We start from the raw sequence: 57,217 nt of genomic DNA on the forward strand, positions 1-57,217 counted from the left end.
GGGGCGCGGGGGGGGGGCCCATGGCGAATGGGCCCGGCCCGGCGACCGCGATCCTCTAGATCGGGTGAATGGCCATCATCTCTTTCGTACGACGACGAAGTCGGCGAGCGCCACCAGTTGGGCTCGGACTTCTGCGGGCATGTCAACTCGGTCGAGGGCTTCGATCGCGGTCGCGTGCTGGCGGCGGGCCTCCTGGGAGGTCCACTCCCGGCCGCCCGCCTCTTCGATCAACGCCGCGCGGCTGGCGAATTCTTCCTCGTCGAAGTCGGCGAGCTGGGCGTCGCTGAGCTTGGCGTCGGCCGCGAGGATCCCGGCGAGCCGCTCGGAGGCCTCCCCGCCTGCGGCGAGGGCCGCGACCACCGGCAGCGACTTCTTGCGCTGGCGCAGGTCGCTCCAGGTCTGCTTGCCGGTGGCCTCCGGGTCGCCCCAGATGCCGAGCAGGTCGTCCACCGCCTGGAAGGCGAGGCCGAGGTGGTAGCCGTAGGCCTCCAGGATGTCGGCCGTGCGGTCGTCGGCGCCGCCGAGGACCGCGCCGATGGAGACGGCGCAGGCGAGCAGGGCACCGGTCTTGTTGCCCTCCATCTCCAGGCACTCCTCGACGGTGACCCGCTCGCGGTGCTCGTAGGAGATGTCCTGGGCCTGGCCGTCGATCAGCTTGCGGGTGGCCGTGGTCAGCCGCCGGGTGGCGCGGCCGGCCTCGACGGTGCCGAGCTCCAGGAGGATCTCGTTGGCGAGCGCGAAGAGGGCGTCGCCGACGAGGATGGCCTGCTCGGGCCCGTACACCTTCCACACGGTGTCGCGGTGGCGGCGCTGCTCGTCGCCGTCCATCAGGTCGTCGTGCAGGAGCGAGAAGTTGTGCACGAGCTCGACGGCCACGGCGCCGGGGATGCCCACCTCGGGGGCGCGGCCGGCGGCCTCGGCCGAGAGCAGGGCGAGCGCGGGCCGGACGGCCTTGCCGCTGTCGCCGTGCGCCGGCCGGCCCTCGGCGTCGATCCAGCCGAAGTGGTAGGCGGCGACGGTGTCCATGGGCGGCGCGAGCCGTTCCACGGCAGCACGCAGCACCGGCGTGGCAAGCGTCCGTCCCCGCTCCAGCATGGCGTTGACGCCCGCGGTGTCGACAGCTGGGATCGCCGAAGTCACGGTCTCTCCTCTGGTGGTCGTGCTCGTGCGCGGCCCGGTCCGGGCACGCGACGCTTCATGGCTCGCCTCGGTCATACCGCCTCCCGCAGGGGGCTCACGTGCGGTCGGCCGAGCTCGGAGAGTGCCGCACCGGCGGCGTGGACACCGCTGCGCACCGCGCCCTCCATGGTCGCGGGCCAGCCGGTGGCGGTCCACGCGCCGGCCAGGTACAGGCCGGGCGTGTTCGTGCGGGCGGCCGGCCGGAGCCGGCCTACGCCCGGGGTGGGGGCGAACGTCGCTGTCCGCTCCCGGGTCACGAAGAAGTCCCGTACGCCGGCGCCGCGCGCGGCGGGCAGCAGCCGTTCCAGCTCGGGAAGATAGCGGGCGCGCAGCTCGGCGACGGGCCGCTCGATGTCGTCCTGCGCGGCCGACTGGGAGACGGCGAGGTACTGCCCGCCCTCTCCCCTGGCGGCGAGCCCGGAGGACTCCGTGCGGTCGAAGACCCACTGCACGGGCGAGCCCAGCGCGGCGAAGAACGGCTGCCGCAGGACCTTGCGGTCGTAGACGACGTGCAGGTTGAGGATCGGGGCGGTGCCGATCTCCAGCAGCCGGCCCGGCTCGTCGAGGGCGCCGTCGGGCAGCAGGGCGTGGGTCTCGCGCTGCGGCACGGCGAGCACGACCGTCTCGGCCGTGAGCCGCTCGGCGGTGCCGGGGCCGGTCTCGGCGCCGACCTGCCAGGTGCCGTCCGCGGCGCGGGCGATGCCGGTGGCGCGGGTGCGCAGCAGGGTGCGGACGCCGGCGGCCTCCAGGGCGGCGCGGGCGCGGGTGTCGTGCAGCTCGCCGAGGGGGACGTGGGCCCAGCCGATGTCGGCGGCGCCGGGGTCGGTGAGCAGCGCGGTCTTGAAGACCATGGTGGCGAGGCCGAGCGAGGACTCGCCTGCGGTGGCGTTGAGGGTGGCCACGCCGATCAGGTCCCACAGGGCCTCGACGGTGCGGTCGGACTGGCCCTTGCGGCGCAGCCAGCCTCCGAAGTCCGTGCCGTCGAGCGCGGGGTCCTGCGGGTCGAGGCCGCGCAGGGCCAGGGCGGCCCGGCCGACCGCGGCGCGCTCGGCGAGCGAGAGGTGCGGGTACGTGGCGAGGCTCTTGGCCAGGTGCAGCGGGACGGGGAGGGCGGTGCGGCGCAGCCGGCCCAGGCGGGGCTTGCCGGAGGGGTGGCCGACGTCGAGGACGGGCACGTCGAGGCGGTCCTGCAGAGGGGCCAGGTGCAGGGCGTCGATCCGGTCGAGGAAGGAGCTGTAGGCGGTGCAGCAGCGCAGGTAGACGTGCTGGCCGTTGTCGATGGTGAGGTCGCCGCGGCGGAAGGAGAAGGCGAGGCCGCCGAGCCGGGGCCGGCCCTCCAGGAGGGTGACGCGCACGCCGGCGTCGGCGAGCTCCAGCGCGGCCGTGATGCCCGCGAGGCCGCCGCCGACGACCACCGCGCGGGCGGGCGCGGCGCCGTCCCCGTCCGCGGGGCCGTGGCCGGGCCCGGTTGTCGTCGTGGCTGTCATGTGCCCACCCCTTCGGCTGCTGTCAGGGACGTGTCCGCAGGGCGGAGGGTTGCGCGCCGGTCGGCGGCCCGGAACGGGGAGATCAAGCGCGCCCCCCGGCGGTCCGCCGGTGGACGCTGCGGGCGTCGAGGCCGGACAGGCCGCGCACGGCGACGTAGACCTTCTCCCGGCCGGGCAGCGAGACCCGGCCGCGCAGGACCGCCTCGGGCTCCTCGGCGATCCGGTCGAGCAGCCTGCGGTAGATGCCGGCCATGGCGGCGACGCAGGCGCCGCTGCGGCGGTCGAGCATGGGCAGCAGCCGGGTGCCCTCGGCGAACAGGGCGCGGGCGCGCCGGACCTCGAAGTGGACGAGGCCGGTGAAGTCGGCGCCGGCCGGGGGCCGGGCGGAGTGGAAGCCCTCGGCGCAGCCGAACTTCGCGAGGTCGTCGGAGGGCAGGTAGGTGCGGCCGTTGGCGGCGTCCTCGCGGACGTCGCGCAGGATGTTGGTGAGCTGCAGCGCCAGGCCGAGGGTATCGGCGTACTCCGCGGCGCGCGCGGCGTCCCGCGCGCCGGGCACGGTGCCGAACACGCCGAGGGAGAGGCGGCCGATGGCGCCCGCGACGCAGCGGCAGTACACCGCGAGGTCGTCCCAGGTCTCGTACGACTGGCCGCGCACGTCCATCTGAACGCCGTCGATCAGTTCGTCCAGCCCGCCGAGCGGGATGGGGAAGCGGCGCGCGGCATGGCTGAGCGCGACGGCCACCGGGTCGGTGTCGTCCTCGGCGATGCGGCCCTCGCGGATGCGGGAGAGCAGCTCGCGCGTCTCCTCCAGGCGGCGGTGCTTGGCGTCGGCGTCCAGCGGGCCGTCGCCGATGTCGTCGACGCGGCGCGAGAAGGCGTAGAGCGCCGACATGGCGCGCCGCTTGGCGGTCGGCAGGAGCCTGATGCCGTAGCTGAAGTTTCCGGCCTGCTGGCCGGTGACCGCCTCGCAGTAGCTGTACGCGGCGAGCACCGGTGCGGACGCGTCCGGGGATCCGTTCACGGTCCTGCTCACCCCTCTCTTCGCAGTGTCGCTCCCACCTCGCGCAGCAGGCTGAGCTTGGTGGGCTTGGGCGGTCCGGGCAGTACGTCGTGTCCTGCGGCGGCGACCGCGCGGAGCGCGGCCCTCCCCCCGCCCACGAACCCCGCGAGCAACAGCTTCAACCTGCCGTGGACGCTACCCACCAGGGGGGTGCCTTCATTCAGCAGTTCCCCGGCGCGTTCCCCTTCGTACGCGACCAGGGCACGCAACGACGCGCCGCTGGTCGGGCGCGCGAGGTCGGCCTCGGTGACGCGGAAGCGCTCCATGTCCTCGGCCGGGAGGTAGACGCGGTCGCGGCCGAGGTCCTCGGCGACGTCCTGCAGGTGTTCCACGATCTGCAGCCCGGTGCAGACCGCGTCCGAGCGGCGGATCCGCTCGGGGCTGGCGGTGCCGGTGATGCCCAGGACGAGGCGGCCGACGGGGTTCGCGGACAGCTCGCAGTAGGCGAGCAGATCGTCGTACGTACTGTAGCGGCGGACCCGCTGGTCCTGGCGGTTGGCCTCGATGAGCCCCAGGAAGGGCTCCGGGGTCAGCCCGCAGCGGCGGACGGTGGGCCGCAGGCGGCGCAGCAGCGGGTGGCGCGGGCCGGTGCCCGGGCCGTTGAAGACGCGGTGGAGGTCGGCCTCGAAGGCGTCCAGCATCGTGAGACGGTCGTCACTCTGCGCCGGGTCGAGCCCCAGCAGCTCGGCGTCCCGCCCGCCGGGGGCCAGGTCGCCGTCGCCGATGTCGTCGACGAGGCGGGCGTATCCGTAGACGGCCATCAGGTCGTCCCGCCAGGCGCGCGGCACGAAGAAGGGTGCCACGGGGAAGTTCTCGTGCGCGGCCTTGTCGAGCACGGCGCGCTCGTGCGCGTCCGTCCCCGCCGTCACAGCGGGCTGCCCGGACCGGGGACGGCGTGCACGCCTCGGATCTGGAGAGGCCTCACAGCCAATACAGCCATTGCCGTCACATCTCCCGTTCTACACTGCCGACCCAGAACATCCTATTTCGGACACGCCGCAGGGGTGGACACCCCCTTCGGCGCCCCCTGCTCCCCCTTCGGCACCTGCCGCCCCACCGCATCCGGCCCCGTCCCCGGAGTCGCGGATACACCGGTATCGCACGCTTCGCCGTAATTCGGCACGGTACAGCGTACGCCGCACACCTGTCCGATGCGCGACCGGGTAGGTGCTTGATCCATACAATGCCACGCGGGCGGCGAATCAACCCTGCCAATAAGCCAGTTGATCGTTACGGAACGGTCAAGGCCCCCGCCGGAGCGCACCGGCAGGGGCCCGTGGACGACCGGTCCGCACCGGCCCGCGCGGCGCTAGCGGGCCGTCTCCTTCTCGTACGCCCGGACCACTTCCTCGGTCGGGCCGTCCATGAGCAGCTGGCCGTGCTCCAGCCACAGCACCCGGTCGCAGGTGTCCCGGATCGACCTGTTGTTGTGGCTGACGAGGAAGACCGTGCCCGCCTGCTTGCGCAGCTCGCGGATGCGGGCCTCGGAGCGCTTCTGGAACGAGCGGTCACCGGTGGCCAGCGCCTCGTCGATCATCAGCACGTCGTGGTCCTTGGCCGCGGCGATGGAGAACCGCAGCCGGGCCGCCATGCCCGACGAGTAGGTCCGCATGGGCAGCGTAATGAAGTCGCCCTTCTCGTTGATCCCGGAGAAGTCGACGATGCCCTGGTAGCGCTCGCGGATCTGCTCGCGCGACATCCCCATGGCCAGACCGCCGAGCATCACGTTCTTCTCGCCCGTGAGGTCGTTCATCATGGCCGCGTTCACGCCCAGCAGCGAGGGCTGGCCGTCGGTGTAGACCTTGCCGCGCTCGGTGGGCAGCAGCCCGGCGATCGCCTTCAGCAGGGTGGACTTGCCGGATCCGTTCGAGCCGATCAGGCCGATCGCCTCGCCGCGGTAGGCGGTGAAGCTCACGCCCTTGACGGCGTGCACCTCGCGGACGCCCGCGCTCGGCTGGCGCCGCACGAGCCGGTTGAGCGCGGCGGTCGCGCTGCCGCGGCCGGTGTTGCCGCCGTAGACGCGGTAGACGATGTGGACGTCCTCCGCGATCACGGTGGGCACGCGGGCGGCGTCCGCCGCGGGGGTCGGGTTCTGCTCAGCCACGGCCGTACTGCTCCTCAGCCTTCCAGAAGTACACGAAACCGCCGACGCCGATCAGCAGCGCCCAGCCGACGGCCAGCGCCCACACGTGCGGCGGCAGGTCGATGTGCTTGTGCGCGGCGTGGCCGCTGATCAGGGAGGAACGCATCAGGTTGATGAAGACGGCCGCCGGGTTCGCGCTCAGCACGTCGATGAGCCACTTCGGAGCGTGCTGCTTCTCCAGCGCCTCGACCAGGTTGTACATCACACCGGACGCGTACATCCAGGTGCGCAGGACGAACGGCAGCAGCTGGGCCAGGTCGGGCGTCTTGCTGCCCGCACGGGCCAGGATCATCGCCAGGCCGGTGTTGAAGAGGAACTGCAGCGCCAGCGTCGGGACGATCAGCAGCCAGGACAGCTGCGGGGTGTGCCCGAACCCGAGCAGGAAGAGGAAGAGCACCAGCATCGAGAACAGCAGCTGCTGGAGCTGCTGGAGCGCAAAGGAGATGGGCAGCGCCGCGCGGGGGAAGTGCAGCGCCCGCACCAGCCCCAGATTGCCGGCGATCGACCGGACGCCCGACATGGCCGAGCTCTGGGTGAAGGTGAAGACGAAGATGCCCGTCACCAGGAACGGGATGTACGTCGCGATGCCCATGCCCTTGCTCTGACCCATCAGCACGCCGAAGATCAGGAAGTACACCGTGGCGTTCAGCAGCGGCGTCGCCACCTGCCACACCTGGCCCAGCTTCGCCTGGCTGTACTGAGCGGTCAGCTTGGCGCGGGAGAAGGCGATGATGAAATGCCGCCGCGCCCACAGCTGCCGGGCGTACTCCGGCAGGCTCGGGCGGGCCCCGCTCACCGCGAGGCCGTACTTCCTTGCCAGCTCGGCGGCGGGCAGGCCGTCATCGGGTGATGGCGGGGCACTCATGGCGACCGCACTGCCGTGCGTTGTCTCGCTCACAGTTGACACTTTCGTCCTCAAGGTGCGCTGCCGGGGGCTCGCCCCGGCCCGCGCCCGGTGCTCATAGACAAGAGCTTGTCAGATCACGGGAGGCCGACCCAGCCGGGTCAGGCGCCACACGGTACGCCACTTCATGGGGCGCCGTGGACCACAGGGCGTCGTCCAGCCCTCCCTGAAGCCCCCGAACCACGCCCGCAGCGCGGGCAGGGAGGGCCGCCGGGCCAGGGTGAGCAGCAGCCACACCCCGAGGTAGACCGGGACCAGGGGGGCCGGCAGGTTGCGCCGGGCGAGCCAGACCCGGTTGCGGGCGACCATCCGGTGGTAGACCGCGTGCCGGCTCGGGGCCGTCGTCGGGTGGTGCAGCACCATGTCCGCGCGGTAGTCGATCATCCAGCCCGCGTCGAGGGCCCGCCAGGCGAGGTCGGTCTCCTCGTGCGCGTAGAAGAACTCGTCCGGCAGCAGGCCGGCCTCGGCGAAGACCCGGGTGCGGACCGCGTTGGCACCGCCCAGGAAGGTGGTGACCCGCGAGGAGCGCATCGGGTCGGAGGCGCGCAGCCGCGGCACGTGGCGGCGCTGGGTGACGCCCGTGTCGGGGTCGGCGATCCGGAAGCTGATGATGCCGAGCTTCGGGTCGGCGGCGAACGCCTGCCGGCACAGTTCGGCGGTGTCCTGGCCGGGCAGCAGGCCGTCGTCGTCCAGGAACAGCAGGATGTCGGCCTCGCGCCCGGCGGGCCCGAACGCCTCGATGCCCACGTTGCGCCCGGCCGGGATGCCGACGTTCTCCGACAGCTCGACGGTGCGCACGGTCAGGCCGGGCACGGCGATCGGCGGCAGCGGGGAGCCGTTGCCGACGACGACGACCTCGATCGGGTCGCCGTCCTGCTTGGCGACCGACTCCAGCAGCGCGCGCAGCTCCGCGGGGCGGTTGCCCATGGTGAGGACAACCGCGCCGACCTTGACGCCAGGAGCGGAGGGAGCGTTCATCGGAGCCTGCTCGACGCGAGGATGGACACGAGGTGCAGCACAGTCTGCAGCACCGCGACGGCGGCGAGCAGGACCACCGCGACACGCGTGAACAGCAGGTCGCCGTGGACGAAGTCCGCGATGCCGGCCACCAGGATCACCAGCGACGCCTCGACGCCGCCGACCAGCCGGTGGAACTTCAGTGCGGCCGCGGCCCTGCGGGCCAGGGCCATGCCCGAGGAGCGCGGCGTGGCCGCGGAGTCCTCGGCGGCCGCCATGCCGCTGCGGGCACGGGCGACGTCGACCAGGTCGGTCTCCGCCTTGATCAGGATCGCACCGAGCGCGGCCAGTGTGCCCAGGAAGGCCCACTGCCACTGCGTGGAGGCGCCGTCCTTGTGGAGGACGTCCGCCGCGCGGATGCCGAAGCCGACCAGCAGGGCGGCCTCCGAGAGGTAGTGGCCCACCCGGTCCAGGTAGACGCCGGTCGTGGAGGTGACCTTGCGCCAGCGCGCGAGCTCGCCGTCCACGCAGTCCAGCAGCAGGTACAGCTGGATGAGCAGCGCACCCAGGATCGCGCCGGTGAGGCCCGGGATCACCAGGGCCGCGCCCGCGGCGATGCCGGCGAGGATCATCAGGCCGGTGTACTGGTTGGGCGTGAGCCGGGTGTTCAGCAGGACCCGCGTGCAGCGCAGGGAGATCTCGCGCATGTACAGGCGCCCGGCCCAGTGCTCGCCGCTGCGCCGGTCCTTGAGCCCGCCGGGGTGGACGACCGGGCGGAGTTCAGCTAGTGACGGTTTTGGCATAGTCGGCGTAAGCGTCCCTGATCTGGTCGGTGGAGAGCGCGAGGTGCTCCAGGATCGTGTAGCGGCCGGGGCGGGTCTGCGGCGCGTACTCCACGGCCGCGACGAACTCCTCGGCGCTGAAGCCGATCTCCTGCGGCAGCACGGGCAGGCCGTGGCGGCGCAGCACCTCGATCATCAGCGCGGACTCCTCGCGAGCACCGCGCAGGTACATCGCGAAGGCCGCGCCGAGGCCGCACTGCTCGCCGTGGCTCGCCGCGCGCTTGGGGTAGAGCAGGTCGAAGGCGTGGTTGATCTCGTGGCAGGCGCCGGAGGCGGGGCGGCTGTCGCCGGCCACCGACATGGCGATGCCGGTGAGGACCAGGCCCTCGGCCAGCACCTGCAGGAAACCGTCGTCGCCGACGCCGCCGGGGTGGCGCAGCACGGCCTCGCCGGCCTGCCGGGCCATGGCGGCGGCCAGGCCGTCGATGTCCTCACCGCGCTCGCGGGCGGCGAGCTCCCAGTCCGCCACGGCGGAGATGTTGGAGATCGCGTCGCCGATGCCGGAGCGCACGAAGCGGACCGGGGCCTCACGGATCACGTCGAGGTCGATGACCACGGCGATGGGGTTGGGCACGCCGTACGAGCCGCGGCCCGCGTCGTTGTCGAGGGTCGCGACCGGCGAGCAGAGCCCGTCGTGCGAGAGGTTCGTGGCCACGGCGACCAGCGGCAGGCCGATGCGCGCGGCGGCGTACTTCGCACAGTCGATGATCTTGCCGCCGCCGAGGCCGACCACGGCGTCGTAGTGGCCGGACTTCATCGCGTCGGCCAGCTTGATGGCGTCGTCGAGCGTGCCGCCGCCCACCTCGTACCACGAGGCGCCGGGCAGCGCCGGGGCGAGCCGCTCGCGCAGCACCGCCCCGGAGCCGCCGCTGATGGCGACGGCCAGCTTGCCGGAGCTGGAGATCCGCTGATCGGCGAGGACGCTCGCCAGATCGTTGAGGGCTCCGGCCCGGATGTCGACGACGACCGGCGAGGGGATGAGCCTCGTCAGTACTGGCACGCGATCCCCCGGCCCTTGGCGAGGTCGTCGTGGTTGTCGATCTCGACCCACTGGACATCGCCGATGGGGGCCACGTCGATCTTGAAGCCGCGGTTGACGAGCTCCTGGTAGCCGTCCTCGTAGTAGAGGTCGGGGTCGCGCTCGAAGGTGACCTTGAGGGCATCGGCCAGATCGGCGGCGGCCTCGCCCTCGATCAGGGTGACGCCGATGTACTCACCGGTGGCCTCGGCCGGGTCCATCAGCTTGGTGATCTTCTGGACGCCCTTGTCGGGGTCCACGACGACCTTCATCTCCTCGTCGGCGAGCTGCTTCACCGTGTCGAGGGCGAGGATGATCTTCTGGCCGTTGCCGCGGGCGGCGAGCAGGGTCTTCTCGACGGAGACCGGGTGCACCGTGTCGCCGTTGGCGAGGATCACGCCGTCCTTGAGGGCGTCCCGGCCGCACCACAGGGAGTAGGCGTTGTTCCACTCCTCGGCCTTGTCGTTGTCGATCAGGGTGAGGCTCAGGCCGTACTTGGCCTCCAGGGCCTCCTTGCGGGCGTACACGGCCTCCTTGCGGTAGCCCACGATGATCGCGACCTCGGTCAGACCGATCTCGGCGAAGTTGGCCAGGGTGAGGTCGAGGATGGTGGTCTCACCGTCCACGGGCACCAGGGCCTTGGGCAGAGTGTCGGTGTAGGGACGCAGACGCCGTCCGGCGCCGGCGGCCAGCACGAGGCCGATCATGCGGGTTCTCCTGTTTCGTCGTGTACTGCGGGTGCCCCGGAGGACACCCAGAAGCGGATGCTCTCGCTGAGCACCACGAGGGCGATGGCGGCCGCGAGGACCGTCAGCGCGATGGTGAAACCTCGGCCGTGCCACAGGGCGGCCGCGATGGTGACCGCCAGGACGCGACCCTCGTGTCCGCCGATCGCCCGCACCAGCCGGTGCGGGGGCGCGCCGGTGCCACCGCGGATGCGGTACACCGTGTCGTAGTGATGGTAGGCGACCGCGGCCACCAGGCCGAAAGCCGCCGGGAGGGCCCCCGGGGCGCCGGACTGGGCGGCCAGGCCCAGGATCATGCCGTACTCCGCGCCCCGGAAGACCGGCGGGACCAGCCAGTCGAGGGGGCCCTTGAGGGGCTGGGCGACGGCGACGCCGGCGAAGACCGCGTAGACCACGGCCTGCAGGACGGCACGCCAGGTGCCGCCGCTGCCGGTGAGCAGCGGGCCGATGAGCAGGCAGGCGGCGGCGAGCAGGGCCCAGAAGGGGGCGCTGTAGGCCCGGCCGGGCACCGTGCGGCCGAGGCTGCCTGCCGCGGCCTCGGCGACCGGGCCGGAGTCGGCGAGGTCGGCCAGGGCCTGCGCGGCGCGGTCGGTCCGCTTCGCCTTGCGGGTCAGGGAGCGCAGGACGCGGCCCGCGGTGGTGTAGCAGGCGGCGAAGGCGCAGCCGATCAGCAGCACGTAGAAGACGGTGCGGGGCGTGGTGAGCGCGGTGAGGACCGCGATCAGCGCCCAGCGCTCGCCGATGGGCAGCACGATCATGCGGCGGACCCAGACGGTCCAGCCGACGCTGTCGAGGCGGCCGGAGAGCGCGGCCGTCGGGCTCGTGTTGGCCGTGGCGTCGTGGTTCGCCTCGTTGAAGGAGAAGTCGACGACGTGCCGGCAGGTCATGAGGACCATCGCGCCGAGCGCGAGCGCCCATACGTCGTCGTGGCCGCCGCCGCGGGAGGCGCCGAGGGCCAGGCCCGCGTAGAAGGCGTACTCCTTGGCGCGGTCGAAGGTCGCGTCGAGCCAGGCGCCGAGCGTGGAGTACTGCAGCGAGTAGCGGGCGAGCTGGCCGTCGGTGCAGTCGAGGACGAAGGAGAACAGCAGCAGCGCGCCGGCGGCGACGAAGCCGCCCCGGGTGCCGGTCGCCGCGCAGCCGGCCGCGATCAGGGCGGTCAGCAGGGACGCGGTGGTGACCTGGTTGGGGGTGAGGCCGCGGCGGGCGCACCAGCGGGCGAGGTAGCGCGAGTACGGGCTGATGCAGAAGGTGGTGAAGAACCCGTCGCGGGACTTCACGGCACTGCGCAGCCGTACCGCCTCGTCGTCGACGGCCTCGGTCTCGGCGAGCGCCTTGGCGCGGAGCTCGCCGCCGTCCGGCACGGCCGCGACGAGGACGCCGAGGTCGGGCCGGTGCACGGTGACGCCGTCGGCCTCCAGGTGGGCGGCGAGGAGACCGGGCAGACCGGCCTCGCCCGGGCCCCACTCGGCGGGGACGGCTCCGGCTCGCGCTTCGGGCCCGGAACCCGGGCCGGCGGCCGTCACCGCGCTCAGCGCGCGCGTCAGGGAGGCGCGCGCGTCCGGCTGGACGGTGAGCGCGCCCTCGGTGGCGCCGGCCGGGAAGCGGGGGTCGGTCAGGGCGAGGCGCAGGGCGTGCACGTGGCCCACGAAGCGGTGGTCCACCACAGCGACCCGTTCCGTGGCCGGGACGGCGGCCAGCGCCCCGGCGACGTCCGCCGCCACGCGGACGTCGAAGCCGAGGGACCGCAGGTCCTCCTCCAGGGAGGAGCCGGCGGGCGGCGGACCGGTGAGGATGGCGGTCGACAGACGAACTCACTCCTTGCGGCGGGCATGGCCGCTCCGGGGCCGCGGGACGCGGCGGGCGGCGTTCGCGCCGGAAACCCCCGGCGGGGGTCGGCACGTCGGCAGAGGCTATCGGATCACCGGAAGACGCCGTTCACCGCCGGTATGCCTCCGGCACGCCCGCCATGGAGAGGACGCCCGGGCGAAGCGTCCGGTTCCAGGCCGGGGCGGTCCGGCACCGCCGGACCGCGCCATCGTGGTGGGCCCGCCGGGGGGGGGGGGCGACACGGCCCCCCCCCCCGCGGCGGCCCCGCCCCGCCCCCGCGGCCCGCGCCCCCCCCCCCCGCCCCCCCCCCCCCCCCCCCCCCCCCCCCCCCCCACGACCGCGGCGAGAGTCCGGCGGAATGCCCGATCACCAGAATCGAACACAGATCGTGACCCGCCGTCCAGGCGCTATCGTGCCGGTCATGACATGGCTGATCACAGGCGGTGCCGGGTACATCGGAGCGCACGTCGCCCGGGCGATGACGCAGGCCGGCGAGCGGGTCGCCGTGCTGGACGACCTGTCCACGGGCGTGGCCGCGCGGCTGCCCGCGGGCTGCGTGCTGGTGCGGGGCTCGGTGCTGGACCGCGAGCTGCTGAAGCGCACGTTCGCGGAGCTGGACGTGACGGGCATCGTGCACCTGGCGGCGAAGAAGCAGGTCGGGGAGTCGGTGGAGAAGCCGCTCCTCTACTACCGGGAGAACCTGCACGGGCTGACCGTCCTGCTGGAGGCGGCGGTCGCCGCGGGCGTCCGCAGCTTCGTGTACTCCTCCTCCGCCGCCGTCTACGGCATGCCGGATGTGGACCTCGTCACGGAGGACACGCCGTGCGCGCCCATGAACCCGTACGGCGAGACGAAGCTGGCCGGCGAGTGGCTGGTGCGGGCCACCGGGAAGGCGCACGGCCTGTCGACGGCCTGCCTGCGCTACTTCAACGTGGCGGGCGCGGCGGTGCCGGAGCTCGCGGACACCGGGATCTTCAACATCATCCCGATGATGTTCGACCGGCTCACCCGGGGCGAGGCGCCGCGGATCTTCGGCGACGACTACGCCACCCCGGACGGCACCTGCATCCGTGACTACATCCACATCGAGGACCTGGCGACCGCGCACCTCGCGGCGGCCCGCCGGCTGGCCGAGCGCACGGAGCCGGGCGACCTCACGCTCAACGTGGGCACGGGCCGGGGCGTCTCGGTGCGGGAGATGGCCGACCTGATCGCCTCGGTGACCGGCCGCACCGAGCCCGCGCCGCTCGTCGAGCCGCGCCGTCCGGGTGATCCGGCGCGTGTCGTGGCCTCGAACGAGCTGATCGCGAAGGAGCTCGGCTGGAGCCCCGCGCACGACGTGCGCAGCATGGTCGCGTCCGCGTGGGAGGGCTGGTGCCTGCACCACCCGGAGGCCCGGGAGGGCGCTCCGCGGGGCTGACGACCCCGCACTCAGGGTGATCGCCGCAGGTCGGCGAGATGCGCGTCTTCGCAGGTCAGAGCACATGACAACGGTGTTCAGTGCCGCGTTGCCCGATACCCCCCACCCGTAGTTCACTGGGTCCCGGCCGGCAGCCGCCGGCCGGACGGGCACCCGTTTTCGCGAGGGCGGCATCTCATGGGCGCAGGGCACGATCACGGTCACTCTCACGGGGGACCCCCGCCGGGCACGAGCGGCACGGCCGCGGCGGCCTACAAGGGCCGGCTGAGGATCGCACTGGGCATCACGCTCACGGTGCTCGTGGCGGAGGTCGTGGGCAGCGCGCTGACCGGTTCGCTGGCCCTGCTCGCGGACGCCGGGCACATGGCGACGGACGCCGTCGGGGTGGGCATGGCGCTGGTCGCGATCCACTTCGCGAACCGCCCGACGAGCGGCCGGCGCACCTACGGGTACGCCCGGGCGGAGATCCTCGCGGCGCTGCTGAACTGCCTGCTGCTGCTCGGCGTGGGCGGGTTCATCCTCTACGAGGCGGTGGGGCGCCTGGTGAACCCGACCGACGTGCCGGGCGGCATGACGGTGGTCTTCGGCCTGGTGGGCGTCGTCGCCAACCTGATCTCCCTGGCGCTGCTGATGCGCGGCCAGAAGGAGAGCCTCAACGTGCGCGGGGCGTTCCTGGAGGTCCTCTCGGACGCGCTGGGCTCGTTCGCGGTGGTCGTCTCCGCGGTGGTGATCATGCTGACGGGGTGGACGCAGGCCGACCCGGTCGCCTCGCTCCTGATCGGCCTGATGATCGTGCCGCGCACGCTGAAGCTGCTGCGGGAGGCGCTGGACGTCCTGCTGGAGGCCGCGCCGAAGGACGTCGACATGGACGAGATCCGGTCGCACATCATGGCGCTGCCGGGCGTGCAGGACCTGCACGACCTCCATGTGTGGACGATCACATCCGGAATGCCGGTGCTCTCCGCCCACGTGGTGGTCGACCACCTGGCGCTGGATTCGTCCGGCCACGAGAAAATCCTCCACGACCTGCAGGGCTGCCTCGGGGAGCACTTCGACGTGGAGCACTGCACCTTCCAGCTGGAGCCCGGCGGCCATGCGGAGCACGAGGCGAAGCTCTGTCATTGACGCCCCGGCCCGGTACGGCAGACTTGAGGGCCGAAGACCGACAACGAGGATGGTCAATGCCGATCACACCAGCCAATGGCCTCTCCGCCGACACCGCAGCGGTTCCCGCTCCGGAGGACTCAGCCGAACCGATCATGCTGGAGCTGGTCGACGAGGACGGCAGAACCATCGGCACGGCGGAGAAGCTCTCCGCCCACATCGCCCCCGGCAAGCTGCACCGGGCGTTCTCGGTCTTCCTCTTCGACGACGCGGGCCGGCTGCTGCTGCAGCGGCGGGCGCTGGAGAAGTACCACTCCCCCGGCGTGTGGTCGAACACGTGCTGCGGCCACCCGTATCCGGGCGAGCCCCCGTTCGTGGCGGCGGCGCGCCGCACGGGCGAGGAGCTGGGGCTCGCGCCCGCGCTGATGCGCGAGGCCGGCACCGTGCGCTACAACCACCCCGACCCGGACTCGGGCCTGGTGGAGCAGGAGTACAACCACCTCTTCGTGGGGATCGTGCGGGCCGAGCCGCGCCCGGCACCGGAGGAGATCGCGGAGACCGCGTTCGTGACCCCGGCCGAGCTGGAGGAGCTGCGGGCGCGCTACCCGTTCTCGGCGTGGTTCATGACGGTGCTGGACGCGGCGCGGCCCGCGGTGCGCGAGGTCACCGGGGACGCGGCGGGCTGGTAGGCCCCCCGGCGGGCGCGGGGAGGGGCAGGGCGGCCCAGACCTCACCGGGGACGCGGCGGGCTGGTAGGCCCCCCGGCGGGCGCGGGGAGGGGCAGGGCGGCCCAGACCACCTTGCCGCCGCTCGCGGTGTGCTCGACGTCGCACATGCCGCCCGCCTCGGCGGAGATGGCCTGGACGAGCAGCAGCCCGCGGCCGCCGATGCGCTCGTCGTCAGCCTCCAGCGGCTTGGGCCGGTACGGGTGGTCGTCCTCGACGGCCACCCGCACCCAGTGGCGGCCGATGGAGACCTCCACGGCGACCTCGGGCGAGAGCAGGGCCGCGTGCTGGACGGCGTTGGTGACCAGCTCCGAGACGATCAGCAGGAGCCCCTGCAGCAGGTCGTCGCAGAGCGGCACGCGCTGGTGCCGGAGGAGGTCGCGGACGGCGTGCCTCGCCCGCGGGACGGAGGAGTGCAGCGCGGGAGCGGTGAAGCGCCAGGCGCCGTCGAACTCGACCGGGCTCCGGGGTGGGGCCTGCCCGCGGTCGGGCGGGACGCTCCCGAGGATTTCCATGTCCGATACCAACCCCTCACCATGGTCGATCGCACCCATGAGTGTTGGGAACTTGAGGGTCCTACCGGCGGGCTGACCACAAATCACCGTCTATCGACGGAGTTTGACCGGGTGCGTATGCCAGGGTCACTCACGCGACTGATCCTGGTCACCCTGTTCCGCGTTCCCTGAGCAACCCGGAGTTAGGTATTCCGAGGGAGGGCCCGGATAGCATCCGGCGCATGGAGCCCGCACTTCACCTGGACGTCGCCGGTGGCACCGCCACGGTCCGCATCGCCAACCCCGCCAAGCGCAACGCCATGACCACGGACATGTGGCGGGCCCTCCCCGGGCTGCTGGAGCGGTGCGCCGCCGACCCGGCCGTCCGGGTGCTGGTGCTCACCGGCGAGGGCGGCACCTTCTGCGCGGGTGCCGACATCTCCTCGCTGACCGAGGGCGCCGACCGCTCGCGGGACCTCGCGATCGCGGCCGAGGAGGCACTCGCCGCCTTCCCCAAGCCCACGCTCGCCGCCGTGCGCGGCTTCTGCGTGGGCGGCGGCTGCCAGCTCGCCGCCGCGTGCGACCTGCGGTTCGCGTCCGACGACGCCTCCTTCGGGGTGACCCCCGCGAAGCTCGGCATCGTCTACGGGGCCTCCTCCACCCGCCGGCTGGTGGAGCTGACCGGCCCGGCCACGGCCAAGTACCTGCTCTTCTCCGGCGAACTGATCGACGCCGCGCGGGCGCTGCGGACCGGCCTCGTGGACGAGGTGTGGCCGCAGGAGGCGCTGGACCGGCGGGTCGCCGAGTTCGCCGCGGTGCTGGCCTCCCGGTCGCAGCTGACGCAGGCCTCGGCGAAGGAGTTCGCCGCGGGGCCCGCCGACCCGGGCCGGATCGCGCACTGGGCGGAACAGGAGCGCGCCGGGGGCGACACCGCGGAGGGCGTCGCCGCGTTTCTGGAGCGGCGGCAGCCGCGGTTCGGTTGGACGGTGGGCGAGGAGACCTTCGTCCAGCGGTCCGCGGACGGGCGGCCGGACCCCCGTACCGGCCTTCCCGTCCTGTAGCCCGTCAGCGGCCCGGGGCCCGCACCAGCTTCGTGAGGTCCGCGTTCCGCCACTCCGCCACGAGGTCGGCCGGGGCCTTGTCCGGGGAGCCCGCGTCGTAGGGCGGCTGCGGGTCGTATTCGATGAGCAGCTGGACGGACTGGGCGGCGCGGTCGCCCGCGATCCGGCCCGCGAGCGTCAGTGCCATGTCGATGCCGGAGGAGACGCCGGCGGCCGTGACGTACTTGCCGTCGAAGACGACGCGCTCCCCCGTGGGCTCGGCGCCGTGGGCGGCGAGCTGTTCCAGGAACAGCCAGTGCGACGTGGCGCGACGGCCCGTCAGAAGCCCGGCCGCGGCCAGGAGCAGGGAGCCGGTGCACACCGACGTCGTCCAGGTGGTGGTGCGGTCGACGTGCTGCAGCCACTCGGCGACGGCCCCCGGGCCCGGTTGGCCGCTCGGGTCGGCCCCGCCGGGCACGACGACGATGTCCGGGCTCGTGACCTCGGCGAGGGAGGCCTCGGCGACCAGGGAGAGGCTGCCCCTCTCGTTGGGGACGGGCCCCGGGCGCTCGGCGACGAGCACCGTCTCGGCGCCGGGCAGGGCGCCCAGGGTGTCGAACGGGCCGACGGCGTCGAGGGCGGTGAAGCCGGGGTAGAGCAGGACGGCGATCTGCACGGTGGTCCTCGTTTCGTTCGGTGGCGGCCGCGGCCGGTCAGGCCGCGGTCAGCGGGCGGAAGCGGCGCCGGTACTCGGCGGGCGGGGTGCCCAGGGCGCGGACGAAGGCGCGGCGCATGGCCTCGGGCGTGCCGTAGCCGCAGGCGCGCGAGACCTCCTCGACGCCGTCGCCGGTGTCCTCCAGCTGCCGGCGCGCGGCCTCCAGGCGGACCCGGTCGACGTAGCGGCCCGGTGTCATGCCGGTCTCGCTGTGGAAGGCGCGGGCGAAGTGCCGCGGGGAGAGGTCCGCGCGGGCGGCGAGCGCCTCGACGGACAGGTCGGCCGCGGGGTTCTCGACGATCCAGTGCTGGACGTCGCGCAGCCGTGGACGGCTCGCGGTCTGGGCCGCGAGCGGGGCGCTGAACTGGGTCTGGTTTCCGGGGCGGCGCAGGAAGACCACGAGGTTGCGGGCGACGGCGAGCGCCGGTTCGCGGCCCAGGTCGTCCTCGACGAGGGCGAGGGCGAGGTCGATGCCGGCGGTGACGCCGGCCGAGGTGACGACGTTCCCGTCGCGTACGTAGATGGGGTCGGGCTCCACGCGGACGGAGGGGAAGCGCGCGGCGAGGGCGGCGCAGAACGCCCAGTGGGTCGTCGCGCGGCGGCCCTCCAGCAGGCCGGCGGCGGCGAGCAGGAAGGAGCCCGTGCACACCGACACCACGCGCTCCGCGCGCGGCGCGTGCTCGCGCAGCCAGGCGATGAGGCGGAGGTCGGGGGTGCGCGTGCCCTCGCCGCCGGGCACGAGGAGGGTGTGCGCGGCGGGGGCGTCGTGCAGCGCGGAGTCGGGCGTGACGCGCAGGCCGCTGCTGGTGCGCACGGGGCCGCCGTCGAGGGTGGCGGTGTGCACGCGGTACGTGCCGGGGTCGCCGGTCCACTGCCCCGCTCCCACGAACACTTCGGCGGGGCCCGTGAAGTCGAGGCTCTGGACCTCGTCGAACAGGACGATCAGCACGGTGCGGCGCTGCGTGCGGCGGTGCGTCATGCTCACCATGCTGATCGTCCGGTCATGTGTCCGCAATGACGAACACCCCACCTTTCCTGCCATCGCAGCGGGGCGCGGGGCACCGCCCTTCCCGGCGTACCGACCAGTCGGTAGCGTGCACCGCATGACTTCTCTCAACGGGGCCCTGCCGGAGCGCGCCGCCCGCCGCTGTCAGCAGCCCCTCAACACCCTGCACGCCACTGTGTACTTCTCGCCCGAGATCGTGCGGGAGATGGGCGCCCTGGGGCTCGAGGACTTCTCCTCGGTCAACATCGCCGGGCGGACGGCCGCGTTCGGGCGCGTCGGCGCCGGCCCGGTCACGGCCGCCTTCTACAACTACAAGCACGAGCGGATCGCCCGTCACCTCCCGGGCGTCTGGGACGTCGCCGCCCCGCAGGACGTCCTCGCCGCGCGGCTGCGCGCGGCCGACGGCACGCTGCGCCGCCTGCTCGGCGAGGACGCGGTCGCCTCCCCGGAGATGGCCGAGGCGGCGGAGCTCGCCCTGCGCGCCACCGAGGGCTGCTGCCGCGGCGGCCGCCCCCTGTACTCCGCCCACGCCGACCTGCCCGTGCCCGAGGCCCCCCACCTCGCGCTCTGGCACGCCGCCACGCTGCTGCGCGAGCACCGCGGCGACGGTCACGTCATGGCGCTCGTACGGGCGGGCCTCGACCCGGTCGAGGCGCTCCTCAGCCACAGCGCCACCGGCGGCGGCATGAGCGACAAGTGGCTCGTCCGGACGCGCGGCTGGGCCGTGGAGGAGCTGAATGCCGGCCGGGAGCGGCTGCGGGCGCGCGGACTGCTGGACGGGGCCGGCGAGCTGACGGCGGCGGGCGCCGCGCTGCGCGACGAGCTGGAGGACGAGACGGACCGCCTCGACGCCGCGCCGTACGAACACCTGGGCGCGGCGGGCGTGGCGCGCCTCACCGAGCTGGGCAAGGGCTTCGCCGCGGCCGCGGTGGCGGCGGGCGCGTTCCCGGCCGACCTCCTCGGCAACGGCTGAGGCGGCACCGGCGCCGAAACACGGGGCGCCGCGCGGCTCGCGCGCGGCGCTGTCGGCGGCACCTGCCACAATGCAGTCCGCAGCCCGAAGAGAAAGCGGAGCGTGATCGTGACGGCAATTGGTGCGTCGCCCGGGGCGTCGATCGAAGGCAGGATCGCCGAGGAGCTCGGCGTGCGGGAGCGGCAGGTGAAGGCCGCGGTCGACTTGCTCGACGGCGGTTCGACCGTGCCGTTCATCGCCCGCTACCGCAAGGAGGCCACCGAGATGCTCGACGATGCGCAGCTGCGCACCGTCGAGGAGCGGCTGAGGTACCTGCGCGAGCTGGAGGAGCGCCGCACGGCGGTCCTGGAGTCCGTGCGCTCCCAGGGCAAGCTGGACGAGGCGCTGGAGGCGCGCATCCACGCGGCCGACTCCAAGGCCCGGCTGGAGGACATCTACCTGCCCTTCAAGCCCAAGCGGCGCACGAAGGCGCAGATCGCGCGGGAGGCCGGCCTGGAGCCGCTGGCGGAGGGGCTGCTCGCCGACCCGGGCACCGAGCCGCTCGCCGCAGCCGCCGCCTTCGCCGACGCGGACAAGGGCGTCGCGGACGCCGCCGCGGCGCTGGAGGGCGCGCGGGCCATCCTCACCGAGCGCTTCGGCGAGGACGCCGACCTGATCGGCGAGCTGCGCGAGCGCATGTGGACGCGCGGGCGCGTCGCCGCGAAGGTCCGCGAGGGCAAGGAGGAGGAGGGCGCGAAGTTCGCCGACTACTTCGACTTCGCCGAGCCCTTCACCGAGCTGCCCTCGCACCGGGTGCTCGCCATGCTGCGCGGCGAGAAGGAAGAGGTCCTCGACCTCACCCTGGAGCCCGAGCCGGCGGACGAGGCGCCCGCGGGGCCCTCCTCGTACGAGCAGATGATCGCCCAGCGCTTCGGCATCGCCGACCGGGGCCGGCCGGCGGACAAGTGGCTGGGCGACACGGTGCGCTGGGCCTGGCGCACGCGCGTCCTCGTCCACCTCGGCATCGACCTGCGGCTGCGGCTGCGCCAGGCCGCCGAGGACGAGGCGGTCCGCGTCTTCGCGGCGAACCTGCGCGACCTGCTGCTCGCCGCGCCGGCCGGCACCCGCGCCACGATGGGCCTCGACCCCGGCTTCCGCACGGGCGTGAAGGTCGCCGTCGTGGACGCGACGGGCAAGGTCGCCGCCACCGAGACGATCTACCCGCACGTCCCGCAGAACAAGTGGGACGCCTCGCTCGCGACGCTGGCCCGGCTCGCCCGGGAGCACGGCGTCGAGCTCGTCGCCATCGGCAACGGCACGGCCTCCCGCGAGACGGACCGGCTGGCGGCCGACCTGATCTCCCGTCACCCGGAGCTGAAGCTCACCAAGGTGATGGTCTCCGAGGCCGGCGCCTCGGTCTACTCCGCCTCCGCGTTCGCCTCCCAGGAGCTGCCCGGGCTGGACGTCTCGCTGCGCGGCGCGGTCTCGATCGCCCGCCGTCTGCAGGACCCGCTCGCCGAGCTCGTCAAGATCGACCCCAAGTCGATCGGCGTCGGCCAGTACCAGCACGACCTGTCCGAGGTGAAGCTGTCCCGCTCGCTCGACGCCGTCGTGGAGGACTGCGTCAACGGCGTCGGCGTCGACGTCAACACCGCGTCCGCGCCGCTGCTCGCGCGCGTCTCCGGCATCAGCTCCGGCCTCGCCGAGAACATCGTCGCCCACCGCGACGCCAACGGCCCCTTCCGCTCCCGCCGGGCGCTGAAGGACGTGGCCCGGCTCGGCCCCAAGGCGTACGAGCAGTGCGCGGGCTTCCTGCGCATCCGCGGCGGGGACGACCCGCTGGACGCCTCCAGCGTCCACCCCGAGGCCTACCCCGTGGTGCGGAAGATGGTGAAGAGCACCGGCGGCGAGGTCGCCTCCCTCATCGGCAACACGTCCGTGCTGCGCTCCCTGCGGCCCGGCGACTTCGTCGACACGACCTTCGGTCTGCCGACCGTCACCGACATCCTGCGCGAGCTGGAGAAGCCCGGCCGCGACCCGCGACCCGCGTTCAAGACGGCGAGCTTCAAGGAAGGCGTCGAGAAGATCGGCGACCTGCGGGCGGGGATGATCCTGGAGGGCGTCGTCACCAACGTGGCCGCGTTCGGGGCGTTCGTGGACGTCGGCGTCCACCAGGACGGGCTCGTGCACGTGTCGGCCATGTCCCGGACGTTCGTGAAGGACCCGCGGGACGTCGTCAAGCCGGGTGACATCGTGCGGGTCAAGGTCATGGACGTCGACATCCCGCGCAAGCGGATCTCGCTGACGCTGCGGCTCGACGACGACGCGGCGTCGTCGTCCGGCGGGGGCGGGGGGCGCCAGCGCCCCGAGCGGGGTGCCGATCGGGGTGCCGAGCGCGGCTCGGGCCGCCGGGGCGGTGGCGCGCCGCAGCAGCGGCGCGGCGGCTCGCGCGATGCGGCTCCGCCGGTCAACGACGCGATGGCGGAGGCGCTGCGCCGCGCGGGGCTCCGCTAGCGCGGAGGGAAACGACGTACGTACGGGGCCCGGCGGCCCCCATTCCGCCGGGCCCTCGACATCGTGGTGACTCGCCGTTGCGGCGGGCGTTCTTTCGCTTGCGGCGCCGGTTCGCTGCGCCGTTGCAGCGGGGAACCTTCCTCCGCCGCAACGGCGATAAGCCACCACGTGGCAGCCCGGCGGTGCCGGACCGGGCCGCACCCGACGACGATCGAGCCTCGGGCGTCACCACTCGCGCCGGACCCTCGCCGTCGTGGCACATCACCGTCGCGGCGGGCACTTTTCGCGGGGCCACGGCGGTGACACTCCACCCGCCGGTCGTGGCAAGCCCCCTTTCTTCCGCCGCAACGGCGAGAACCGTCACGTGGCAGACCGGCGGTACCGGGCCGCGGCCCGACCGTGACCGCCGGGCCCCCGCCGTCGTGGCACTTCGCCGTCGGGCAGATCTGTTCCGTCGTGACGGCGCGCAGCCGCAACGTGGTTGGCCGGCGGTGCCCAGCCGGGCCGCAGGGACGTCAGTCCGCCCCCTCTCCGGAGGAGAACCGCGGGACCGGGGCCCCGTACAGCCACGCGGCCAGCAAGGGACGCAGCGGACGGTCCGCCACCCCCTCCGCGTGGGACACGAAGCGTTCCGTGTCCGCCGTCGAACCCCGGTGCGCCGCGTGCCACGTCCGCAGGGTGCGGAAGAAGCGGTCGTCGCCGACAGCGAGCCGCAGGGCGTGGAGGGTGCACGCGCCGCGTACGTAGACCCGGTCGTCGAAGAGCTGCCGCGGGCCGGGGTCGGCGATGCACAGGTCCTGCCCGCGGCAGGCGAGGTCGTGCCGGGCCGCCCGGGCGAGCGTGTCCGCGTCGTCCTCGCCGAGGTGTTCGGACCACAGCCACTCCGCGTACGTGGCGAAGCCCTCGTTGAGCCAGATGTGCCGCCAGTCGGCGATGCCGGCGCTGTTGCCGAACCACTGGTGGGCGAGTTCGTGGGCGACGAGGGTCTCGGAGCCGCGCCGGCCGTCGACGTGGTTGCGGCCGAAGACGGACAGGGTCTGGTTCTCGACGGGCGCCGCGAGGTCCGCGTCGACGACGACGGCGCCGTAGGTCTCGAACGGGTAGGGGCCGAACCAGCCGCTGAAGGCGCGCAGCATCCGCGGCTGCCGGGCCAGGTCGTGGCGGGCCTGTTCGGCGAGGTCGGTGGGGTAGGCGTTGCGGAAGGTGCCGCGGGTGTCGTGGGTGAAGCGGCCGGTGCAGACGGCCGCGAGGTAGGAGGCCATGGGCCCGGGGTGGTGGTAGGTCCAGGCGGTGGAGTCCTCGGTCTCCCGGCGTTCCTGGAGGGTGCCGTTGGCCAGGACGTGGTGGCCGCGGGGCACGGTGACGCTGAAGGTGTAGGCGGCCTTGTCGTCGGGGCGGTCGTTGCAGGGGAACCACGACGGGGCGCCGACCGGCTGGGAGGCGACGAGGGTGCCGCCGTGGGCGTCCCCCGTGCGGTCCCAGCCGATGGGCCCGAACGGCGTGCGGACGGGCCCGGGCCTGCCGCCGTAGTGGACGTCGGCGACGAAGGCACGGCCGGCGGCGAGGGGCCGCGGGGCGGCGAGCACCGCCTTGCCGCCGTGCTGGTGCACGGTGACGGGCTGTCCGTCCAGGTAGGCGGCGCGCACCTTCAGCCGGGCGAGGTCGAGGGCGATGCGGCCGGTGCGTTCGTTGGCGACGGCCCGGATGCGGGCGTGGCCGTCGAGCCGGGCCCGGCGGGGGTCGTAGCCGAGCGTCAGGTCGTAGGAGAGGGTGCGGGGGCCGTCGGAGCCGTTGCGGGGGACGTAGCGCGGGCCGCCGCCCTGCGGGGCGGCGGTGTCGGCGGCGGCCGCGGTCAGCGGGAGGGCCGCCGCGGCCGTGAACAGGCCGCGGCGGCTGCAGCGGAGACGCTCCCACAGGCTCATGCCGTGCTCCCGGGCGGGACGACGGCGGATCCCGTGCCGGCTCCGGCTGCGCACAGGGCGGCCGCGGCGGGGCGCGCGGTGCTTCCCCGGTGCCGTCCGGCGCTGTCCCCGCCCCCCGGGAGGGGCGCCGCGCCCGCGATCGGGTTGCCGGCCCAGCGGGTGCCGGCCGGGACGGTCTCGCCGCGCATGACGAGGGAGGCCGGGGCGAGGGAGACGCCCGCGCCGACGGTGCTGCCGGGCAGGACGATGCCGTGCGGGCCGAGGGACGCGCCGGCGTCGAGGCGGACGGCGTCCATGCGCATGATCCGGTCGTGGAAGAGGTGGGTCTGCAGGACGCAGCCGCGGCCCACGGTGACGCCGTCGCCCAGGGAGACGAGGTCGGTCTCGGGCAGCCAGTGCGTGTCGCACCAGACGCCGCGGCCGATGCGTGCCCCGAGGCTGCGCAGCCACCAGTTGAGGACGGGCGTGCCGGTGAACGGGCCGGCCAGCCACGGCACGGCGAGGGTCTCGACGAAGGTGTCGTAGAGCTCGTTGCGCCAGACGAACGAGGACCACAGGGGTTGCTCGCCGGCGGTGAAGCGGCCCACGAGGAGCCACTTGGCCGCGGTGGTGGTCAGTCCGGCGACGAGGCCGGCGGCCAGCAGCAGCGGGGCGCCCACCGCGGCGGCGAGGAGCAGGCCGCCGGTGTCGAGGGCGTCCTGCTCGGCGAGGAAGACGAGTTCCGCGAGGGCGAAGCCGGCCATCAGCGGGAGGACGCGGCACAGTTCGACGGCGGCGCGGGCGGCCACCAGGCGGCGCGGCGGCTCGAAGGTGCGGTGCGCGTCGGCGGCGGCCGCCTTGCGCGGCAGGGGCATGGCGGGGCGGCCGAGCCAGGAGCTGCCGGGTTCGCTGTGCTCGGGGGCGTCGGAGAGGACGCCGATCAGGGCGTGGTCGGGCACGCGGCGGCCGGGGCCGACGATGCCGGAGTTGCCGACGAAGGCGCGCCGGCCGATGTGCGCGGTGCCCAGGCGGAGCCGCCCGCCGCGCAGTTCGTACGGGGCGACGAGCGTGTCGTCGGCGAGGAAGGCCCCGTCGTCGACGGTGAGGAGGGAGGGCAGGGGGAGGACGGTCGAGATCTCGGCGCGCCGGCCGACGCGGGCTCCCAGGAGGCGCAGCCACACGGGCGTGGCGAGGCTCGCGTAGAGCGGGAAGAGGCTCGTCCGGGCGCCGTCCAGGAGCCGGGTGACGAGCCAGGCGCGCCAGGCGACGGCGCCCCATGCGGGGTGGTCGCCGGGCCGGAGGCCGCGGCCGAGCAGCCGGACCGCGCCGGCGACGAGGAGGGCCCAGGACAGGCTGCCGGCGACGGTGAGCACCGGGACGGCGGCGAGCAGGGTCAGGGACACGGACAGCAGGGTGGTGCAGTCCTTGACGAGGTAGTAGGTGCCGACGAGCGCGGGCAGGGCGGCGAGGAACGGCAGGAGGGGCAGGGCGGCCAGCGTGAGGGCGTAGGCGGCCTTCGCCCGGAGGGAGGGGAGCGCGGGGGGCCCGGCCGGTACGGGTTCGGCCCGGCCGGCGCTGCGGGCCGGCGAGCCCTCCCACCGCTCCCCCGCCGCGGCGTGGCCGTCCAGGCAGGCTCCGGGCGCGAGTTCGGCGCCCGGGTGGAGGGTCGCTCCGGGCATCATCGTGCTGCGGTGGCCGGCGCGGGCTCCGGCGCCGAGGGTGACGCGGCCGATGTGCAGGTCGTCGCCGTCGAGCCACCAGCCGGCGATGTCGGCCTCGGGCTCCACGGAGCAGCCGTCGGCGAGGGTGGCGAGGCCGGTCACGGGCGGCATCGCGTGCAGGGCCACGCCGCGGCCGGTGGCGCAGCCGAGGGCCCGCGCGTACCGGGCGGCCCACGGGGTGCCCAGGAGCGCCGGGACCCCGAAGGAGGCGACGGTGCGTTCGGCGGTCCAGAGCCGGAGGTGGACGCGGCTGCCGCGCCGGTACGTGCCGGGCGCGATGCCGCGGGTCAGCAGGCGGGCGGCCGTGGCGCCGACGGCGAGCCGGGCGGGGGCGCTGAGCAGGACGAGCCAGCCGGCCAGGACCAGCCACCAGGAGGTGTGCGGGGCCCATTGCCGGGGTGCCAGCAGGCCGAGGATGTCGTCGGCGGCGGCGAGGGCGACGAGCCCGCGCAGCCCGGCGACGCCGAACAGGGCGGTCTGCACGAGGATCTGGGCCGCGCCGGCGCGTCTGCGCACGGGTCGGACGGTGCGCGCGGCGGCGCCCTCCGGCGGGGCGGAGGTGGCGAGGGAGTCGAGGTGGGCGGCCATGTCGCGCAGGACCGGGTGCCGGTAGAGGCCGGCCACGGAGACCCCGGGGTGGTGCTCGCGCAGGGCGGAGGCCATGCGGGCGGCGGTGAGGCTGGTGCCGCCGAGGGCGGTGAAGTCGGAGCCGGCGGCGGGCCGGGTGCCGAGGTGGAGCTCCCACAGGCCGGCCAGGCGGGCGGCCGTGCCGTGGAGTTCGCCGTCGTCTCCGGCGGGCTCCGGCGGCGGCCAGGGCAGGGCGTCGCGGTCGACCTTGCCGGAGGTGCGGGTGGGCAGGTCGCCGAGTTCGGTGAGGACGGGCACGAGCGCGGCGGGGAGGCGCTCGGCCAGCAGCGCCCTGGCCTCCTCGCGCCGGTAGGAGGCGTCCGGCACGACGTAGCCGACGAGGACGTGCCCGCCGGCGGGCGTGCTGCGCACGGCCGCGGCGGCCCCGCGGACGCCCGGCAGGGCGCCGAGCGCGGCGTCGATCTCGCCGAGTTCGACGCGCCGCCCGCCGAGCTTGATCTGGTCGTCGGCGCGGCCCGCGAAGACCAGGCCCTCGAGGTCGGCCCGGACGAGGTCGCCGGTGCGGTAGGCGCGGGGGTCGCCGAGGGCGGGCGAGGGGCGGAAGCGGTCGGCGTCCTTGGCGGGGTCGAGGTAGCGGGCGTTCCCGGCGCCGGCGACGACGAGTTCGCCCTCGGCGCCGTACGGCACGGCTTCCCCGGCCTCGTCGACGACGGCCAGCCGCCAGCCGGCGAGGGGCAGCCCGATGCGTACGGGTTCGCCGGGCAGCAGGCGCGCGGCGCAGGCGACGACGGTGGTCTCGGTGGGGCCGTAGGTGTTCCACATCTCGCGGCCGGGCACGGCGAAGCGGGAGACGAGCGCCGCGGGGCAGGCCTCGCCGCCGACGATCAGCAGGCGCACCTGGTCGAGGGTCTCCGGGGGCCAGAGCGCGGCCAGGGTGGGCACGGTCGAGACGACGGTGATGCCGCGCTCGGCGAGCCAGGGCCCGAGTTCGTGGCCGGCGCGGACGAGGGAGCGGGGGGCGGGGACGAGGCAGGCGCCGTGCCGCCAGGCCAGCCACATCTCCTCGCAGGAGGCGTCGAAGGCCACGGACAGGCCGGCCAGCACCCGGTCGCCGGGGCCGAGGGGCGCGTCCTGGAGGAACAGCCCGGCCTCGGCGTCCACGAAGGCGGCGGCGCTGCGGTGGGTGACGGCGACGCCCTTGGGGGCGCCGGTGGAGCCGGAGGTGAAGATGATCCAGGCGTCGTCGCCGGGGCGGACGGGGCGGGGGCCCGCCGCGGCCTGCCGGGGCCGCGTGCCCGTGGGCGTGAGGCGGCCGCCGGCGCCGAGGACGGCGGTGACGCCGGCCTCGCCGAAGACGGTGGCGGCGCGCTCGTCGGGGTCGTCGGCGTCGACGGGCACGTAGGCGGCGCCGCAGCGCAGGACCGCGAGGATCGAGAGGTAGAGGTCGGCGGTGCCGGAGGGGACGCGGACGCCCACGCGGTCGCCGGGGCCGATGCCGGCGCGGTGCAGGAACGCGGCGCGGCGGGCGACCTCGTCGCACAGGGCCCGGTAGGTGAGGACCTCCCCGGCGGCGTCGAGGGCGGGGGCGCCGGGGTGGCGCGCCGCGGTGGCGTCGAGGATGTCGAGCAGGGTGCGCGGCGGGGCCGGCGGGGTGCCGTCGTAGAGCGCCCGGGGTCTGTGGGGGGTGCCGGGTACGGAGACGGTGGGGTGGGACATCGGGGCGGCCTCACTTGATGCCGTGGTGCGGTGGTGGTGCGGGCGTCCGTCGGACGTCCGCACCCACAGACGGCGGGTCGTGTGAAACCGGTTCGTATCCCGGGGCCAACATTCCGTAAATCGAACAGAGTCCGTACAGCCTCGAGAAACCGTGATGTCCCGTGCGCCGCAGGGCTTTTACGGGCGGCAGGTCAGCAGGGACGGCCGTGCGTCTTGGGGAAGGTTTGGCCTATACCTGGGGTTGTTTTCGGACACTCGCGGGCAGCGGTGTCAGAGCTCCGTAAGCCGTCCCTGTGAAACCTCTATGCGACGGGTGGTGTGGACCGCGTCCAGCATCCGGCGGTCGTGCGTGACCAGGAGCAGCGTGCCGTTGTACGAGGCGAGGGCGGACTCCAGCTGCTCGATGGCCGGCAGGTCCAGGTGGTTCGTGGGCTCGTCCAGGACCAGGAGGTTCACTCCGCGGGCCTGGAGCAGGGCCAGTGCCGAGCGCGTCCGCTCCCCCGGCGAGAGGGTGGCGGCCGGGCGCAGCACGTGGTCGGCCTTCAGGCCGAACTTCGCCAGCAGCGTGCGCACGTCGGCGGGCGCGAGCTCGGGGACGGCCGCGCCGAAGGCCTCCAGGAGGGTCTCCGTGCCGAAGAAGAGGGCGCGCGCCTGGTCGACCTCGCCGACGACGACGCCCGGGCCGAGCGTGGCGCTCCCGGCGTCCAGCGGCAGCCGGCCCAGGAGCGCGGCGAGGAGCGTGGACTTGCCGGAGCCGTTGGCGCCGGTGACGGCGATCCGGTCGGCCCAGTCGACCTGGAGGTCGGCGGGGCCGAAGGCGAAGGAGCCCCGGCGCACCTCGGCGCCGCGCAGGGTGGCCACGACCGCGCCGGAGCGCGGGGCCGCGGCGATCTCCATGCGCAGCTCCCACTCCTTGCGGGGCTCCTCGACGACGTCCAGCCGCTCGATGAGCCGCTCGGTCTGCCGGGCCTTGGCGGCCTGCTTCTCGGTGGCCTCGCTGCGGAACTTGCGGCCGATCTTGTCGTTGTCGGTGGCCTTGCGGCGGGCGTTCTTGACGCCCTTCTCCATCCAGTTGCGCTGGGTGCGGGCGCGCGCCTCCAGGCCGGCTCGGGTGTCGGCGTACTCCTCGTAGGCCTCGCGGGCGTGCCGGCGGACGGTCTCGCGCTCCTCCAGATAGGCGGCGTAGCCACCGCCGTAGAGCCGGATCTCCTGCTGGGCGAGGTCGAGCTCCAGGACCTTCGTCACGGTGCGGGTGAGGAACTCGCGGTCGTGGCTGACGACGACGGTGCCGGCGCGGAGCCCGGTGACGAAGGACTCCAGGCGGGCCAGCCCGTCGAGGTCGAGGTCGTTGGTGGGCTCGTCCAGGAGGAAGACGTCGTAGCGGCTCAGCAGCAGGGAGGCGAGCCCGGCGCGGGCGGCCTGCCCTCCGGAGAGGCTGGTCATGGGCCGGTCGAGCCCCACGGCGAGGCCGAGGGTGGCGGCGACCTCCTCGGCGCGCTCGTCGAGGTCGGCCCCGCCCAGCCCGAGCCAGCGGTCCAGGCTCGTGGCGTACGCGTCGTCGGCGCCGGGGGCGCCGTCCACGAGCGCCTGGGTGGCGGCGTCGAGGTCGGCCTGCGCCTGGGCGACGCCGGTCCGGCGGGCCAGGAAGGCCCGCACGCTCTCGCCGGGCCGCCGGTCGGGCTCCTGCGGGAGGTGCCCGACGGTGGCCGTCGGCGGGCTGAGCGAGATCCCGCCCTCCTCGGCCCGGCCCAGCCCCGCGAGCAGCCGCAGCAGGGTCGATTTCCCCGCGCCGTTGGCCCCGACGAGGCCGATGACGTCACCGGGCGCGACGACGAGGTCGAGCCCGGAGAAGAGGGTGCGGTCGCCGTGTCCGGCGGCCAGGTTCTTGGCGACGAGGGTGGCACTCATATCCCGTCGACTCTAACCGGCGCCGCGGGTGATCCCGTACCGGATTTCGGGGAGGTGTGCGGGGAGGCGGCAGCGGGCCCTGCCCGAACGAGCGAACACCGCGCGGGACCGGCCGCGGGCCCGCCTCCGCTGGGGCAGCATGCCGCCCATGAACGCTGGTCGGAACGGCCCCCCTCTGGTCAGGTGCCCGCACTGCCGCAACGCGATGTGGTGGGACGTGACGTACCCGTACAAGCCGACGTGGTACTGCTCCGTGTGCGGTTTTCCGTCCGACCGGCAGCGCAGTGCCCACGCCGCTCCGCCGCGGTGCCCGGAGGGGTGTGCGAGCGCCGTGATCCAGACCGGCGACGACGGGACCAGGACGTTCGTCTGCCACCGCAAATAGGCCACCGCGAACGGGAAGGCGCCGCACCGTCCGCGGAGCCCTGCCGCCCGGTCCTACAGTGGCCGCATGGTGACCGAAGAGCACGACCGGGAACGGCGGCACGTCTTCGGTGACGACGCCGAGCAGTACGACACGGCGCGGCCGGGCTATCCGGGCCGGCTGGTCGAGGACGTCCTGGGCTTCGCCGCCCTTCCCGCGGGCGTCCCCGCCGTCGAGGTCGGCGCCGGGACCGGCAAGGCGACGCTCGCCTTCGCCGCGCGCGGAACCCCGGTGACCTGCGTCGAGCCGGACGCGCGGATGGCGCGGGTGCTGCGGCGCCGCTGCAGGGGGATGCCGCACGTCGCCGTCGAGGTCGCCGACTTCGAGACCTGGCGCCCGGACCGACCCTACGGGCTGCTGTACTGCGCCCAGGCCTGGCACTGGGTCGACCCGGCGGTGCGGTGGGCGCGGGCGAGGGCGGCCCTGCGGCCGGGCGGGGCGGTGGCCCTCTTCTGGAACCACTGGCACCTGGAGGACCGCCGGCTGGCCGAGCGGTTGACGGCCCTCCACGCCCGGCGGGGGACGGACGTGCCGCCCTACACCATCCTCGACCCGCGCCCCCGCCCGGCCCGGCTCGGCCCGCAGGCCCGGCAGTGGCGCGAGATGGAGGCGGACGGCGGCTTCGCCGGCATGGAGCACCGGCTGTACGCGTCGACGCACGAACGCTCCCCGTCCGGGCTGATCGAGCTGCTCGCTTCCTTCTCCGGCTACCGGGTGCTCCCGGCGGCGGTGCGCGAACACCTCCTCCGGGACGTGGCCCGGGTCGTGGAGGAGGACGGCGGGAGCGCCGGGGTGAGGGTGACGAGCAGCCTGTTCCTGGCGCGGAGCCGGGCCTGACACCGGTCGGCGACCGGTGCCGGGCCCGGCCCGGGCGGGGTCCCGGCAGTGCCTACGGCACGTGCACCAGCGACGGCACGCCCAGCCCGCGCGGTGCGGTGGGCTTGCCGTGCCCGCCGCCCGACGTGGCGCGGACGAAGGCGCCGTAGCCGCCGACGAGCGGCAGGCTCGCCGAGGTGTCGTGGAGGTCCACCGTCACGTGCGGGGTGGTGGAGGCGGGTTCGATGAGGCCCGCGTCGGTGCCGGCGACGATCAGGGCCAGGCGGTGGCCCGCCGGGACGACGTGGTCGGTGGCGGCGAGGTCGAGCGTCATGCTGTAGGGCTCGCCGGGGGTCAGGGGGCCGCCCTTGCCCGAGTCGTCCCAGTGGCCGAGGTCGGCCCAGCCGCGGCTGAAGACGGTGTGGCCGACCTGGGCCTTCGACGCCTCGGTGCGCTTGTAGCAGGCGCTGTCACCGGTGGTGCCGCTGCCCCAGCAGGTGCGGTCCGCCAGCGTGCGGATGCCCTCGCCGGAGGCCGCGTAGTCGCGGATGGTGGCGGGCCCGAGGTCCACCAGGACGGCGGACAGGTGGGCGGAGGAGGTGGACGGGGTGACGGTCAGGCTCACCGTCGACGAGCCGGAGAGCCGCAGGTCCTGGGTGAGCGGCGGGGTGACGAAGCCGGCCTTGCCGGGCGTGGGCTCGTCGATGTCCGTGGCCCAGTTGCTCTCGTTCAGCTTCGGGTCGTCGGTGAACGCGGCGGTGGCGCCCTGCGGCGCGGGCTTCAGGCCGAGCGTGCCGACGCCCGCGACGGGCCCGGCGTCCGGGCGCAGCGTGGTCGTACGGGTGCCGGCCGGCGGCCAGGCGCGGTCGGTGGACCACTGGTCGGGGGCTCGCTCGACGTCCGCCAGCGGCTCGCGCTCGATGCCGTTGTCGTAGCCGAGCAGGTAGTGGTCGAACCAGCGGTGGAGGGTGGGCACCCAGGCCTCGCGGCGGAAGTCGAAGGGGTCGACGTGGCCGGTCTGGGAGAGCCAGACCTTGCGCTCGACGCCGTTCTCCGCGAGGGCGTCCCACCACTGGCCGAAGTGCTTGGTTCGTACATTGAGGTCCTGCATGCCGTGGACGGCGAACACGCTGGCGCGCACGTTCCCGGCGTCCTTGACGTAGTCGCGGTCCTCCCACAGCGGCGTCCGGTCGCCGTTGCGGGGGGCGCCTTCCACGAGCGCGCGCTGTACGGCCTGGCAGCGGCCGCGGGCCTCGGGGCTCTCGATGCCGTTGGACAGACCGTCGGGGCCGCCGTCGTAGAGGGCCGCGCCCTGGGCGAAGTAGTAGTCGTACCAGGAACTGATGGCGCCGATGGGGACGATGGTCTTCAGGCCTTCGACGCCCGTCGCGGCGACGCCGCCCGCGATCGTGCCGTCGTAGCTCTTGCCGATCATCCCCACGGCCCCGGTGGTCCAGCCGGCCGTGACCGCGCCGGTCCCGCCGCGCGTGCTGTAGCCGCGCGCCCGGCCGTTCAGCCAGTCGACGACGGCCTTGGCGGACTGGATGTCGGACCGGCCGCCGATGTCGACGCATCCGTCGGAGCGGTTGGTCCCCGCGAGGTCGACCAGGACGACGGCATAGCCGCGCGGTACGAAGTAGTTGTCGTAGTAGAGCGGGAACTGGACCGGCCGGCCCTGCGCGTCGTACGTCTTCTTCTGGCTCTCGTTGCCGCGACCGCAGCACGAGTAGTACGGGCTCGCGTCCATGATGACGGGGACGCGCCTGCCCTGCTCCGCCGCCTCCCGCGGCCGGATGATGTCCACGGCGACCCGGTCGGTCCGGCCGTCGCCGTCGGCGTCGACCCGGGTGTCGACCCAGACGGATTCGCGGACGGCGCGGTCGTAGGAGTAGACCGGTGCGCTCTCCCCGCGGCGCGCCGGGGCGGCCTGCGCGCCGCCGGGCGGCGACACGAGAACCGTCAACAGGGCGGCCACGGCCGCCAGTACGAGTGAAGTCCAGGGTATGCGGGAAACCCGCCGGTGTCTGATCACGGCCGGACCGTAGCGCCGCCGGGGCCGGAAACAGAAGGGGTGAAGACGGCTTCAGGAGTTGACGGCCGTCCCGCCTCATGACGCGCGCATGTCGATCACATGTCGGAAGGCGCCATGGACATTCCCCCGTGGTGGGTGAGTACATAGGCTTCGAGTGATCGTTCTCCTCTACGAGTTGGAGTGACTCGTGCGTCAGAGACTCATCGTTCCGAGCACGGCCGCTGCCGCGTTCCTGCTGCTCGCGGTCCCGGCCTCGGCGGCGGACGCCACGCCCGGCGCCCCGGGTGCCGGGGACTCGTACTACCCCGACTCCGGCAACGGCGGCTACGACGTCTCCCACTACGACCTGCGGCTGAAGTACCAGCCCAAGACGGACCGTCTGGAGGGCACGGCGACCCTGCTCGCCACCCCCACCCAGGCGCTGTCCCGCTTCAACCTCGACTTCACGCTCGACGTGAGCGAGGTGCTGGTGGGCGGCAAGAAGGCGGCGCACCGGCTGACGGGCAACCACGAGCTGGAGATCACGCCCGCCGGGCCGCTGGAGAAGGGCAAGCCCGTCAGCGTCGTGGTCCGCTACAGCGGCGTCCCCTCCGCGGTGAAGATCAACGGCTACTCGGCGTGGAAGCGCACCCCCGACGGCGGGGTCATCGCGCAGGAGCCGGAGTCGGCGGCCTGGTGGTTCCCGAGCAACGACCACCCCACCGACAAGGCCACGTACGACATCTCCGTGTCCGTGCCGGACGACGTCCAGGCCATCAGCAACGGCGTGCTCGCCTCCCAGACCTCCAAGCTCGGCTGGACGCGCTACAACTGGCGCTCCACCAAGCCCCAGGCCAGCTATCTGACGACCCTCGCCGTCGGCAAGTTCGACATCACCACGGACACGACGGCGAGCGGCCTGCCGGTCGTCAACGCCTACAGCAAGGACCTCGGCGACAACCTCTCCTCGGCCAAGGCCAGCATCGAGCGCACCGCCGAGATCACCGACTGGGAGAGCACGGTCTTCGGCCCGTACCCCTTCACCGCCGTCGGCGGGTACGTGCCGAACGTGACGTCCTCCTACGCCCTGGAGACGCAGACCCGGCCCTTCTACAGCCCCTCGTCGTTCGCGAGCGGCGCCAACCAGTCGATCGTCGTGCACGAGCTCGCCCACCAGTGGTTCGGTGACAGCGTCTCCGTCAAGGACTGGCGCGACATCTGGGTGAACGAGGGCTTCGCCACGTACGCCCAGTGGCTGTGGTCGGAGAAGGAGGGCGAGGGCACCGCCCAGGAGCTCGCCGAGTACGTCTACAACAGCCTCCCCGCCGACAACGCCTTCTGGAAGGTCAAGCCGGGCGACCCGGGCGCGGACCGGCAGTTCGACCGCGCCGTCTACAACCGCGGGGCCGTCGCCCTGCAGGCGCTGCGCAACACCGTCGGGGACAAGACGTTCTTCTCGATCCTCAAGCAGTGGCCGACGGAGAACCGTTACGGGAACGCCTCCGTGCAGGACTTCGTGAAGTTCGCCGAGAAGGCCTCCGGCAAGCAGCTCGCACCGCTCTTCGACACGTGGCTGTTCCAGCCGTCGAAGCCGGCCACGCTGCCGGCTCCCGCCGCTGACGGCGCGGCCGCCAAGGCCAAGAAGTCCGTGACGTCCGGGCTCATCCCGCCCAAGTCCTGGAAGCAGATCCAGGAGGCGCAGCGCGCCCACCGGCACTGACCACGCTCGCGCCCGCCCCGTGCGCATCGCGCGGGGCGGGCAGCCGCCGGTTTCACAGCACCGGTGGCACAGCAATACTGTTCGACACCGACCGGTGCGGAACAGAGAGCGAGGTGCCGCCCATGGCCACGGAGGCGGAGACAGGGACGGAGACGGGAACCGGGACGGAGACGGGAACCGGGACGGAGACGGGAACCGCGACGGGGACGGGGGCCGGCGAACCGGCCCTGACGGTGGACGAACTGGCCGCCCGGGCCGGGGTGACCGTGCGGACCGTGCGCTTCTACAGCAGCCGCGGGCTCCTGCCGCCGCCCGAGCTCGGCCCCCGCCGGGTCGGGCGCTACGGGCCACGCCACCTCTCCCGGCTCGCCCTCATCGAGGAGCTCCAGCACCAGGGCCTGACCCTCGCCGCCATCGAGCGCTACCTGAACCGGCTCCCCGAAGGCCTCAGCGCCCACGACCTGGCCATCCACCGCGCCCTCGTGGCCTCCTGGATGCCGGACGAGGCCGAGGACACCAGCCGGGAGGAGCTGGAGCGGCGGGCGGGCCGCGCCCTCACCGAGGAGGACGTCGACCGGCTCGCCGCGATGAACATCCTGGAACGGGACGGCTCCGCCGGCGGCTTCCGGGTCGACCCCGGCCTCCTCCACCTCGGCGTCCGGCTGCTGGACGTGCCGATCGCGCCCGAGGCGATCCTCGCCGCCCGGACGGTGCTCCTGGAACACGCCCGCGCCGCCGCGCGGGAGCTGTCGCGGCTCTTCCGCGACGAGGTGGAGACGCGGACCCCGGACGTCGCGGCGATGAAGTCCCTGTCCGCCCACATGCAGCCACTCGTCATCCAGGCACTGGTCACGGCGTTCCAGCGCTCGCTGAACGAGGAGTTGCGGGCGGCGTACGAGGACGCCTCGGCGGCGGGCTGACGGCCGCGGCGAGCGACCCCCACGGCGGCTGTCGGCGATTCCGGCCGCCGTGGCACGGAGCCGGGGCCGGATCGGCACCGCCGGGCACGTACGTGGTGGTTGCTCGCCGCTGCGGCGGAAATTTCCCGCCGCCGCCGCGGTGAGCAACCACCGCGGCGGCTGCCGGCGGTGCCGAGCCTGCCTACCGGGTCAGAACCGTTCCCCCCGCTCCGCCTTCTCCAGCAGCAGAGCCGACGGCTCGAACCGCTCCCCGTACGTCGCCGCCAGCTCCCGCGCCCGCGTCACGAAGCCCCGCAGGCCGCCCTCGTAGCCGTTGATGTACTGCAGGGCGCCGCCCGTCCAGCCGGGGAAGCCGATGCCGAGGACGGAGCCGATATTGGCGTCGGCGACGGACGTCAGGACGCCCTCCTCCAGGCAGCGGACCGTGTCCAGCGCCTCGGAGAACAGCATGCGCTCCTTCATGTCCTCGAAGGGGATCCGCCCGTCCGCCTTCGTGAAGTGCTCGCGCAGCCCCGGCCACAGCCCGGCCCGCTTGCCGTCCACGTAGTCGTAGAAGCCGCCGCCCCCGCTGCGGCCCGTACGGCCGAACTCCTCGACCATGCGGTCGATGACCGCGTCCGCGGGGTGCGGCGTCCACGTCCCGCCGTCCGCCTCCACCGCGCGCCGGGTCTCCTCGCGGATCTTCCGGGGCAGGGTGAGGGTCAGCTCGTCCATGAGGGAGAGCACCTTCGCCGGGTAGCCGGCCTGCGCGGCGGCCTGTTCGACCGAGGCGGGGTCGGCGCCCTCGCCGATCATGGCCACGCCCTCGTTGATGAAGCGGCCGATGACGCGCGAGGTGAAGAAGCCGCGCGAGTCGTTGACGACGATGGGCGTCTTGCGGATCTGCCGGACGAGGTCGAACGCGCGGGCGAGCGCCTCGTCGCCGGTGCGCTCCCCCTTGATGATCTCGACGAGCGGCATCTTGTCGACGGGCGAGAAGAAGTGCAGGCCGACGAAGTCCGCGGGCCGCTCGACGCCCTCGGCGAGGAGGGTGATGGGCAGCGTGGAGGTGTTGGAGCACAGCAGCGCGTCGGGCGCGACGACCTGCTGGACCTCCTGGAAGACCTTCTGCTTGAGCGCGGGGTCCTCGAAGACCGCCTCGATGACGGCGTCGCACCCGGCGAGGGCGGCGACGTCCGCGGTGGGGGTGATGCGGGCGAGCAGGGCGTCCCGCTTCTCCTCCGTGGTGCGGCCCTTGGCGAGCGCCTTGGCCAGCAGGCCCTCGGAGTAGGCCTTGCCCCTGCGCGCGGCGTCCTCCGACACGTCCTTGAGGACGACCTCGATGCCGGCCTTGGCGCAGGCGTACGCGATGCCCGCGCCCATCATGCCGGCGCCGAGGACGGCGACCTTCCGCACCTGGCGGGGGGCCGCGTCGCCCGGGCGGCTCGCGCCGGAGTTGACGGCCTGGAGGTCGAAGAAGAACGCCTGGATCATGTTCTTCGAGGTCTGGCCGATGACCAGCTCCGTGAAGTAGCGGGCCTCGATGACCTGCGCGGTCTCGAAGTCGACCTGGGAGCCCTCAACCGCGGCGGCCAGGATGTTGCGCGGCGCCGGGTAGGGCGCGCCGCCGAGCTGCTTGCGCAGGTTGGCGGGGAAGGCCGGCAGGTTGGCGGCGAAGCGGGGGCTGGCCGGGGTGCCGCCGGGGATCTTGTAGCCCTTGACGTCCCAGGGCTGCTGCGACGCGGGGTGCGCGTCGATGAAGGCCCGGGCCTTGGCGAGGAGTTCGTCGGGGTCGGCGGCCACCTCGTGGACGAGCCCGGCCTCCAGGGCGCGCCGTGCGTCGTACTGCGTGCCCTGGAGCAGCACCTTCAGCAGTGCGTCGGTGATGCCGAGGAGCCGTACCGTACGGGTGACGCCGCCGCCTCCGGGCAGCAGGCCGAGGGTGACCTCGGGGAGGCCGATCTTCGTGCCGGGGGTGTCGAGCGCGACGCGGTGGTGGCAGGCGAGCGCGATCTCGTAGCCACCGCCGAGGGCCGCGCCGTTGACGGCGGCGACGACGGGCACGCCGAGGGTCTCGATGCGGCGCAGGTCGCGCTTCATGGTCATGCCCGCCTCGAAGACGCGCTGCGCGTCGGCGGGGGTGGCGGCGATCAGCTCGCGCAGGTCGCCCCCGGCGAAGAAGGACTTCTTCGCGGAGGTGAAGACGACACCGCGGACGCTCGCCGGTTCGGCCCGGAGCTCCGCCTCCAGGCGGTCGGCGACCGCGGTGAGGGAGGCCTTGAAGGCCTGGTTCATGGTGTTGGCGGACTGGGCGGGGTCGTCGAGGGTAAGGGTGACGATGCCGTCCGCGTCGCGGTCGTAGCGGATGGTGGATGCGGTCATGTCCGGGGCTCCGTGGTGTGTGGTGTGACGGGAAGGGGCGGGACCGGGGGATGCCGGCCGGTCGCCTACACCCGTTCCACCACCGTCGCGACCCCCATGCCGCCGCCCACGCAGAGGGTGACCAGGCCGTACCGCCCGTCGCGCCGTTCGAGTTCGTCGATGACGGTGCCGAGGAGCATGGCGCCGGTGGCCCCGAGCGGGTGGCCGAGGGCGATGGCGCCGCCGTTGACGTTGATCTTGTCGAGGCCGATGCCCATCTCGCGGGCGAAGTGCAGCACGACGGCCGAGAAGGCCTCGTTGACCTCGATGAGGTCGATGTCGTCGATGGTCAGGCCCGCCTTGGCGAGCGCCTTGCGGGAGGCGGGGGCCGGGCCGGTGAGCATGATGGTGGGGTCGGAGCCGGAGACGGCCGCGGAGACGATGCGGGCGCGCGGGGTCAGGCCGTAGCGCTCGCCCGTCTCGCGGTTGCCGATGGCGACGAGGGAGGCGCCGTCGACGATGCCGGAGGAGTTGCCGGCGTGGTGCACGTGGTCGATCTTCTCGACCCAGTGGTACTGCTGCAGGGCCACGGCGTCGAAGCCGCCCGCCTCGCCGATCGCGGCGAAGGAGGGCTTGAGCCCGGCGAGGGTCTCGACGGTGGTGCCGGGGCGGGGGTGCTCGTCCCGGTCGAGGACGACGAGGCCGCTGCGGTCGCGCACCGGGACCACGGAGCGGTCGAAGCGGCCGTCCTTCCAGGCGGCGGCCGCGTTCTCCTGCGAGCGGGCGGCGAAGGCGTCCACGTCGGTGCGGGTGAAGCCGCCGAGGGTCGCGATGAGGTCGGCGCCGATGCCCTGGGGCACGAAGTTGACGTCGAGGTTGGTCATGGGGTCGTTGAACCAGGCGCCGCCGTCGGAGCCCATCGGCACCCGGGACATCGACTCCACGCCGCCGGCCAGGACGAGGTCCTCCCAGCCGGAGCGGACCTTGGCGGCGGCCAGGTTGACGGCCTCCAGGCCGGAGGCACAGAAGCGGTTCTCCTGGACGCCCGCGACGGTGTCGGGCAGCCCTGCCGCGATGGCCGCGATCCGGGCGATGTCGGAGCCCTGGTCGCCGAGCGGGCTCACGACGCCGAGCACGATGTCGTCGATCGCGGCCGGGTCCAGGCCGGGGAGGCGGCGCCGGAGCTCGTGGATGAGGCCGACGACGAGGTCGACGGGCTTGGTGCCGTGCAGGGCGCCGTTGGCCTTGCCGCGGCCGCGCGGGGTGCGGATCGCGTCGTATACGTACGCTTCGGTGCTCAAGGTCGTGGGCCTTTCGGGGCGGGGGCTGTGGCGGGGCGGCCGGCGGGGCCACCCGGGGGCGGATCAGGAGAGCGGGGCTCAGGAGAGCAGGGATCAGGAGAGCAGGGAACGGCCGATGATCTCCTTCATGATCTCGGTGGTGCCGCCGTAGATCGTCTGGATCCGGCCGTCGGTGAACGCCTTCGCGACCGGGTACTCGCTCATGTACCCGTACCCGCCGTGGAGTTGCAGGCAGCGGTCGGCGACGCGCTTCTGCAGCTCCGTCGCCCACCACTTGGCCATGGAGGCGTGCACGGCGTCGAGCGTGCCGGCCGCGTGGTCGGCGACGCAGCGGTCCAGGAACGCACGGGTCACGGCGCACTCCGTGGCCATCTCGGCGATCTCGAAGCGGACGTGCTGCAGCTTGGCGAGCGGGCGGCCGAACGCCTCGCGCTCCTTGACGTAGGCGGTGGTGATCTCCAGGAGGTGCTCGGCGGCGGCGATCCCGGCCACGGCGATGTTCATCCGCTCCTGGGCGAGGTTGGTCATCAGGTGGACGAAGCCGCCGTGGAGCTCGCCGAGGAGGTTCTCCTTGGGCACGCGGACGTCGTGGAAGAACAGCTCGGCGGTGTCCTGCGCCTTCTGCCCGATCTTGTCGAGGTTGCGGCCGCGCTCGAAGCCCGCCATGCCGCGCTCGACGACGAGCAGGCTCAGGCCCTTGGCCCCGCCCTCGGGCGTCGTGCGCGCCACGACGACCACGAGGTCGGCGAGGATCCCGTTGGAGATGAAGGTCTTGGAGCCGTTGAGGAGCCAGTGGTCGCCGCGGTCCTCGGCGGCGGTGCGGATGCCCTGCAGGTCGGAGCCCGCACCCGGCTCCGTCATCGCTATGGCGGTGATGATCTCGCCCGTGCAGAAGCCGGGCAGCCAGCGGCGCTTCTGCTCCTCGGTGGCGAGGGCGGTCAGATACGGCCCGACGATGTCGTTGTGCAGCCCGACGGCGAGGCCGGCGGCGCCGGCACGGGTGAACTCCTCGGTGAGCACGGCGCTGTAGCGGAAGTCGGCGGTGCCCCCGCCGCCGTACTCCTCGGGCACGGCGAGCCCGAGCAGGCCCTGGCGGCCCGCCGCCCGCCACGCCTCGCGCGAGACGATGCCGTCGCGCTCCCACTGCGCGTAGTGCGGGGCGACCTCCTTGGCGAGGAAGGTGCGGACCGTCCCGCGGAAGGCCTCGTGGTCGGCGGTGAAGATCTGGCGTTTCATCTGTGCGGGCCCTTCCGGAGGGAGTCGAGGCCGGGGACGTCCCAGTCCCGCGCCACCTCGGCGGTGTCCGCGCCGGGCCGGGCGGGCGGGCGGCGTACGGAGCCGGGGGTTTCGGAGAAGCGCGGGGCCGGGGCGGGCTGGGTGAGGCCCTCGTGCTCGACGAAGGTGCCGCGCGCGGCGAGGTGGGGGTGACCGGGCGCCTCGCGCAGCGACAGCACGGGGGCCACGCAGGCGTCCGAGCCGTCGAAGACAGCCGTCCACTCGGCGCGGGTGCGCTCCCGGAAGCGGGCGGCGATGGCGGCGCGCAGCTCGCCCCAGCGGGCGGGGTCCTCGCGCGCGGGGGCCGTCTCCGGCAGGCCGAGGAGCTCCATGAACTGCACGTAGAACCGCTGTTCCAGCGCGCCGACCGCCATGTGCCCGCCGTCGGCCGTCTCGTACGTGCCGTAGAAGGGGGAACCGCCGTCGAAGAAGTTGGCCTCGCGCCGGTCCTGCCAGGCGCCGGCGGCCAGCATGCCGTGGATGAGCGCGGTCAGGTGCGCGGTGCCGTCGACGATGGCGGCGTCGACGACCTGCCCGGCGCCGCCGGCGCGGGCGTGGTGGAGGGCGGCGAGGACACCGACGACGAGGTAGAGGGCGCCGCCCCCGAAGTCGCCGAGGAGGTTGGCGGGGAAGGCGGGCGGGCCGTCGGCCGGGCCGGACAGGCCGAGGGCGCCGGTGACGGCGATGTACGCGATGTCGTGGCCGGCGGTGTCGGCGAGGGGGCCGTCCTGGCCCCAGCCGGTCATCCGCCCGTACACGAGGCGGGGGTTGCGGGCGAGGCACGCGCCGGGGCCGACGCCGAGCCGCTCGGCGACGCCGGGGCGGTAGCCCTCGATCAGCACGTCGGCCCGGGCGGCGAGGTCGAGGACCGCGCGCCGGCCGTCCTCGGTCTTGAGGTCGGCCGTCACCGAGCGCTTGTTGCGGTTGGTGACGTCGCGGGAGGGGGCGATGTGCAGGCCCGGACCGCCGGGCCGGTCGACGCGGACGACGTCCGCCCCGAGGTCGGCCAGCAGCATGGCGGCGAACGGGCCCGGCCCGATGCCCGCGAGCTCGACCACGCGCACGCCGCTGAGCGGACCGCCGGCCGCCGTCCCGGTCATCCGGACCCCCTGTGCGTTGGTGACACGACCCTGTGACATGACGCTCTGACATGACCCCGGTGGTGCGGCCCCTGCGGCACCACCTCTGTGACACAACTGCTGTAACACTCGCGATGTTAAGAACAGGTTCCAGTTTTCACAAGACCTCGCCTCAGCGGCCGTCGAGCTCCGCGACGAGCCGCTTCGGGGCGATGGTCCGGTAGCTCTCCTCCACCCAGTCGCACAGCACGTCCGGCGGGGCGCTCTCGCCGGTGAGCGGGATCGACACCCAGCCGTGCCTGCCGAGGCCGTAGCCCGTGGGCGCCGCGCCCGGCACGGCCAGGGCGTGGCCGTGCACCTCCTCGTCCTTGAGCTTGACCGAGATGCCGGGCGACTCGGTGTTCCCCTCGGCGCCGAGGAAGACGAAGATCTTCTTGTTGACCTTGACGACGGCGTCCTCCTCCCAGGGGAACTCCTCGACGGTGCCGGGCAGCGAGAGTGCGAATTCCCTCACCTTCGCGCGGGCCTTGAGGGGGACGGACAGGGCCATGGGGTGCCTCCGGGAATGTGCGCGTGCGCCGCGGTGCCGCGGTGCGGTGTCGCGGTGTTGCCTCGTTGTCCGTACACGCTAGCCCGCGGGACTGACATCGCCCGGGATCACAGCAGCCCGGCCTCCGCCAGGTGGTGCCGCACGGCGTCCACGGCCGTGCCGGGCAGGGGGCGCTGCGGCGCGGCCGTCGCCGGGCAGCCGATGACGCCGAGCAGGTGCAGGGCGGCCTTGAAGCCGCCCAGGGCGGACGCGGTCGGGCTCATGTCGCCGTGGCCGCCCGACTCGGCCAGCGCGAACAGGGCCGCGAGCCGGTCCTGTTCGGCGGCCGCCTCGGCCCAGCGGCCGGCCCGGGCGTGCTCGTACAGCCGTACGTAGCCGGCCGGGTCCACGTTGCCCAGCCCGGGGACGACGCCGTGAGCACCCGCCAGCAGCGCCGCGTCGACCGCCAGTTCGGAACCGGTCAGGACGGCGAAGGTGCCGTCCAGGCCGCGCCGGCGCAGCCCGACGAGGAACCGGCGCAGCGCGCCGAGGTCGCCGCTGCTGTCCTTGAGCCCGGCGGCGGTCCCGTCCTCGGCCAGGGCGAGAAGGGTCCCGGCGTCCAGCTTGGTGTGGACGGACTGCGGGATGTCGTACGCGAGGAGCGGTAGTCCGGCACCCTCACGGATGCGGCGGAAGTGGTCGCGGACCTCCACCGGGTGGGTGGTCACGTAGAAGGGTGCGGTGGCGACGAGCGCGTCCGCGCCCAGCGCGGCGGCGGCGCGCGCGTGGTCCAGGACGCGGGCGGTGGTCATGTCGATGACCCCGGCGAGGACGGGCACCCGGCCGGCGACCGCGTCGACGGCGGCCCGCAGCGCGGTGCGCCGCTGGGCGTCGCTCAGGCAGGCGGTCTCCCCGCTGGACCCGAGCACGAACACGCCGTGCGCACCGGCCGCGAGCACGTGCTCCACGAGGGACTCCAGCGAGCGGGTGTCGACCTCGCCCGAGGGGGTCAGGGGCGTGCAGAGCGGCGGGACGACACCGGACAGGGGAACGGGCAGACCCATGGCGACCGCCTTTCCGGCGCGATGCGGTGCGCCGAGCCTTCGGAAGGGGCGAGCCCAGTATGTCGGCGCGGTGCGCCGCCGTGGGGCCGCTCCGCCGCCGGGGCGGGGCGCGCGCCGCCCCTTCAGCCCGCCACCAGCCCCTTCAGCGCGCGGCGGCACAGGGCGTCCGCGGCCCGCGTCGTCTCCGGGAGGCGGTAGGCGGGGGCCAGGGCGAGGGTGTGGGCGGTGGCGTTGCCGAGGCTCGTGCGATGGCCGACCGAGACGAAGACCGGTTTGACGCCGGGCCGGGTGCGCAGGGCCCGGCCCACTTCCTCGTCGCCGTCGAGGAGGGGCGAGGTGTCGCCCCGGTGGGGCCCGGGGGCGTCGTGGCGGAAGGTGAAGGGGTTCTTGGCGACGCCGATCGTGGGCAGGCCCGTGACGACGCCGAGGTGGCTGGCCAGGCCGAAGCGGCGGGGGTGGGCGAGCCCGTAGCCGTCGCAGACGACCAGGTCCGGGGTGACGCCGAGGCGGTCCAGGGCGGCGAGCACGGTGGGGATCTCGCGGAAGGCGAGCAGGCCGGGGACGTACGGGAAGGCGACCCGGCCGACCGCGGTCGCCTCCTCCACGACCTGCAGGGTGGCCGTGTCCAGGGCGACGGCGGCGGCCACGACGACGTCCCGCTCGTCGTCGTAGGCGACGTCGACGCCGACGGCCACGAGGGGCTCGCCGGGCGGCGGCCCGGGCTCACCGAGGACGACGCGGCCCCGCAACTCGTCCTGGAGGGCGGTCGCTTCCGCCTCGGTCGTGGGCCAGCCGGGGGGTACGGTGACGGGTTCCGTCTGTTCTGCTGCGCTCATTGTGCGGCCACCGTACCCGGCCCGTAGGCTGGCGATCATGTTCGTACTGGAGCTGACCTACATCGCGCCGATCGAGCGCATCGACGCCGCCCTCCCCGAGCACGTCGCCTGGCTGGACGCGCACTACGCGTCCGGGGTCTTCATCGCCTCCGGGCGCAAGGTGCCGCGCGACGGGGGCGTCATCCTCGCCCTCGGGGACGACCGGAAGAAGATCGAGGAGATCACGAAGAGCGACCCGTTCACCGTGGCGGGGGTGTGCGAGTACACGATCACCGAGTTCATCCCGACGAAGACGGCCCCCGCCCTGGAGGCCTACCGGCAGGAACTGCCGTCCTGACGCCTGCCCGGGCCAGCCGCCCGGCTACCGGCCCGGCCGTGCGGCGAGCCGGGCGAGGCGCCCCTTCTCCCCCGCGGCCCAGCAGCCGCCGTCCGGCGCGCAGTCCACGGTGTCGTACGAGCCGGTGTCGAAGCCGCGCCAGGTGCGGCCGCCGTCCGTGGTGACGTCACTGCCCGTGGGCCCGACGGCGAGCGCCGTGGTGCGGCTGCGGGGCAGCCAGGCGACGCCGGAGCGGTAGGCGGCGGGCGGCTCGGCCGCCGCGGTCCAGGTCGCGCCGCCGTCGCCGCTGACGGCCGCGGCCCGTTCGGAGGGCTGCCCGGCGCGGTAGTCGCCGCCGACGGCCAGCCCGTGCGCCCGGTCGCGGAAGGCCAGGCCGAAGACGCCGCGCGCGGGGTCACCGGCCGGTACGGACGTTCCGGTGACGGTCCAGGTGCGGCCGCGGTCGGCCGAGTGCAGGACGCGGGAGGACGCGGCGCCGCCGGTGGCGATCCAGGCGTCGCGGCCGCCGGCCCGGCCGCGGGCGGTCACCACGCACTGGCCGCTCGCCGCGAACGCCGCCTCGCCGGGGAGCGCCTCCGGCATGCCGGAGGCGGGCAGGACGCGCCAGCTGCGGCCGCCGTCGCCGGTCGCGAGGACGCGGAACCTGCCGTCCACGGGGTCGCCGAGCGCGATGCCGTTGCGGGCGTCGAAGAACGCCAGGCAGTCGTAGAACGCCTTCGGGTCGGTGTTACGGAAGGTCTCCGTCCAGGTGGTGCCGCCGTCGCCGGTGCGGAAGACCCGGGAGGCCTGGCCCTCGCCGATGGCCAGGACGACGGCGCGCCGCGCGTCGAACGCCTCCACGTCGCGGAACTCCAGGGCGCCGGCGCCGGGCGGCGAGACGTTTCGCCAGCTGCGGCCGCCGTCGCGGGTGAGCAGGACCGTGCCCTTCGTGCCCGCGGCCCACGCCGTGGTCCGGCTGACGGCCGCGAGCCCCCGGAAGCGGGCGTCGCTGCCGCTGACCCGGCTCTCCCACGCGGGGGCTTCGCCGGCGGCGGGGGCCTGGGCGGCAGCCTGGGCGGGGGTGACCGCGGGGGCCTTGCCGGCGGCTTGCGCGGAGGTGACCGCCGGGGCCGCGAGCGCGAGTGCGGTGCCGCACAGGGCGGCGGCGAGGGTGCGTAACGTCGTCAGTGTCGGTCTCATGGCGGCGCAAGGTAGCACCTGCGGGGCGGGGCGGCACCGGCTCCGTCGCGGTTACGCGGCGGAGGGACCGCTCCGGCCGACGGCCCGGGCCCTCCCTCGCACCCGTGCGTCCGCCGCGACGGGAGATGCGCTGACGGCTGTCGCCAAGACGTTCACGGATGGATGCGGCGAAGTACGGCACCGCCGGTCCGCGCCGTCGCGGCGGGAACCTCCCTGACGGCCGTCGGCATCGAAGCGGCCGGGCGGCGCACCGGGAGTGCGGAAACCGTCCAACGTTCATCCTTTCGGCCGGGGCGGAATGGCTGTACGGGCGATCCGCCACTCCCCTCCCATGCCTAGCGTGAAGCGCATGACGCCGACGACGCCGACATCCATGCCGTTCGCCCTCGCCGGAAGCGCGCCCCTGAGCCGGCGCCGCCACGGCTGGCTGCTGGCCGGGCTGTGCGGGCTGTGGCTGCTGGAGGGCCGGCTGCTGTCCCGGGGCGCGGTCTACCCGGGGCAGACCGGCGCCCACCACGCCCACCTCGTGGTGTGGGCCGCCGGGCTGCTGGTCGTCATGTGCGTGCTGCCCTGGGCGCCGCTCACCCTGCGGGCCGCGGCGGCCGTGGGCGTGTCCTGGACGGCGACCGGGTACCTGATGGCGGCCGGGCTGCACCTGCCCGTCTGGGGGCTGACGGAGAGCGCCGCCCTGCTCGTCCTGCTCGCCCTGGTGGCGTGGCGGGCGCCGGTGCGGGCCGCCGTGCCGGCGGGCGTCGCCCTGGCCGCCGGGGTCCTGGTGGCGCCGGTGCGCGACATGCAGGTGCCGGGCACGGCCGTCGTCGTCTACGCCCTCGTCGTCGCCGGGGTGACCTCGGCCGGTCTGTGCCTGCGCTACCGGGACGCCGAGCGCGCCCGGGCCGTGGCCGCCGCGCGCGACGCGGAGCGGCTGGAGCTCGCCGGCGAGCTGCAGGACTTCGTCGCCCACCACGTCGCCGCGATGACCCTGCTGGCCAAGGCCACCGGCACCGTCGCCGAGGACGAGCGGGTCGCCGCATCCCTGCGGGACATCCAGGCGGCCGGCGACGAGGCCCTGACCTCGGCCCGGCGGCTGCTGCGCGTCCTGCACCAGGACGCGCCCCACCGCGCGCCCCTGCCCGGGCTGGACGGGGTGCGCGAGCTGGTCGACGACTTCCGCCGCACGGGGCGGGGCCCCGTACGGGTCGACCTGCACGTCGACCCCGGTTTCGGCGCCGGGCTGCCCCCTGAGCTCGGCGCCTCCGTGCACCGGATCGTCGGCGAGGGGCTGGCCAACGTGGCCAAGCACAGCCCGGAGGCGTCGGCCGTGCGCGTGACGCTGCGCGAGGCGGAGCGGAGCCTGTTCGTCTCGGTGCGCGACGACGGGGCCGCGGGGCAGCCGGCGCAGTGCTCGCCGGAGGACACCGGCGGGCTGGGTCTGGTCGGGCTGACGGAGCGGGCGGACGCGATCGGCGGGTCCCTGACGGCGGGGCCCGTCCCGGGCGGTGGCTGGGAGGTATTGGCGGTACTGCCGGTGCAACGGTGAGCAGAGCGACCAACGGGCAGGGATTTGATGGCTGATACGGCAGTTGTCTTTTCCAATCCAAGGAGCGTGACGCAGCTCACGCTCGAATCATGTGCACTGCAGCGATCGAACCGCCGTCTCTCCTGACGGCGTCTCTCCGGTGGGCGGCCCCTTCCCGGGCCGGCCGGCAGGAGAAGCACCGCCGCACCACCACCGCAAGGCCCCGCACCACCGCAAGGAACCGCAAGGAACCGCACGTCACCGCACGGAACCGCACCACGTCACAGCGATCGCGAGGGAGCACGCGTTGTCCACTGTCATCGACCAGGCTGTCCAGGCACGGCTCATTGCGTCGGCCCCGCAGGACCGCGCCGTCCCCGCGCAGCTGCGCTACGAACCCTCCGATCCCTTCGCCGTGCACATCGGCTTCCCCGCCGCGGCCTCCCTCGACGGGGCCGACGTGGAATGGGTCTTCGCCCGCGAGACGCTCGCCTGCGGCCTGATCGCGCCGACCGGGGGCGGCGACGTCCACGTGTGGCCGTGCGGGCCGGACCGCACGGTGCTGGAGTTCCACGCCGTCGAGGGCGTGGCCATGGTGCAGATCGACACGTCCGAGCTGCGGCGCTTCCTCGCCCGCTCCTACGCGCTGGTGCCCGCCGGCAGCGAGGGCGGCCACCTGGACGTGGAGGGCGACCTGGCGGCGCTGCTGCGCGACGCCTGACGCCAGCGGAGGGGCGTCAGGTGACGTAGCCGGCGTGGACGTCAGGGCACGTACGCGGTCCAGTCGGTCCCGGGGAGCTTGTGGGGGCGCCAGGTGCGGGCGTACGGCGGGAGGTAGGCGTCGGCGGGATCGTAGAGGACGGCCATGGGCATGCGGCGTGCGGTACGGGCCAGGGCCGCGTCCGTCGTCGAGCGGTTGTTGCCCATGGTCTGGGCGGAGGCGCAGCCCGCCGCGTAGGCGACGGGCTGCGCCCGGGGGCCCGTGACCGTGCACGGGGCGGACAGGCCGAGGCGCCGCAGGCCCTCGGCCGCGCGCCGGTAGCGGACGGTGGTGTCCCGGGCGTCCGCGGTGTTGACGCGCAGCTCCTTCAGCTGCACGGAGAAGTGGGCGGCGAGGACCGCGCACAGCGCCGCGGCCACCGCCCACCGCCGCGGCCCGGCGCGGAAGGCGGCCGTCGCGCGGGCCGCGAGGTCCGCCACGGGCAGGGCGAGCAGGGCGTAGGCGGGGAGCAGGAAGCGGGGCGCGGAGTAGTCGAGCAGGAGCAGGTACGGGGCGGCGAGGGAGAGCGCGCAGGCGGCGGGGAGCAGGACGGCGGCCCGCGTTTGCCTCCCGGCCCGCGTTCCCTTCCCGGCCGGCGTGTCCCTCCCGGCCCGCGTGTCCCTCCGCAGGGCCAGGGTGCAGGCCGCCGCCACGAGGACGGGGAGCAGCAGCCACCACAGCGAGTGCGTGACGGACGGGTTCGCGATGCGGCAAGGGCGGCACAGCTGGGGGCCGTTGAGGCTGCGGCGGGCGGCGGTCAGGCCCGCGCCCAGGTGCGCGCCCATGCCGCCCTCGGTGTCACTGGAGTCGGCGAGCCGCCGCGCGATGCCGCCGAAGCGGACGTACGCCTCCACGGCCCACTGCGCGCCGCCCGCCGCGAGCCCGCCGAGGACCGCCGCGGCGACGCGGGGGCGGCGCCAGGCGCGTACGGTCGCGCAGGTCGCCAGCAGCGGCAGGGCGAGCCAGACGGCGTCCGGAGCGCGGAGGAGGGCGGCGGCGGCGAGGGCGGCGGCGAGGCCGGCGAGGGTACGGACACCGGCACTCCGGCCGTCGGCGTTGTCGCGGGCGCGCAGGAAGAAGCCGGTCGCGGCGACCGCGGCGAAGGCGATCCAGAGGTTCGGCATCACCTCGGGCCCGCTGAGGACCGTGATCCACAGCCCGGCGAACAGGGCCGCCGCGAGCGCCGTGCGGCCCCTGCCGAGGAGGGGCCGCCAGACCGCGAACGCCCCGTACAGGGCCGCCGACGACAGCAGCGCCAGCGTCACGCGCAGGGCGGTGGTGGACGGGGTGAGTGCCACGACCGGTGCCGCGAGGAAGCTGATGCCGCGCGAGCGCGGGGCGCTGAAGTACGCCGCCGGGCTGCGCGGGTCGACCTGGGAGAGGTAGACGCTCTCGTCCCAGCCGAGGTTCATGTGCGCGACGGCGTAGCACAGTTGCAGCACGGCGTAGGCGGCGGCCACGGCCGCGAGGGGCGGGACGGTGCGGCGCATGCCTCCTCTTCTACCGCATCTTCCTCCACCGCATCCGCTACGGGCGGGCCGCCGACGCCCGCTCGTACGACGCGGCGATCTCCGCCTCCGCGGCGGCGCGGTCGGCCCAGCGGGCGCCTTCGTCCACGGACTTGCCGGGTTCCAGCTCCTTGTACACCTCGAAGAAGTGCTGGATCTCCAACCGGTCGAACTGGGGCAGGTGCCGCAGGTCCCTGACGTGCTCGTGGCGGGGGTCGCCCGCGGGCACGCACAGCACCTTGTCGTCCTCGCCCTGCTCGTCGCGCATCCGGAACATCCCGACGGCCCGGCAGCGGATCACGACGCCCGGGAACGTGGGCTCGCCGGCGAGCACGAGGGCGTCGAGGGGCTCGCCGTCCGCGCCGAGGGTCCGCTCGATGTAGCCGTAGTCGGCGGGGTAGCGGGTCGAGGTGAACAGCAGGCGGTCCAGCCGGATGCGGCCGCGGTCGTGGTCCATCTCGTATTTGTTGCGGCTGCCTTGCGGGATCTCCACGACGACGTCGAACTCCACGGGGCACCTCCGGTGGGGGTCTGCCGGGCGACGGGCCCATCGTGTCGTGGTTCGGCCGCAGTGGCCATACCTCCTCGCGGAGGGCGCCCGCGTGCGTACGGCCTGCCGGCCCGGCACCGCGCCGCACCGCGCCGCGCGTTCGCGGGACACGTACGAATGGCCGCCGGCCCGGCACCGCCGAAACGCGCCGTAGCAATTGATCGCCATTGCGGCGGGGGAACTTTCCGGCCCAGCGCCGCATGTCGGCTGCCCCGGCGCCTTCTTCCGCCGCAACGGCGATCAACCACCGCGACGCGACCCGGCGGCGCCCGGCCGACAAGCACCCGCAGACAGCCCGTCCGGCACCGCCGAAACGCGCCATACCAACTGACCACCATCGCGGCGGAAGGAACTCCCCGGCCCGGAACCGCATGTCGGCTGCCCCCGGCGCATTCTTCCGCGGCGGAAGAGGCAGCCGGGATGGTAGCGAGACGCGCCGCGGCTGCCCCGGCGGCGCGCCGGGGCATCACCCGCCGCGACGGCGATCAGCCACCGCGGCGCAACCCGGCGGTGCCGGGCCGCCCATTGCCCGTAGGTGCCCCGCGCTCCACGCGCGCGTCGCGCAATGGCGCGCCCTCGGCACCGTGGGGCCGGTCCGCACCGTGAGTGCGGGTTCCCGGGCCGGGGGGAGGCGGCTCAAGGTCACCACGCCCGCCGTGGCGAACCCGCCGGCCAGCACGGCGAGGACACCGCCCGCCACCCCGTAGCGAAAGGTTTCACCGAGCACGGCCGTCCCGACGGCCGCGGCGACCACGGGGTTCACGATCGTCACCGTGGCGAGCGGCGCGGCCAGGCCCGCGCCGCGGTAGGACGCCTGGGACAGGAGCATGCCGGCCGAGGCGAGGACGGCGGTGGCGAGGAGCGTGGGGACGAGGGAGCCCGTCTCGTGTGCGGTCCAGTCCTCGGCGGCGGCCTTGGTGAAGACGGAGCCCATGCCGAACGCGGCGCCGGCGGCCGCGGCCAGCGCCACTCCCCGGACGACGGCCCGCCGCGCCCTCCGCGCTCCGAGCGCCAGGACCGCGGCCCCGGTCAGTACCGCGGCCGCGAGGAGGGGCCGCTGCGCGGCGTCGAGGGTTTCGGCGCGCGGCGGCCCGGTGAGGGTCAGGAGCCCGGCGAGGCCGCCGGTCGCGAGGAGGGCGCCGCGCCAGCCGGCCGGGCCGACGGGTCTGCGGGCGAACACCGCCGCCATGGGCAGCGCGAAGACGATCGTGAGCGCGCCGAGGGGCTGGACGAGGCTCAGCGGCCCGTAGGCGAGGGCCACGACGTGGAGCGCCGCGCCGAGCCCGGTCAGGGCGACCGCGCCCCACCAGCCGGGGCGCCGCAGCGGGCCGCGGGCCCCGGGCCCGTCCGCCGTCGTGGCGGCGACCCGCTCCTGCACGATGGCCGCACCCGCGTAGGCCACTGCCGACACCAGGCAGAGCAGGACCGGCAGCAGGAGCGCACTCATGCCCTCCACGATGCCCCGCCGCGCCGGATCCGTCGTCGTCCCGGGGGACGGACCTGCGTCTCCTACCAGCGGAGTACGGGATACCTGAGACGTACGGGCAGTCAGCCGGGCGGCCGGCGTCCGCCGGTGGTTACTCCCGCGGGAGTAGCAACCACCCCGCTGCACCCGGCGGATTAGCTTCCGCTTCGGTCTGCGGGCCGACGCACGGGGCGCTTCGCGCCGGAACCCTGGAAGGGTCAGCGAACTCCGGCTTCGAGGAGGCGGCGAGCACATGGCCCCGGCGGCGGACACGCAGCAGAAGGAGGGCCGGGAGCGACCGGCCCGCGAAGGCAAGGCGAGGCGGCGCGCCCTCCCGTGGGCGGTGATCGCCTTCTGGATCGTGATCCTTGCGGTCACGGCGCCCTTCGCCGAAAAACTCAGCGGCGCCGCACGGGACCGTCCCGTGGACTACCTGCCGGCCAGCGCGGAGTCCACCCGGGTCGAGCACCTCCTGCAGAAGCTGCCGGGCGGCAACACCTCCGACGCGCTGCTGGTGTACCACCGCGACGGCGGGCTGCGCCCCGCGGACACCAAGGCGGCGCAGGAGCACCTGAAGAAGATCGCGGGGCGCTACGAACTGCGCGGCGGCGACAAGCCGCCGACCGTCGTGTCCAAGGACGGCGCCACGTCGATGACCGCGCTGTCGGTGAGCGGCCTGGCGGACGCCTCCGCGCAGGGCAAGGCGGTCGACGGCATCCGGGACATCGTCAAGGAGGACAAGCCCGAGGGCCTGAAGGCCGAGCTCGGCGGGCAGGTCGCCCTGATGTCCGATCAGAACGAGGTCTTCCAGTCCATCGACGGCGTGCTGCTGCTGGGCACCGCGGGCGTCGTGGCGGTCCTGCTGATCCTCATCTACCGCAGCCCGTTCCTGTGGCTGGTGCCGCTGGCGGTGGTCGGTGTGGCGGCCTCGGCCGCGATGGCCGGCGTCTACGGGCTGATCAAGGCGTTCGACCTGACGGTGACGACGATGAGCACGTCGGTGATGACGGTGCTCATCTTCGGCGCGGGCACCGACTACGCCCTGCTGCTGGTGTCCCGCTACCGCGAGGAACTGCGCCGCATCGAGCAGCCCTACGACGCGATGAGGTCCGCGATCCGCGGCTGCGGCCCGGCCGTCCTCGCCTCGTCCGGCACGGTCGTGGCGGGCCTGATGTGCCTGATGGCGGCGGACCTCAACAGCAGCAGCGGCCTCGGCCCGGTCGGCGCGGTGGGCGTCTTCTGCGCGCTGACGGCCATGCTGACGCTGCTGCCCGCGGTGCTGGTCCTGCTGGGCCGCCGCGTGTTCTGGCCGATCGTCCCGGCGTACGGGGCCGAGGCAGCGCACCGGCGGTCGCTGTTCGCGGCGATGGGCAACTCCGCGTCCCGCCGTCCGGGCCTGGTGCTGCTGTGCGGCGTCGCGGCGCTCGTGGCGCTGTCGGTCGGCGCCGTGAAGCTGCCGGGCACCCTCAAGCAGGAGGACGCGTTCCTGAACAAACCCGACTCGGTCGCCGCGATGAACTCGGTCGCCGCCGCGTTCCCCGACGCCAGCAGCCTGCCGATCACGGTGGTCACGCGCACCCCGCAGGCGGGCGAGGTGGAGAAGGCCGTCAAGGCCACGAAGGGCGTGGCCACGGTGCAGCCGGGCCGCAGCGGCGAGGAGCGCACCGAACTGCAGGTGTTCTCCGTGGCGAAGCCGGAGTCTGCCGGCGAGAAGAAGACCATCGGCGCGCTGCGGGACGCGGTGCACGACGTCAAGGGCGCGCAGGCGATCGTCGGCGGCCCGACGGCCCAGCAGATGGACCTCGACACCACCAACGCCGACGACCGGCGCAAGGTCATCCCGCTGGTGCTGGTCGCGGTCATGCTCGTGCTGATCGCCCTGCTGCGCAGCCTGGTGGCGGCCGCGGTGCTCGTGCTCGCCGTGATCGCCTCGTGGGGCGCGGCGATGGGGCTCAGCGGCCTGGTGTTCGGCCCGGTGCTGGGCTACGAGGGCCTCGATCCGAGCCTGCCGCTGCTGACGTTCGTCTTCCTCATCGCGCTCGGCGTCGACTACGGCATCTTCCTGATGCACCGGGCGCGCGAGGAGCGGCTGAACGGAGCGGGGCCGCAGGAGGCGGCGCTGACCGCCCTGCGCACGACGGGCGGGGTCATCACCTCGGCCGGCATCGTGCTGGCGGCCACGTTCGCCGTGCTGGCGACGCTGCCGCTGGTGGCGCTGGTCGAGATGGGCTTCATCATCGCGGTCGGCGTGCTGCTGGACACCTTCCTGGTCCGTACCTATCTGGTCACCTCCGCAAGCCTGTTGCTGAAGAGGTGGATGTGGTGGCCCGGGAAGCTCTCCCGGGGTTCCATGGATTCGTGATGCCGTCCCGGGACCCGGTTGCCCCCTTGATCGCGCGACTGCTGCTGCCGCGGCACGCCATCGCCCGGCGCAGCGTCCTGCTGCAGGACTTCGGCATAGCACTGACCGTGCTCGCCGTGCAGAGCGTGCTGTTCGTCGTCACCTCGCGGCGATCACTGGACCTCCCGGGCTGGGCCCTCCTCACCGGCGCCGCGCTGTCCCTGACGGCGCGGCGCCAAGCGCCGTGGCTCACGGTGCTCGCGGTGGCCTGCATGAACGGCCCGTTCTACCTGCTGGGTTACCCGCGGGCGGCGGTGCTGCCCGCGGGTCTGGTGGCGTTGTGCACGCTCGCCGTGGTCGGCCCGCCGCGGCGCAGCTTCCTCACCCTGGGCGGCATCTACGGCGTGGCGACCGCCGTGATGCTGGCCCTGGGCAAGGGCCACGAGATCGTGCCGACGCTGGTGAGCGCGGGCTGGATCGCCGACGTCGTCCTGATCGGGGAGGCGGTGCGCCTGCACCGCAACTACGTGGGGGCGATCGTGGAACGTGCGGAGCGCGCCGAGCGCACGCGCGAGCGGGAGGCGGCGCGCAGGGTCGCGGAGGAGCGCGTGCACATCGCGCGCGACCTGCACGACCTGCTGGCCCACAGCATCACCCTGATCGGCGTGCAGACCGCGGTGGCGGCGCACGTCCTGGTCGCCGACCCCGAGCGGCTCGACCGCACGGCGCTCGCCAAGGCGCTGGACGGCATCGCCGACACGTGCCGGGACGCCCGCGCGGAGCTGCGCGCGACGCTGGAAGTGCTCCGCGGGAACGATTCGGCGGCGTACGGGCCGCTGCCGGGGCTCGACGGGCTGCCCGACCTGGCGCGGGCCGCGGAGGCGGCGGGCGCGCGGGTGAGCCTGAAGGTGCACCTGGGGCCGGTGGAGACGGCCGCGGAGCGCAACGGCACCGCCTCGGCCGCCGCGGCAACGGCCGTCCTGGCCCCGGCGGTCGGGGCCGCCGCGTACCGTATCGTGCAGGAGGCCCTCACCAACGCGGTCCGCCACGGCGGGCCCGCGGTCCGCGTCTGGGTGACCGTGGCGCGCGGCGAGGGCGACGGCTCCCTGCGCGTCACCGTGCTCGACGACGGCGGCGCGGAGGCGCCGGTGCGGGCCGCCGTGCCGGGGAACGAGCCGAACGGCACGGGCGGTTACGGCATCGTCGGCATGCGCGAGCGCGCCCGCAGCGTCGGCGGCGGGCTGCAGGCCGGCCCGCGGCCGGGCGGCGCCGGGTTCGCGGTCACCGCCGTCCTGCCTGCCGCCCCCGTGGACGGGGCCGTCCTCACGTGAACCCCCGCGCACCGGCGCGTGCACCCGTCAGTGAAACGACCCGTCTCCGCCCCACGGGGCGCGGGTCCCACCCCGAAGGATGGCCGATGACAGCAGCACCGAGTCCGGCGGCACCGTGCTCCCCCGGGGGGAGGGCTCGCCGATGAGCACGCAGCAGCAGCCGATCCGGGTCCTGCTCGCCGACGACCAGCGGCTCGTCCGCTCCGCCTTCGCCATGCTGGTGGACACCGCCCCGGACATGGAGGTCGTGGGCGAGGCGGGCACGGGCCGGCAGGCCGTCGAGCTGGCCCGCAGCGCCCGCGCCGACCTGGTGGTGATGGACATCCGGATGCCGGATCTGGACGGCATCGAGGCGACCCAGCGCATCGCCGCCGACGAGGACATGGCAGGCGTGAAAGTGCTCGTCCTGACGACGTACGACACCGACGAGTACGTCATCGACGCGCTGAGGGCGGGCGCCTCGGGATTCCTGGTGAAGGACACCCGGCCGGCGGCGCTCCTGGAGGCGATCAGGACCATCGCCGCCGGGGAGGCGCTGCTGTCGCCCGGCCCGACCTCGCGGCTGATCGCCCGGGTGCTGCGGGCGCCGCGGGCGGACATCCCGGCGAGCTTCGTCACGGGCGGCCTGGCGGTGCTGTCGGTGCGCGAGCGCCAGGTGCTGACGCTGGTGGCCCGGGGCCTGAACAACGCCGAGGTGGGCGATGTGCTGGGGCTCAGCCCCCTGACCGCCAAGACCCATGTCAGCCGCATCATGGGCAAGTTGTGCGCCCGCGACCGGGTGCAGCTGGTCATCGCCGCGTACGAGGCGGGCCTGGTCACGCCGGGCTCGGCACCGGGCGGAGCCCCCGGCAACGGCGTCTGCTCTTCCTGAAGCCGGGCTGAAGAAAACGGACGCCGCACCTACGCCGCGCTGCCGAGCGGAGCGCCGTGGCCCCGTCCTCCGTGCGTTGACGCCGCGTTGAGCCGGGCGGGCGCGCGCCTCAATGAACGTACGGGGGCGGGCGCCCGGCTCCGCCATCCGTTGAGGGCGGAAAGGGGCCGGGGGATGGATGACGCCAGTTGTTCCGCGTTGCGAGGATTGGGCGCCGAAAGGGGGAAAAGCCGGTACCGGCTTCTGTTCTGATCTCCGGCGGAAACCGCTGTGTGGGGGAATTTCGTGCAAATTGAAATACTCGGTCCGGTGCGCGTCAGCGCTGCGGAGAGGAGCAGCGACATTCGGGCCAGCAAGGTCCGGTCCATGCTCGCGACCCTCGCCCTCCGGGCGGGGCGGGCGGTATCGCACATGGAGCTCGTCGACGAGCTGTGGTGCGGTTCGCCCCTCGGCAATCCCCGCAACGCCCTGCAGGCGCAGGCGACCAGGGTGCGCAAGGTACTCGAGGCACACACTCCGATGCACCGCACGACCGTCCTGCGGGCCGTCCCGAACGGCTATCTGCTGGACGTGGCGGCGGATTGCGTCGACGCCAACAGATTTCTCGATCTCGCCTCTCGCGGCGGAGCCGCGCTGACCACCGACCCCGAGCGGGCGGCGAGGTTGCTGGAGACCGGTCTGCGGCTGTGGCGCGGCCCGGCACTGTTCGACGCCGGGGAGGGGCTGCGGTGCGCGAGCGCCGCGACCCTCTTCGAGGAGCGCCGGCTGACCGCGTGGGAAGACCTGGTGAGCGCCCGCCTGGTGCTCGGCCGCAACACCCAGGTGATCGCCGAACTGCAGCAGCTCGTCGCGCAGCACCCGCTGCACGAGCGGTTCTGCGAGCTGCTGATGCTCGCGCTGTACCGGTCGGGGCGGCAGAGCGAGGCGCTGGAGCGCTTCCGGCTCACCCGGAAGCGGCTGGACGAGCAGCTGGGCATCCAGCCGGGGGCCGGGCTGCAGCGCCGGCACGCCGAGATCCTGGCCCAGGACCCGGGGCTGGCCCAGCCCGGTGCCCTGTGGACCGGGCGGCGCGAG

45 protein-coding genes (1 of these 45 only partly in view) are annotated in these 57,217 nt (G+C 74.2%); 16 read left to right on the top strand and 29 right to left on the bottom strand.

Annotated features, from left to right (window positions below):
- Positions 1-75: 75 nt before the first annotated feature.
- The 11 genes from ACOTKD_RS19170 to ACOTKD_RS19220 form a co-directional block, all read right to left on the bottom strand.
- Positions 76-1,095 carry a polyprenyl synthetase family protein gene (locus tag ACOTKD_RS19170; RefSeq protein WP_268829355.1) on the bottom strand — a complete coding sequence of 340 codons (1,020 nt, stop codon included), beginning with the start codon at positions 1,093-1,095 and terminating at the stop codon, positions 76-78.
- A 116-nt stretch (positions 1,096-1,211) separates the two neighbouring features.
- Positions 1,212-2,666, bottom strand: a complete 1,455-nt coding sequence (hpnE, locus tag ACOTKD_RS19175) for a hydroxysqualene dehydroxylase HpnE (protein ID WP_424890193.1) — start codon at positions 2,664-2,666, stop codon at positions 1,212-1,214.
- An 82-nt stretch (positions 2,667-2,748) separates the two neighbouring features.
- Positions 2,749-3,699 carry a presqualene diphosphate synthase HpnD gene (gene hpnD, locus ACOTKD_RS19180; RefSeq protein ID WP_424890194.1) on the bottom strand — a complete coding sequence of 317 codons (951 nt, stop codon included), beginning with the start codon at positions 3,697-3,699 and terminating at the stop codon, positions 2,749-2,751.
- Positions 3,696-4,562, bottom strand: coding sequence for a squalene synthase HpnC (gene hpnC / locus ACOTKD_RS19185; RefSeq protein ID WP_424890490.1), 867 nt, complete (start codon positions 4,560-4,562; stop codon positions 3,696-3,698). The genes hpnD and hpnC overlap by 4 nt, the downstream gene beginning before the upstream one ends.
- Positions 4,563-5,035: 473 nt before the next feature.
- Positions 5,036-5,830, bottom strand: coding sequence for an ABC transporter ATP-binding protein (locus tag ACOTKD_RS19190; protein ID WP_424890195.1), 795 nt, complete (start codon positions 5,828-5,830; stop codon positions 5,036-5,038).
- A complete protein-coding gene (locus ACOTKD_RS19195; protein ID WP_424890196.1) occupies positions 5,823-6,767 on the bottom strand; it encodes an ABC transporter permease in 945 nt (314 codons plus the stop codon). Before ACOTKD_RS19195 ends, ACOTKD_RS19190 begins: the two co-directional genes overlap by 8 nt.
- Positions 6,768-6,845: 78 nt before the next feature.
- The gene (locus tag ACOTKD_RS19200; RefSeq protein ID WP_424890197.1) at positions 6,846-7,751 is read right to left on the bottom strand and encodes a glycosyltransferase family 2 protein; all 906 of its coding nucleotides are present in this window, start codon (positions 7,749-7,751) and stop codon (positions 6,846-6,848) included.
- A complete protein-coding gene (locus ACOTKD_RS19205) occupies positions 7,748-8,533 on the bottom strand; it encodes a CDP-alcohol phosphatidyltransferase family protein (RefSeq protein ID WP_424890198.1) in 786 nt (261 codons plus the stop codon). Before ACOTKD_RS19205 ends, ACOTKD_RS19200 begins: the two co-directional genes overlap by 4 nt.
- The gene (locus tag ACOTKD_RS19210) at positions 8,511-9,572 is read right to left on the bottom strand and encodes an iron-containing alcohol dehydrogenase family protein (protein WP_424890199.1); all 1,062 of its coding nucleotides are present in this window, start codon (positions 9,570-9,572) and stop codon (positions 8,511-8,513) included. The genes ACOTKD_RS19205 and ACOTKD_RS19210 overlap by 23 nt, the downstream gene beginning before the upstream one ends.
- Complete coding sequence (locus ACOTKD_RS19215) at positions 9,560-10,297, bottom strand: sugar phosphate nucleotidyltransferase (RefSeq protein WP_424890200.1); 738 nt, start codon at positions 10,295-10,297, stop codon at positions 9,560-9,562. The genes ACOTKD_RS19210 and ACOTKD_RS19215 overlap by 13 nt, the downstream gene beginning before the upstream one ends.
- Entirely contained in the window at positions 10,294-12,141 is a 1,848-nt protein-coding gene (locus ACOTKD_RS19220) for a DUF5941 domain-containing protein (protein WP_424890491.1), read from the bottom strand. The genes ACOTKD_RS19215 and ACOTKD_RS19220 overlap by 4 nt, the downstream gene beginning before the upstream one ends.
- 443 nt (positions 12,142-12,584) lie before the next feature.
- Between ACOTKD_RS19220 and galE the strand changes: the two genes are divergently transcribed.
- The 3 genes from galE to idi all read left to right on the top strand — a co-directional run bounded on the left by galE (position 12,585) and on the right by idi (position 15,376).
- Positions 12,585-13,583 (top strand): UDP-glucose 4-epimerase GalE, encoded by a 999-nt coding sequence (gene galE / locus ACOTKD_RS19225; protein WP_424890201.1) that lies wholly within the window; start codon positions 12,585-12,587, stop codon positions 13,581-13,583.
- A gap of 177 nt (positions 13,584-13,760) precedes the next feature.
- Positions 13,761-14,708, top strand: a complete 948-nt coding sequence (locus ACOTKD_RS19230) for a cation diffusion facilitator family transporter (protein WP_424890202.1) — start codon at positions 13,761-13,763, stop codon at positions 14,706-14,708.
- A 56-nt stretch (positions 14,709-14,764) separates the two neighbouring features.
- A complete protein-coding gene (gene idi, locus ACOTKD_RS19235) occupies positions 14,765-15,376 on the top strand; it encodes an isopentenyl-diphosphate Delta-isomerase (RefSeq protein ID WP_302866123.1) in 612 nt (203 codons plus the stop codon).
- 41 nt (positions 15,377-15,417) lie between these two features.
- Here the strand turns inward: idi and ACOTKD_RS19240 are convergent, their stop codons facing one another.
- Positions 15,418-15,927 (bottom strand): ATP-binding protein, encoded by a 510-nt coding sequence (locus ACOTKD_RS19240; protein ID WP_359102051.1) that lies wholly within the window; start codon positions 15,925-15,927, stop codon positions 15,418-15,420.
- 221 nt (positions 15,928-16,148) lie between these two features.
- Here ACOTKD_RS19240 and ACOTKD_RS19245 point away from each other — a divergent pair, with 221 nt between their 5' ends.
- The gene (locus ACOTKD_RS19245) at positions 16,149-16,967 is read left to right on the top strand and encodes an enoyl-CoA hydratase/isomerase family protein (protein WP_424890203.1); all 819 of its coding nucleotides are present in this window, start codon (positions 16,149-16,151) and stop codon (positions 16,965-16,967) included.
- A 4-nt stretch (positions 16,968-16,971) separates the two neighbouring features.
- Here the strand turns inward: ACOTKD_RS19245 and ACOTKD_RS19250 are convergent, their stop codons facing one another.
- Positions 16,972-17,622, bottom strand: coding sequence for a DJ-1/PfpI family protein (locus ACOTKD_RS19250; protein WP_424890204.1), 651 nt, complete (start codon positions 17,620-17,622; stop codon positions 16,972-16,974).
- A gap of 37 nt (positions 17,623-17,659) precedes the next feature.
- Positions 17,660-18,640, bottom strand: coding sequence for a GlxA family transcriptional regulator (locus ACOTKD_RS19255; protein WP_424890205.1), 981 nt, complete (start codon positions 18,638-18,640; stop codon positions 17,660-17,662).
- 124 nt (positions 18,641-18,764) lie between these two features.
- Here ACOTKD_RS19255 and ACOTKD_RS19260 point away from each other — a divergent pair, with 124 nt between their 5' ends.
- Together ACOTKD_RS19260 and ACOTKD_RS19265 are read left to right on the top strand one after the other, a co-directional pair.
- A complete protein-coding gene (locus tag ACOTKD_RS19260) occupies positions 18,765-19,640 on the top strand; it encodes an SCO6745 family protein (RefSeq protein WP_424890206.1) in 876 nt (291 codons plus the stop codon).
- A 108-nt stretch (positions 19,641-19,748) separates the two neighbouring features.
- On the top strand, positions 19,749-22,133 hold the full coding sequence (locus tag ACOTKD_RS19265) for a Tex family protein (protein WP_424890207.1): 2,385 nt from the start codon (positions 19,749-19,751) through the stop codon (positions 22,131-22,133).
- Positions 22,134-22,648: 515 nt separating this feature from the next.
- On the opposite strand, the gene ACOTKD_RS19270 is transcribed toward ACOTKD_RS19265, so the two are convergent.
- The 3 genes from ACOTKD_RS19270 to ACOTKD_RS19280 all read right to left on the bottom strand — a co-directional run bounded on the left by ACOTKD_RS19270 (position 22,649) and on the right by ACOTKD_RS19280 (position 29,967).
- Complete coding sequence (locus ACOTKD_RS19270; protein WP_424890208.1) at positions 22,649-24,055, bottom strand: M1 family metallopeptidase; 1,407 nt, start codon at positions 24,053-24,055, stop codon at positions 22,649-22,651.
- Positions 24,052-28,059 carry a Pls/PosA family non-ribosomal peptide synthetase gene (locus tag ACOTKD_RS19275; protein ID WP_424890209.1) on the bottom strand — a complete coding sequence of 1,336 codons (4,008 nt, stop codon included), beginning with the start codon at positions 28,057-28,059 and terminating at the stop codon, positions 24,052-24,054. Before ACOTKD_RS19275 ends, ACOTKD_RS19270 begins: the two co-directional genes overlap by 4 nt.
- 270 nt (positions 28,060-28,329) lie before the next feature.
- Positions 28,330-29,967 carry an ABC-F family ATP-binding cassette domain-containing protein gene (locus ACOTKD_RS19280; protein ID WP_424890210.1) on the bottom strand — a complete coding sequence of 546 codons (1,638 nt, stop codon included), beginning with the start codon at positions 29,965-29,967 and terminating at the stop codon, positions 28,330-28,332.
- A 451-nt stretch (positions 29,968-30,418) separates the two neighbouring features.
- Between ACOTKD_RS19280 and ACOTKD_RS19285 the strand changes: the two genes are divergently transcribed.
- Positions 30,419-31,228, top strand: coding sequence for a class I SAM-dependent methyltransferase (locus ACOTKD_RS19285; protein ID WP_424890211.1), 810 nt, complete (start codon positions 30,419-30,421; stop codon positions 31,226-31,228).
- Positions 31,229-31,280: 52 nt separating this feature from the next.
- On the opposite strand, the gene ACOTKD_RS19290 is transcribed toward ACOTKD_RS19285, so the two are convergent.
- Positions 31,281-33,239, bottom strand: a complete 1,959-nt coding sequence (locus tag ACOTKD_RS19290) for a Xaa-Pro dipeptidyl-peptidase (RefSeq protein ID WP_424890212.1) — start codon at positions 33,237-33,239, stop codon at positions 31,281-31,283.
- Positions 33,240-33,426: 187 nt separating this feature from the next.
- Here ACOTKD_RS19290 and ACOTKD_RS19295 point away from each other — a divergent pair, with 187 nt between their 5' ends.
- A complete protein-coding gene (locus tag ACOTKD_RS19295) occupies positions 33,427-34,938 on the top strand; it encodes a M1 family metallopeptidase (RefSeq protein ID WP_424890213.1) in 1,512 nt (503 codons plus the stop codon).
- 122 nt (positions 34,939-35,060) lie between these two features.
- A complete protein-coding gene (locus ACOTKD_RS19300; RefSeq protein WP_424890214.1) occupies positions 35,061-35,858 on the top strand; it encodes a MerR family transcriptional regulator in 798 nt (265 codons plus the stop codon).
- Between the two features lie 189 nt (positions 35,859-36,047).
- On the opposite strand, the gene ACOTKD_RS19305 is transcribed toward ACOTKD_RS19300, so the two are convergent.
- From ACOTKD_RS19305 to ACOTKD_RS19335, 7 genes are all read right to left on the bottom strand, one after another.
- Positions 36,048-38,219, bottom strand: a complete 2,172-nt coding sequence (locus ACOTKD_RS19305) for a 3-hydroxyacyl-CoA dehydrogenase NAD-binding domain-containing protein (protein WP_424890215.1) — start codon at positions 38,217-38,219, stop codon at positions 36,048-36,050.
- A 65-nt stretch (positions 38,220-38,284) separates the two neighbouring features.
- Positions 38,285-39,499, bottom strand: a complete 1,215-nt coding sequence (locus ACOTKD_RS19310) for an acetyl-CoA C-acetyltransferase (RefSeq protein WP_359102081.1) — start codon at positions 39,497-39,499, stop codon at positions 38,285-38,287.
- 93 nt (positions 39,500-39,592) lie between these two features.
- On the bottom strand, positions 39,593-40,735 hold the full coding sequence (locus ACOTKD_RS19315) for an acyl-CoA dehydrogenase family protein (RefSeq protein WP_424890216.1): 1,143 nt from the start codon (positions 40,733-40,735) through the stop codon (positions 39,593-39,595).
- The gene (locus ACOTKD_RS19320; RefSeq protein ID WP_424890217.1) at positions 40,732-41,874 is read right to left on the bottom strand and encodes a CaiB/BaiF CoA transferase family protein; all 1,143 of its coding nucleotides are present in this window, start codon (positions 41,872-41,874) and stop codon (positions 40,732-40,734) included. The genes ACOTKD_RS19315 and ACOTKD_RS19320 overlap by 4 nt, the downstream gene beginning before the upstream one ends.
- Before the next feature lie 151 nt (positions 41,875-42,025).
- Positions 42,026-42,403, bottom strand: coding sequence for an MmcQ/YjbR family DNA-binding protein (locus ACOTKD_RS19325; RefSeq protein ID WP_424890218.1), 378 nt, complete (start codon positions 42,401-42,403; stop codon positions 42,026-42,028).
- Positions 42,404-42,510: 107 nt separating this feature from the next.
- Positions 42,511-43,446 (bottom strand): dihydrodipicolinate synthase family protein, encoded by a 936-nt coding sequence (locus tag ACOTKD_RS19330; protein WP_424890219.1) that lies wholly within the window; start codon positions 43,444-43,446, stop codon positions 42,511-42,513.
- A 122-nt stretch (positions 43,447-43,568) separates the two neighbouring features.
- Positions 43,569-44,282 carry an endonuclease V gene (locus ACOTKD_RS19335; protein WP_424890220.1) on the bottom strand — a complete coding sequence of 238 codons (714 nt, stop codon included), beginning with the start codon at positions 44,280-44,282 and terminating at the stop codon, positions 43,569-43,571.
- Positions 44,283-44,319: 37 nt separating this feature from the next.
- Here ACOTKD_RS19335 and ACOTKD_RS19340 point away from each other — a divergent pair, with 37 nt between their 5' ends.
- Entirely contained in the window at positions 44,320-44,619 is a 300-nt protein-coding gene (locus ACOTKD_RS19340) for a YciI family protein (protein WP_030367706.1), read from the top strand.
- A gap of 24 nt (positions 44,620-44,643) precedes the next feature.
- Here the strand turns inward: ACOTKD_RS19340 and ACOTKD_RS19345 are convergent, their stop codons facing one another.
- Positions 44,644-45,798 (bottom strand): WD40/YVTN/BNR-like repeat-containing protein, encoded by a 1,155-nt coding sequence (locus tag ACOTKD_RS19345; protein WP_424890221.1) that lies wholly within the window; start codon positions 45,796-45,798, stop codon positions 44,644-44,646.
- A 349-nt stretch (positions 45,799-46,147) separates the two neighbouring features.
- Between ACOTKD_RS19345 and ACOTKD_RS19350 the strand changes: the two genes are divergently transcribed.
- Together ACOTKD_RS19350 and ACOTKD_RS19355 are read left to right on the top strand one after the other, a co-directional pair.
- A complete protein-coding gene (locus ACOTKD_RS19350; protein ID WP_424890222.1) occupies positions 46,148-47,338 on the top strand; it encodes a sensor histidine kinase in 1,191 nt (396 codons plus the stop codon).
- 286 nt (positions 47,339-47,624) lie between these two features.
- Complete coding sequence (locus ACOTKD_RS19355; RefSeq protein WP_030367709.1) at positions 47,625-48,038, top strand: SsgA family sporulation/cell division regulator; 414 nt, start codon at positions 47,625-47,627, stop codon at positions 48,036-48,038.
- A gap of 41 nt (positions 48,039-48,079) precedes the next feature.
- On the opposite strand, the gene ACOTKD_RS19360 is transcribed toward ACOTKD_RS19355, so the two are convergent.
- From ACOTKD_RS19360 to ACOTKD_RS19370, 3 genes are all read right to left on the bottom strand, one after another.
- On the bottom strand, positions 48,080-49,567 hold the full coding sequence (locus tag ACOTKD_RS19360; RefSeq protein WP_424890223.1) for a hypothetical protein: 1,488 nt from the start codon (positions 49,565-49,567) through the stop codon (positions 48,080-48,082).
- A gap of 37 nt (positions 49,568-49,604) precedes the next feature.
- On the bottom strand, positions 49,605-50,096 hold the full coding sequence (locus ACOTKD_RS19365) for an inorganic diphosphatase (protein WP_424890224.1): 492 nt from the start codon (positions 50,094-50,096) through the stop codon (positions 49,605-49,607).
- 505 nt (positions 50,097-50,601) lie between these two features.
- Complete coding sequence (locus tag ACOTKD_RS19370; RefSeq protein WP_424890225.1) at positions 50,602-51,582, bottom strand: DMT family transporter; 981 nt, start codon at positions 51,580-51,582, stop codon at positions 50,602-50,604.
- A 271-nt stretch (positions 51,583-51,853) separates the two neighbouring features.
- Between ACOTKD_RS19370 and ACOTKD_RS19375 the strand changes: the two genes are divergently transcribed.
- The 4 genes from ACOTKD_RS19375 to ACOTKD_RS19390 all read left to right on the top strand — a co-directional run.
- Positions 51,854-53,962: an MMPL family transporter gene (locus ACOTKD_RS19375; RefSeq protein WP_424890226.1), complete on the top strand. Its 2,109-nt coding sequence runs from the start codon at positions 51,854-51,856 to the stop codon at positions 53,960-53,962.
- A 26-nt stretch (positions 53,963-53,988) separates the two neighbouring features.
- A complete protein-coding gene (locus ACOTKD_RS19380; protein WP_424890227.1) occupies positions 53,989-55,272 on the top strand; it encodes a sensor histidine kinase in 1,284 nt (427 codons plus the stop codon).
- Positions 55,273-55,414: 142 nt separating this feature from the next.
- Positions 55,415-56,143: a response regulator gene (locus tag ACOTKD_RS19385; RefSeq protein ID WP_424890228.1), complete on the top strand. Its 729-nt coding sequence runs from the start codon at positions 55,415-55,417 to the stop codon at positions 56,141-56,143.
- Positions 56,144-56,509: 366 nt separating this feature from the next.
- Positions 56,510-57,217, top strand: partial view of an AfsR/SARP family transcriptional regulator gene (locus ACOTKD_RS19390; protein ID WP_424890229.1) — the 5' portion only. Its footprint extends 21 nt past the window's final position; 708 of the gene's 729 nt are visible here — the first part of the coding sequence; the start codon lies at positions 56,510-56,512; the stop codon falls past the right edge of the window.

The organism is Streptomyces sp. XH2 (assembly GCF_049725035.1).
Classification (GTDB): Bacteria; Actinomycetota; Actinomycetes; order Streptomycetales; family Streptomycetaceae; genus Streptomyces; species Streptomyces roseoverticillatus.

Excerpts from the sequence above, each read along its gene's own strand:
- ACOTKD_RS19285 (WP_424890211.1), top strand. The coding sequence starts at position 30,419 with ATGGTGACCGAAGAGCACGACCGGGAACGGCGGCACGTCTTCGGTGAC.
- ACOTKD_RS19370 (WP_424890225.1), bottom strand. The coding sequence starts at position 51,582 with ATGAGTGCGCTCCTGCTGCCGGTCCTGCTCTGCCTGGTGTCGGCAGTG.
- ACOTKD_RS19230 (WP_424890202.1), top strand. The coding sequence starts at position 13,761 with ATGGGCGCAGGGCACGATCACGGTCACTCTCACGGGGGACCCCCGCCG.
- ACOTKD_RS19360 (WP_424890223.1), bottom strand. The coding sequence starts at position 49,567 with ATGCGCCGCACCGTCCCGCCCCTCGCGGCCGTGGCCGCCGCCTACGCC.
- ACOTKD_RS19215 (WP_424890200.1), bottom strand. The coding sequence starts at position 10,297 with ATGATCGGCCTCGTGCTGGCCGCCGGCGCCGGACGGCGTCTGCGTCCC.
- ACOTKD_RS19300 (WP_424890214.1), top strand. The coding sequence starts at position 35,061 with ATGGCCACGGAGGCGGAGACAGGGACGGAGACGGGAACCGGGACGGAG.
- galE (WP_424890201.1), top strand. The coding sequence starts at position 12,585 with ATGACATGGCTGATCACAGGCGGTGCCGGGTACATCGGAGCGCACGTC.
- ACOTKD_RS19345 (WP_424890221.1), bottom strand. The coding sequence starts at position 45,798 with ATGAGACCGACACTGACGACGTTACGCACCCTCGCCGCCGCCCTGTGC.
- ACOTKD_RS19325 (WP_424890218.1), bottom strand. The coding sequence starts at position 42,403 with ATGGCCCTGTCCGTCCCCCTCAAGGCCCGCGCGAAGGTGAGGGAATTC.
- ACOTKD_RS19350 (WP_424890222.1), top strand. The coding sequence starts at position 46,148 with ATGACGCCGACGACGCCGACATCCATGCCGTTCGCCCTCGCCGGAAGC.
- ACOTKD_RS19275 (WP_424890209.1), bottom strand. The coding sequence starts at position 28,059 with ATGTCCCACCCCACCGTCTCCGTACCCGGCACCCCCCACAGACCCCGG.
- ACOTKD_RS19375 (WP_424890226.1), top strand. The coding sequence starts at position 51,854 with ATGGCCCCGGCGGCGGACACGCAGCAGAAGGAGGGCCGGGAGCGACCG.
- ACOTKD_RS19280 (WP_424890210.1), bottom strand. The coding sequence starts at position 29,967 with ATGAGTGCCACCCTCGTCGCCAAGAACCTGGCCGCCGGACACGGCGAC.
- ACOTKD_RS19330 (WP_424890219.1), bottom strand. The coding sequence starts at position 43,446 with ATGGGTCTGCCCGTTCCCCTGTCCGGTGTCGTCCCGCCGCTCTGCACG.
- ACOTKD_RS19200 (WP_424890197.1), bottom strand. The coding sequence starts at position 7,751 with ATGAACGCTCCCTCCGCTCCTGGCGTCAAGGTCGGCGCGGTTGTCCTC.
- idi (WP_302866123.1), top strand. The coding sequence starts at position 14,765 with ATGCCGATCACACCAGCCAATGGCCTCTCCGCCGACACCGCAGCGGTT.
- ACOTKD_RS19205 (WP_424890198.1), bottom strand. The coding sequence starts at position 8,533 with ATGCCAAAACCGTCACTAGCTGAACTCCGCCCGGTCGTCCACCCCGGC.
- ACOTKD_RS19245 (WP_424890203.1), top strand. The coding sequence starts at position 16,149 with ATGGAGCCCGCACTTCACCTGGACGTCGCCGGTGGCACCGCCACGGTC.
- ACOTKD_RS19240 (WP_359102051.1), bottom strand. The coding sequence starts at position 15,927 with ATGGAAATCCTCGGGAGCGTCCCGCCCGACCGCGGGCAGGCCCCACCC.
- ACOTKD_RS19255 (WP_424890205.1), bottom strand. The coding sequence starts at position 18,640 with ATGACGCACCGCCGCACGCAGCGCCGCACCGTGCTGATCGTCCTGTTC.
- ACOTKD_RS19260 (WP_424890206.1), top strand. The coding sequence starts at position 18,765 with ATGACTTCTCTCAACGGGGCCCTGCCGGAGCGCGCCGCCCGCCGCTGT.
- ACOTKD_RS19320 (WP_424890217.1), bottom strand. The coding sequence starts at position 41,874 with ATGACCGGGACGGCGGCCGGCGGTCCGCTCAGCGGCGTGCGCGTGGTC.
- ACOTKD_RS19340 (WP_030367706.1), top strand. The coding sequence starts at position 44,320 with ATGTTCGTACTGGAGCTGACCTACATCGCGCCGATCGAGCGCATCGAC.
- ACOTKD_RS19335 (WP_424890220.1), bottom strand. The coding sequence starts at position 44,282 with ATGAGCGCAGCAGAACAGACGGAACCCGTCACCGTACCCCCCGGCTGG.
- hpnE (WP_424890193.1), bottom strand. The coding sequence starts at position 2,666 with ATGACAGCCACGACGACAACCGGGCCCGGCCACGGCCCCGCGGACGGG.
- ACOTKD_RS19385 (WP_424890228.1), top strand. The coding sequence starts at position 55,415 with ATGAGCACGCAGCAGCAGCCGATCCGGGTCCTGCTCGCCGACGACCAG.
- ACOTKD_RS19270 (WP_424890208.1), bottom strand. The coding sequence starts at position 24,055 with ATGAGCCTGTGGGAGCGTCTCCGCTGCAGCCGCCGCGGCCTGTTCACG.
- ACOTKD_RS19170 (WP_268829355.1), bottom strand. The coding sequence starts at position 1,095 with ATGCTGGAGCGGGGACGGACGCTTGCCACGCCGGTGCTGCGTGCTGCC.
- ACOTKD_RS19305 (WP_424890215.1), bottom strand. The coding sequence starts at position 38,219 with ATGACCGCATCCACCATCCGCTACGACCGCGACGCGGACGGCATCGTC.
- ACOTKD_RS19315 (WP_424890216.1), bottom strand. The coding sequence starts at position 40,735 with ATGAAACGCCAGATCTTCACCGCCGACCACGAGGCCTTCCGCGGGACG.